This is a genomic window from Bradyrhizobium sp. 613_E4_N2_2 (assembly GCF_052075995.1).
GTDB lineage: Bacteria > Pseudomonadota > Alphaproteobacteria > Rhizobiales > Xanthobacteraceae > Bradyrhizobium > Bradyrhizobium barranii.
Genome location: NZ_CP197234.1, coordinates 8,221,528 through 8,275,840, shown reverse-complemented (window position 1 = coordinate 8,275,840; position 54,313 = coordinate 8,221,528). Strand labels below are relative to the sequence as shown.

Here is a 54,313-nt window from a genome sequence, read left to right as displayed (position 1 = left end):
ACCGTATCGTCGCCGAGCGAGGAAGGATCGATGTCCTGATCAACAACGCCGGCTACGGTCAGTTCGGCGCGTTGGAGGACGTACCGATCGACGTCGGCCGCCGCCAGATGGAGGTGAATCTGATCGGGGTGGCCCGCATGACGCAACTATGCCTGCCTCACATGCGCGCGCGGAAGTCAGGGAAGATCGTCAACATCTCCTCGACCGGCGGAAAGGTCGCGTCTCCGCTCGGCGGCTGGTACCACGCCTCCAAGTTCGCGCTCGAGGGATATTCCGATACGTTGCGGTACGAAGTCCGTCCGTTCGGCATCGACGTCGTCGTCATCGAGCCGGGCGGCATAGAGACCGAATGGGGGGCATCGCTGCGGAAGAAGCGGAACGCTACTCCGGCAACGGAGCGTATGCCGACCTGGTGATCAAGATGCAGAGGGTCATGACCGGGCTGGGCAAGATTCCTTCCCCGCGCGTCGTCAGCGACCTGATCCTGCGGGCGATCGAGGCCAAGCGCCCGCGGACGCGATATCATGCCGGCAGGCTCGCCGGCCCGATTCTATTCATGCGGCGCTGGCTGCCGGACCGCGCGCTGGATCGGCTTATCATGTCGGCTCTGCGCTGACTGATGAGGCGCTTCATGACGCGGGTTGGTCGAGCGCCAGCGTTCCTCGTAAAACACTTTGCAAGCGGTCTACCGCCGAATTTAATGTGGCAACTTATCATTGTGAGCGCGCGGACGCACGGAAAGCGGAGGGTTGCTTTAGTGCGCTTGACAAGCCGCGCGCTCGCGGCCCGGCGTCCCGGCTCCTGTCCCAGGCCTCCCGGACGCTCGGGGCCGTCGCGCGCTGCGTCAGCGATTGAGCAGTGCGGGGACCATCAATGCTAGTGTAGTCATGCCAGCAGGATAATTAGCAGATAAACATTTGCTCGTCTCCAGGGCAGGCGTACAATGCTCTAAAGATCCTCGCGCAGCCCCTTGAAGAACGGATGCCTCACCTTTCCCTCAGCTGATTTGGCGCGGTACTCGATCTCCGCCAGCAGCTTCGGTTCGACCCAGATGCCTTTGTGCGCTATCCGCTTCGCGTAAGGCTGGGTCTTCCGGACAAGCGATTGAAGCTTCTTTCGCAGCTCGGCGGCCGATGTCTTGTCGAAGCGGTGATCGACCTTGCCGGCATAAACCAGATCCTCGCCCTTGCGCCGACCAAGATAAATGCCGTCCCATTTGCCCTCGTCGAGCGCGTAGCCGGCGATTGTCAAGGTCTCGCGCTGTGCGCAGGTTTTCTTCACCCAATTATTACTGCGACCCACCGGGTACACGCTGTCGCGCACCTTGGAGACTGCGCCTTCGAGTCCGACCTTGCAGGCGTGCGCAAACATCTCGCGCCCGTCGATCTCGAAACTCTCGCTGAACTGGACGTTGGTGTCGGTGATGATCTTCTTCAGCGCAGCCTTGCGCTGGAGCAGGGGGACTTTCCGTAGATCGCGGCCGTTGAGATAAAGCAGATCGAAGGCGACGAGCACGATCTTGGTTGAGGTGCCCTTTAGCTCATTCTGCAAGACCGAGAAATCGGTGCTGCCATCGGCGGCCGGCACCACGACCTCGCCGTCGATGATGGCCGAGTTCGCCTTGATGTGCCAGGCGTCTTCGGCGACCTTCTTGAAGCGGCGGGTCCAATCGTGACCCCGCCGAGTGAAAACCTTCACTGCTTCGTTGGCGAGATGCACCTGAACACGATAGCCGTCGAATTTGATTTCATGGATCCATCGCTCGCCGGATGGGACGCGATCGATTGAGGATGCCAGTGCGGGCTCAATGAAGCCGGGAAAGGGTGCCTTGACGCCCAGCGCTTCCGGCTTTTTCCGCTGGAAGGCCATCGCTACACCAGGCAAAGATTGAATTGCTGCAGATCTTGTGGTGAGTAGCGATCCACAAACTCCTGCAGGTACGACGGCACGTCGCTCAGTTGCAGATTGCAACGACGCTGGATCTCGCGGGCGATGGCCCCGGAAACATCTTCCGACCACCGCTCTGCCGGGTTAAAGGCGACAATCCGTATCGGCTTGCGATATTCTCCGGCAAGCAGATCCTGGATGACGGCTTCCACCGCGCTCTCCAAGTCTACTTCGCACCAGGCGCTGCCATTGCGGCCGGAGTTGTCCGCAACCAGGTAGACAGTCTCGTCACTGTTCGGGGCGATCGACAAAAGCCATCGGAATTGACGCATAAGCAACTCACGCAACGGAACCGGGATTCAATTTGACGAGGGCCGATTCGTTCCTCAAGCTAGGAAGCAAGACGGGTCCGGTTTGGCGACAATGCGCGCAAGGGTGCGGTCAAGAAGCGTTCGCAGACAAAGACGACGTTGGGCGGAGCTTCCGCTTTCACCAAGCGCGACAGGACGTCCGGCGAGTTCATGGGCGTCAAGAAGCCCGCGAAGGGCAAGAAGGCCGCAAAGAAATTCAAGGGCGTGCGGCTTGAGAAGAAAGCTACCAAAAAGAAGAAGGCAAAGAAGAGATAGGCGGCTCTTCACGTGCGCCAAGTTCTGGACGTTCGCTTAAGCCTGATTTCTACAAAGCCCTTCAGAATACTGCGAGCGGACAGCGAGTTGCCGGGAGGAATCACCCGAACCCATCCTTCTTCAGGATTTGCCGCAGTGTATTCGATTGCTCCGCGTCGTTCAAGAAAACGCGGATTTCGAATCCGTCGAGCAAAAGATTGCAATAATTGCGATAGCCTTCTTCGTCGCAACTTCTTGCAACGGGCCCATGAAACTGCGGCTTTCCAATCAAGAGCTACCCGTCTTAGCAACGTATGCCTGACAGCAACGCTGCGCCGCCGCGGCCTGAACTGTTACGCAGTAACATTCTCCAGACGCGCGCCTTTCATCACGGAGGAACCGGAACAATGCTCTGGCCCAGCGGTTGACGGCGCATCAACAACCACTGGAGAGAGTGGACATGAAAGGTCTTGCGATTTCATTGGCTGCTGTGTCGCTGCTGGCGGCGTCGAGTGTAGCCTTTGCCCAGTCGACGACCGAACAGGGCGCTAGGGACGGCGCGCGTGCGGGCGGCGACGTCGGTGGCCCGGTCGGCGCGATGGTCGGCGGCACCGTCGGTGCGGCCGTTGGCGCCGGCCTCGAAATTCCGAATGCCGTGCTCGGCGGAATTCCGCGCGACGACTCCGTCGTGATCCACGAGCGCGTCGTCGTCGGCGAGCCCTTGCCCCCGACCGTGGTCTTGCGCCCGGTGCCGAACTACACCGAGTATCGCTACGCGGTCGTGAACGACCGCCGTGTCATCGTCGAACCGCGCACGCGGCGGGTCGTGAAAATCATCGACTGATCGGTTAAGGCGTGTAGGCTTTTAAGAGCCAAGGCCTCGCGGAGCGTCACTCCGCGGGGCCTTAGTTCGTCATAGCCGAATTGGCGTGAACCGCCGGTGCGGTTGGGAGATCAGTCGTTGCGAGAAGGCCGGCAGGCAACTGTGGCGGGCTTCTCGTACTCGAGGCCGCCGAGCCGGGTGTACAATAATGGCGGAGAGACGGCCCCGGCTGCAGGGGGTCAAGGGGGTAGGCCGAGGCCGCTCCGCCAGCTCTGCCGGCGAGCCAGCGACGACTCAAGTAATTGCCCGGGCTCGTCGTTCCTATTGGGACCATCATTCCAAAAACGGGCACTGGCTTGTGTCCGACCTTAGGCGCTGGCCGTACTTCACGGACGCTGTTCGTATTTCAACTTCGGTGTCCCAAGTGGATCCCGATTTGCCAACTGTTCCCGACCGCGGTTACTACCTTTTAGTTGATCGGGGATATACGGGGGGACCACTTCCGTTTACCCGATGCCCGCAGAAAAACAGCAAGAAGACCGAAGGGTCACCTTCGAGCATCCGTTGCCCGCGCAAATGATGGCCATCGACGGCACGTGGCGTCGCGCGTGCACGCTTAAGGAGGTCTCAGATGTCGGAGCAACACTTCAAGTTGAGACCTCGATTGAGGGGCTGACCCTGAACGAGTTCTTTCTTCTGCTTTCGTCCACTGGACTTGCCTATCGTCGCTGTCAGCTCGAACGAGTAAACGGCGAAGAGTTGCGGGTCAGCTTCATCCGGGAAAAGGTCAAGGCCAAAAAATCCTCCGACAGGAGCTAGACCCCGGATTTTACGAGTGCCAGACTTTCCCGGGAACGTTTGGCTTGTGTGCACTTTGTAACCTCCAGTTCACGTGTGCTCGGGGGAAAACTATGACGGAAGTGCTGCCGACAGTTCTTCTGGTAGAAGACGACGATGCGATCCAAGGCATTGTCGAGGAAGCATTGAGGGAGGGGGGCTTCGAGACCACCAGCGCCAAGACCGGCGAGGAGGCGGTAACACTGCTCAAAGGTCGGCTCGTTGCATACTGCGCTCTAGTGACTGACATCAATCTGTTAGGAAGCCTCACCGGCTGGGAGGTCGCGCGGGCGGCACGCGAGACCGATCCCAATTTGCCCGTGGTCTACATATCGGGCGCAGCGGCCCACGACTGGCCGGCACAAGGCGTTCCCAACAGCATAATTCTTCAGAAGCCGTTTGCCCTCGCGCAGCTTACAACGGCGGTCTCTCAGCTCCTTAACGAGCGCTCGGCGGCCGATTTAGGCAAGGCTTGAGGCGAGAGATGACGCAGGCATCAATACTCCTCGTGGAAGATGAGGCGCTTATTCGAATGATGCTTGTCGAGATGGTCGAGGAACTCGGACACAGGGTCATCGCTGAAGTGGGGAATATAGATGATGCGCGATCCGTTGCCGAGATCGGGGAATACGATCTCGCGATCCTCGACATCAATTTGCATGGTATGAACGTGGGGCCCGTTGCCGAAGCAGTAAGAGGCCGAGGGCTGCCGTTCTTCTTCTTGAGCGGATACGGCAGCAGCGGCGTGCCGCACGGATTTGAAGGAACGCCCGTTTTAGTCAAACCGTGCACGCTGGATAAGCTCAAGCAGACAATCGATGCTGTTTTGCCGAACGGAGAAACTTAAAAGCGCAAGACAACCGTTGCGGTTGCCCTTTGCGAAGCAAGGCCGCCTCAGTTGGCGGGCTACCCCGCCGAGCACCTTTCTATTTGCGAGTCAGCAGATCCTCCCCGGGCGGCGTCCCGCTTTCATGCTGCGATCACCAGCCGCGCTCGATCTCATATCTGAGCCCGGCGCCAATCCGCTTCAATTCATCTTCTCACGGAGCTTTCGGATGAACTCGCGAAGGTCATTCGCATAATCCTCAACGATCCGGCGCGCCTCCTCCAAGCGAGTTGGCTTGGGCTCGGGTTCGGTTGGCTTGGGCTCGGTTTCGGAAGGCTTGTTCATGGCAGAGGCCTTGAACCTAGATCGCCGGCAATCCTTGATCTAAGTCAACGGACCTTCGTGCTAGCTCTCGCAATATCCGCGATCATGATGTGGGTCTGCGTATTCATCATCGTCGCCAGTACGGCTCGTCGCTTTTGGTATCAGGGTTGTGCCGGTCTTGTCGTTTAACATGATCTCTCGCTGATCGCCGTCGAGGAACGTAAGGACGCCCGCTTTACGCAAGCTAGATAGCACGCGAGAAACCGTCTCCAACGTCAGGCCGAGATAGTCCGCAATGTCGCGACGAGTCATCGGGAGCGACACATTGTCTGCTCCGGTGCGGCAATCCATCTCAAGTAAGAGGGCGGCAACCCACACAAAGCTGCGGCCCTTTCTTGTCCGCGAGCGCACGTGCTTTCGCCGGCGACGGCCATGTGGCCTAATTCCAAAGTTAACAATTGGGAGGCGAAACCAAGCCTCGCTGATAGTAGTTACCCTATATCACAGAACGATCAGTGGCTTTTATCTGTGATGAGAACGCCCGGTTAGCGCTCCCGCCTTCCTCTCAGGAAAGGAGCGCACCATGCCCAGGCGGCGGCGTTTCAAACAGATTTTGACTCTCAAAGAACGTCTAGAGCAAGAGGCCACCCGCCTTCGCGCGCAAACGGCTGCTTTGCCACCCTGCCCAGAGCGCGAACGGCTTCTGCGCAAGGCCGGCCAGCTTGAGTCGGCATCGCGCATCGAGGAGTGGCTCTCGTCTCCCCGACTAGCCCCTCCGGAATGACGCGAAAGCCGCCTCACATCGTCGTCGAGGTCAGGAACCCTTCATCGTTCTCAGGACGGGGGAGCATTATTGTTCTGGAGCTAGCCGATGAGGATGCGGCCCGGAAGGTGGCTCAGCAAATCGCGCGCGAGACGGGACGTTCCGTCACCGTCCGCGGTGAGGATATGGCGGTGATTGATGTTATTCCCGCCGTCAAATCACACTAGCAAAACGGGGAACCGGAAAACGGAGACGTCGTTTTAAGCGGACGCCTCATTTCTATTTTGATTTCTCCCGCGACGATGGCCCTCCGGAGGCTGATAGCGTGGGCGAGGAACTACCGACTGTCCAGGTCGCCAAAAAAGAGGCAATGCGCGGCCTCGGTGATTTAGCAAGAGACTTCAGCCGTCGTGCATCAGAGGCGGCGCGTCGCGCCAGCAGACAGCTCCGAGCCGGCTTCTGCGGAGAAATTATCCGGGATGGCGCAAAGCCTTGGCGCTCAGTGCCGCCGCGCTCTGGGGGGGCCCCGGCGTTTGCGCGCCAGCTTCGCCTTCTCGCGCTCGGCTATCTTGATCAAGCGTTCTGCCTCCGCGCGAAGCACCTCGGCGCGCCTAACAAGCTGCGCAGCAGCCGCGCGCAGCTCCTTGATGCGAAGTTCGCGGAACTCCTGAGGCGTCGGCGCGCCCTTACCCGACAGAGCGCCAGAAACCAGCCGCCCGCGCGTTATTTGGGCCTTGAGGGCCTTAGTCTTAGGCGAGGGGCTCTGGCGCATGGGCGGGGCGCTCCTAGCGGGTTCGGTGGGCTGCGCCACCGTCGCGATGGTCCAGTCGGCTTCGCCTTGGGTCCCGATATCGACCGTGAGGCGCGGACCCTTCCGACTCTACAGATGCTCAAACGATGTCGGCGGCAACCTCCTGGGTCTCGCGCCAGGCGCAACCGGCGCGCTCCCAAGCCTTCAAGCACCAGATAGATATCGCGGTTGAGGCGGTCGGCCGGCACGATCGAGGGCGAGGAACGCAGGGGGCGCGTCCGTATTTAACCAGTGTCATAAGACTGATTTTAAGGGGGCCTAACATGGTAGAAGGCAAGCCAGCGGGGAAGGCGCTCCTGTGACCCGCACGGCCAACAGAAGGCAGAGCCAGTGATCAACATTGCTGAGTGCCAAGAACATGCTGATCTCTACAAGAGACTTTCTGGCGCGAGCGGTATTTCCAAGGATCGCGTTGCCGTCCTGAAAAATATTGCCCGGACTTATGTTGGCTTGGCTGGCCAGCTGGATAGACTAGCCTCCCTTGCGAGGAACGAGCAGAGGTAGGGGGTGCCGGCCTGCTTGCGGCATCAGTCGCCTAGTTGAGTGGCCCGTTTTACGAAAGAAACAATTTGAGGTTGGCGTCGTTCTGGTCTGATGAGACGGTATTACTTTGACATCAGAGAGGGTGACGAGATTTTCTCGGATGAGGAAGGTCTGGAACTCTCAACCGTAGAGAAGGTGCAAGAAGAGGCGGCGCGCTCGCTGGCCGATATGGCCCGAGATGCCGTTCGGACCCCGGGGGACGGCAGCCACCAGATGTCGATTGAAGTCCGGGACGACGGCGGTCCCGTGCTCCAGCTCAAATTCACGTTCGAAGTCGAACGGCGCGGGCATTGAGGCCGCCTCGCTAGAACGTTCCGGTCTTTGCACCGCGGAACCGAATTAACTCGACGTCGTCTCATAAAGGGATTTTAGTGGTTCCACTCATCGGAACTGCCGGTTGAGCTCCAAACGCAGGAGAAGCCGTAGCATGATCAGGGAACCCCACTTCCATACGTATTCGATCCCGGCGCGCGTCTGTTTTGCCATTGCGATGTTTGGTGGCGCACTACTGGTCGCCATAGCGATTACGAGCATCTACTTCATGAATTAACCCGCTTGAAACGGTGGTGCATGACGTTGGGGCCCATGCCTAGAGAGACTGCCATAACGCTCTGGTCCCTCGCCGCCGCCTGCGTGGTGGCATTCAGTGTGGCCGCGCTTGTATCTCCGCATTAGCAAGTAAGGCCGTCTCAGTTGGCGGCCCTATGTGGCCATAGCTTCTTATTTGCGAGACAGCAGATCCTCCCCGGGCGGCATCAGCTTCACGTAGGTGCCGCTTTCATGCTTCGATAACCAACCTCGCTCGATCGCGTGTTTGAGCCCAGCGCCGAACTCGCTGCCGCTGCCCTTCAGCTCGATCATGAACGGCGCGTTGATCCTCTCGATATAGATGCGGCCGTCCTGGACAGCCTCAGCGCTCGCTGCGAGCTCGATGAGCTTGCGAGCGGCCGCTTCAGGATCCGCATAGGGTCGTTCTTCGGTGTGCTTCATCGGTATGTCCCATTGGTGGCCTGCGCGGCATAGATGTGCTGGCGGTGGGGATAGCTCTCCGCCGGCTTCCAGCTGTCGAATGTGGTGCCGCAGACGCAGCGCATCAGCGTGCTCCGGATCTCGCTGTCGAGCTTCTCGCCTCGCGCACGCTTGGCCGCAAGCTCGGCGCGCCAGTCGCGATCGTCGCGCCATTCAGCAAAAGCGGCATTGGGGATGTTCGGCTGTAGATCCGACCATGCGGCCTCGAAAGGCTCGCGCGCGGCTTCGAAGGTGGCGGCTGTTCCGTTGCGGTGCTGCCCGGGGTGGAGGCCGGGATAAAACCCGCATGACCAGCCCCACTGACCGGCGGTTATAGGCACACCGGCGCGCGCGCCGATGGCGCCGACGCGAACATCGGTGAAGTAGATATGCCAGGTCTCCTGGTGCGGGTTGTCACTGCGGCGACGGGTGAGGGCTGGCTCGGTCATGCGACGAATTATGCCGCCGGGCCGGAGTCGAATCCTCAATATCTTGTGGTGCTTAGTGGGCCTTCCGCACCGTATCCCGTGGGCCACTCGCGGAGGTCGATGAAACTTTTCGCTCGCGAGCCCTTGACGGATTCGGAAACTGCTGCGCATAACGCTGCCCCATTGAATCCCGCCGAGCAAATGCTTCGGCGCTCCGAGGACCGAAACGATGTTGAGCTTGCGCTCACATACCGTCGCGAAGGCCGCTGCCGCACTGCTGTTTATTCGGCCGTCTGATTGGTCGCGCATGTCCGTGACGAAGCAAGATCCCAGCTATCTGACGCCCAAAAATCTCGGGACATTCATAGCAAGAGCGTAAGGCGGCCGGGAATCCTTCCCCTCCGCCAAATCAGGCGGAGACGGGCAGTGACCCACCAGACCAATCCAGGACTCGAGAAGCGCGACGACCGGACGTTCTCGTCCCCGGTCGCGCTCGCCTTCGTGCGCACCGTCGTGGCCCGCCGGCGTATCAGCGGAGGCCCAACGGAACAAGCAGGCCATTGTTAGAAGCCCGAAAGAGAATTTACTTCACTTTGCTGCGGCAGTCTCGGTCGAACCGCCTCCTGAGCTTCATGATGATCCTAAACACGAGGTTCCTATCATTGAGCCTCGGGCGGATGCCCTACTAGATGACCTCAGTCAGAGAATGACGGATAGCGATCCAACGAAAGGCTTTGCTTTAGCGACGGCAAACATGCAGGCGTATCAGGCGAAGCTTCTTGAGATAGCCGAGGCCAACGCGCAATTTGCTTTTGAACTCGGCCTGAGACTTGCGACGATCAGGTCACCAACTGAATTTTTCGGCGTCTTTACGGAGTTTACAAGCAGACGGGTCGATATGTTCGCGCAGCATTCGAAAGAACTGGCGGCATATCCGTTCTGGCGCATCAAGCCGCCCCGAGAGCTCACGGCTCTGCCGGGACGATAACTGCAAGCCGTACCCGCTGCGGCAAAGGATGGGCGCAAATGCGGATCACGCACGCGCCGATCACGGTTGCTTGCTTTCGGCTGGGGAGCGTGACTCCGGCGCGAGTTGCGGCGTGCACTTGACGTGGTGTCGGCAACGCCTCAGGTTTTCGATCTGCTCGATCACTTGATCTGCAACAGGGAGCGCGTCGCCAGCAAGGACGACCTCGATCGGAAGCGGTTAGCTGTGCGCCCGACCGACGCGATTGACCCAAAACGGCCGTTGACCCAAGACCATCCCATCCTGTCTGCTCAACTGAATGGTGGCAGCGTGTAAGACATTGCTGACGCAAGTTTACGAAGTCGCGACACCTGCGGAAGCCGAGGCGATATCGGCAATCGGCGTGGATATTTCGGCTATCGCGGCGATCACGCTGCTTATCGCTCCGCCGTTCGCGGCGCTGACGGACGCGATGCTTCGTCGGTTCGCAACAAGCGACCAGCGTGCCGCCGACAATTTCGACGGGACGAACGCCTCTGTGCTGGTCATCGGATTTGGCCGTTTCGGGCAGATCGTGGCGCAATACCTGCTGGCCGAGGATGTCGACGTCACGATCATTGATCTCGATCCCGAGATGATCCGCGTCGCCGGCAGCTTCGGCTTCAAGGTCTACTACGGTGACGGCACCCGGCTGGACGTGCTGCGCGCGGCAGGCCTTGGTCGAGCCCGGCTGATCGCGATCTGCACTAGCGGTGAAGGGGCAACAAACCGCATCGTCGAGCTGACGCGTACCGAATTTCCCGGCACCAAGATCTTCGCCCGTTCGTACGACAGGGGCCACACGCTGCAATTGCTCGCGCATGAAGTGGACTATGAGCTGCGCGAGACCTTCGAATCCGCGATGAGCTTTGGCCGCGAGACTCTGGTGGCAATCGGTATCCGCGTCGACCGTGCGGCCATCGTGGAGGATTTCCTCCGCACGCGCGATCGTGACCGGCTTACCGTGCAGCAGGCCGAGGGCATCTACGGTGGACTCGATCTGCTGCGCACGCGACCGACGCCAACTCCACTGAGCGTGGTGCAACACGACGCGCAGGCGCTGAACATGGAGGCCGCGGAGCTGATCGGGCGCGTAGGCGAGGAGACGACGGGGTGATTAGAGTCTCGCGTCCACGATATGAAGCCGCCTCTCGTCCCGTAGCCGCCACGTCCGCTGATGGCCCTTTTGAAACCTGCCGACTGCCTCTAAGGATGTCTGCTATCAGGGGATGAGCGATACAACTGTCGATGTATCTGACTAAGCACTGGGCGCAGCTTACTCTGCGAACCACAGGTGTTTGCAAAGTGATCAAGCACATTACCCCAAGCATACATCCGGAGATGCGTTAGGCGGTGACCGAGACAGTCACGCCCATGCTCAAGAAGCTACCGCTTGGGCCAAAGAAGCTTCCTGATACCGGCATGCACTGGCTGATATCGCGGGCAACTGCGACGGGGATCAGATTTCGACCACCGACGCTGCGATTCGTCGGGTCGAAGGTGACCCAGCCCGCGCCTGGTAGGAACACCTCGGCCCAAGCATGGGTCGAGCCAGCATCGCCCGAACCTAGGAGCTGATGGCTCGGGTCGTGGAGGTAGCCGGAGACGAGCCGCGCGCCGAAGCCGAGCTTTCGTGCGGATTCGGCGAACAAGACTGCAAAGTCGCGGCACGATCCCCACCCGCGGTCGAGTGACTCCTGGGGAGATTGCGTGCCCTCGATTTCACGGCCTTGGTACCGAACGTGCTGGGCGACTCCGGCGTTTAGGTCTTTGAGCAGCGAAAGCGTATCGGTTGGGTTGCTACGTATGAACCCTCTCGTCCAGTTTTGCAGTCGCCCGCCCGGATCAGGGTATTGGGCAATAGTTAATGCGCCGAGGTCGGTCCATTCTTCGTCGGAGTAGCGGAATGGGTATGAAAGGGCCGAGGCAGCGATATCGAATACCGGCCAATCAACTGCATCGAGAAGAATATCGGCTTCACTGCCAATAACGAGCGTCGGGGCTGTGTCTGCAAAGTTGATCAGGGCGACAGTGTTGCCGAACACATCCTGGGCCCACTTGGTCACAGCGTTCGGAGTGACCGTCAAGATGTGTGACATCAGCCGCAATTCACGGCTCTCGCGAGGGCGTAGCATTAGGCGGTGTGGAGAGAGATGTACTGCCTCTCTAAAACGATAGGTGGTCGTATGGCGGATTCGTATCGCGGTCATCTCGGCCTCCGTTTTCAGGCCCATGGATTCTACAGCGGCCTCGCGACCTGAGATCCCGTATCTTGCAGCAGAAAACGATGGCCGCGAGCGTGGCGCCTACCACGTTCGCGGCCACGATCATCCAACCGCCCCGGATGAAGCCGTAGATGATCCAGAGCCCAAGACCGAGAGTCAGCGTCCCGAGCATGAAGAGCGAAAGATCGTCCGTCGAAGCGTCACGCTTTTCTTTGGATGGCATCGGCGATGCGTCTTCTGCATCTTGGTCCGGCGGAGCGCCGCGATCGCTCAGGAATGCTACCGCCAACAGGCCCAAGGCCACAGCAATGTTCCAACCGCCCGGACGTCTTTCTTCGTAAGAGCTTGGCATAAGATGTGCCTAGAATATCGAGATGAGATTTTGCGCGTTATCCTCTTGCGGCTGGAAAGCCGCCGCCAAGCAGGCGGCGTTTTACTTCTCAGCTTGGCGGGTTGAGGGAATCTTCGGAGCGCTCTAATCGCTCGGCATCCGCGTCCAAGTCCTCGGCCAAAGCCTTCAGAGTCTGGCAGTCTTGATTGCTGCTGACAGATTGAGAAAGCCGTTCCGCTCTACGCGCCTGTTCTCTGAGGTATTCGGTTTGCTTGCTCATAAGGGGCAAGAAACTTGGAATAGGGGCGTTCCAAAACAACTATTCCTAGCGATTGACTGGATGCCCCCTATTTGTTCTTATTGAGCTCCGTAACTCATTGAAAAACAAGATGCCCACACTCTTATACATCCGCTCGGAAATCGAGCGCATGCGCGCGCAGATAGGCCGGCAGCGCAAGGAAATCCTCCAGCTCCAGCGGGCCGGGGTAGGGACCGCCTCGGCGGATGCTCTGCTAAGCCGGATGCAGGCCAAGGTCGATGGCCTTTGTTTGCAGCGGGACGACATGAAGAAAGCGCAGCCGCAGGAAACCCGTACGCGCGTTCTAGGAGGGCGGAAGTGGTAGTTGAACGACCAAAGTATTTCTCCGACATGCAGGATGCTCCGGAATTCCTGAAGTCACTCGACCAGACGCGGAGGCTGTCGACCCGTGAAGGTTGGTGCAGGGCGCACATCGAGGCCATCCAGGTTGCGATTGACCAGTATGCGGAAGACGCTTTCGGCAACCGGGAGCTCTTCCTCAACAAGCCGCACAGCATCGGCCCGAGCCGAAGCAGGAGCGACATTCCTTAGCGCCGTTCTCTTTTTTCACATCCCGTTCGCGCGCTGTTCGAGAACCGTTCTCAAAAATACAACCTGCAAAGGCGCTCGCGGTTGTGGGAGGCGCTGGGATGTATTCACGGATGGAACGCGTCTCCGGCCTCGAAGTTGGAGACTCGTTGAGTAAGGTAGGTAGACTGGCCGCCGCTGGCCCCAACACCGCCGGCGGTTTTTTTGTGAGTAGCGTAAGTGACACGGCGTACGAGACGCGCGATGCCGGGCTTCATCAAGCCCCAGCTTGCCACCCTCAAGATGAAAGCCCCTGCGGGCGAGGACTGGATTCACGAGGTCAAGTACGACGGCTACCGCATCCAGCTTCACCTCGACGGTGACACCCACAAGGCCTTCACCCGCAACGGCCACGATTGGATTAAGCGCTTCTCCGTCATTGCCGGTGCCTTCGACCTTCCATACCAGGCCATCATCGACGGGGAGGTCGTGGTCATCCATGAAGGCCGTACCAACTTCTCCGAGCTACAGGCTGAACTTGCAGGCCGGCGGCAGGATCGTTTGCTGTACTACGCCTTCGACTTGCTATGGCTCGACGGCAAAGATTTAAGGAAAACGTCTCAGCTTGCCCGCAAGGAGTTGTTGAAGGAGCTGTTTGATACCCATGGCGTCGAAGCGCCCGCGCTCTACAGCGACCACCTGATTGGCGACGGCCAGGAGATGTTCGAGCACGCGGCTCTGCTCAACTACGAGGGCATCATCTCGAAGCGCGTCGAAGCGCCGTACCGCTCCGACCGCAACGAAGGCTGGCTGAAAGTCAAAGCCGTCCAGCACGGCAAATTTCCTGTCGTCGGCTTCGTCAAAGACCCCTCAGGTGTCGCTGCCTTGTACCTCGGAAAGAAGGAGGGCAAAGAGCTGGTCTACATGGGCAAGGTCGGGACGAGGTGGTCTCGTACCGTCTCCAGCGAGATCCGCAAGAAGCTCGACACCGTCGTGAGACCCAAGGCTAAGCTGACCAAACCGATCAGGAAGCCCAAGGCTACATGGGTCGAGCCGACGTTTTACGCCGATATCGAATTTCGAGACATCACCTCAGAAGGTCTATTGAGGGCGAGCTCGTTTAAGGGGTTGTCTCGGAAATAGGAGTGGCGAAAGCGCTACCCGCCAATTTGTTCGGTTGCTCGATCTTCAGCGGGTCACCGATCGGACGTGGGGCGGTCAATGGTGATCCCCCAGTCAGCTCGACGTCGCCAAGCAGACCGCGCGGCACTGTCGGCATGGTTCGAGCAGCGGAAGCGGTACCTCCGTTTCTGGGGGAAGACGAGATGGGGATCAGGGCCAGGACATCTGTTGGGATGCCAACTCAAAGGCCCGCTGGTTCACTGGCGGGCCTACCACCAATAAGCAACCCCTGCCGGTTTACGACAGGGGCTGCCGCGGATGGATGGCCTGAGGCTAGCGCCGGGGCGTCTAGGTGTCACGCCAAGGACCCGCTGAAAGTCAACGCCGCTCGGCGCCTCGTAGCTAGCAGATTTGTTAAGCAGCGCGCACAAATAAGCGGCTTCTTAGGTCGCGTCGGGTTCGATCACGTGTACCAGGGCGGAATACACGTTTTGGTTTTAACAATTGTTCTGCAGTACGCATTGCGACCACCAGTCACGCTAGCGGTTCGCCAGCTTGACCGATCGAAAAGCGATCGCGCAAGCCGTGGTCCCCCGACACACGGGCTTTCTAACTCAACGATGCTGCGATATTTTAAAAGCCATGCCTCGGAGCGCAAACCGTAACCTGCCGCGATCTGCGGACCTATTGACCGCCAAGGACGAGCTTCTTGCTGGTCGACGGATTGTCATTGGTGCTTCGCTGGACCGCGTCTTAGCGGTAAGAAAGGCATCGTTCTTGGTCAGGGAGCGACGGCCACTCAGGTCAAGGTGCTCTTAGACGGTGCCAAGGGCTACGTGATTCTCCATGCGCGATACGTTGATCTATTCGAGGATCGATCCGCTACCGAGGGAGTCTAGAATGACCGAAATGAAGGCGCGGTACGTTGTTTGGTATGAGCGACCGGTAACCGGCCGGTTCACCGTACTGGATCTTTCAGTAGATGTGCCTGCGATCGGAAAAGGCGGGAAGCCTCTGTCTGGTTTGTCGCACTCCACCGCTGAAGCAGAGGCCGATAGACTGAACGCTGCCCGCAGCCGACCGAGGGGCCCAGAATGGGGATGGACGGAAAGGGGCAATTGAACCGCCGGGCCCTGATTGGGCAGGAGGCGCGCGACCGAACGCTCAGAATTCTCGCGTCATTGCCGGATGGGTCCGGTTCTTCACCTTGATCCAGTCTTTCGAGCGGCCGGCGCCATAACGCCGGTCGCGGCGTTTCGAGACCAGGCCCTCGAGGCCCATGCGGCAGGCGGCGGCGAATAGATCCGGACCGATCTCGGCAGCCTCGAACGGCGCGACGAATATGCCATCAGGCCGGCCGCGGAGCAGCCGCGCCAGATCGGTCTCAATGGCAGCTGGCGCAGGTCCTCGCCGCCAAGCGCGAGGATGTCGAACGCATAGAGCTGAACCTCGTGATCATGCTTGCGCAAGTGCAGGGCATTGAAGTCCGAGGCGCCATCGACGCCGAGCACCACAGCCTCGCCGTCGATGGCGAACTGCTGCTCGCGGTTCTTCAGCGCGGCCTCGACGATCCAGGGGTATCGCTTGGTCCACGTGCGACCCGCCGTCTCGTCAGACTCACATTGCACCTCTACTACAATGACCCAGGGGCACCCCTTATTATCGGCGCGAGGTGCGGTCCTTGCGGCAGTTGTTGGAGTCAATGCTGCCGGAAATGTATTCGACGTTGCTGGAGCAATGCCGCAAACGATCCGGGGCGCGGGGTGGCTGTGAGGTCAGTCGAAACCGATCGACACAGCCTGTGAGCCCGACTGCGCCAAGCGTCCCGTTCCTTCCTCACGTCTGACAATTCGTTGCGGAGCAGCTTGATAATTTGGCGCTGGGTGTCGATCTGCGCCTGTAGCAGAGCCATTTCTGCCCGTTCCCAGCCCGCAGCGTCTTGCCCCACTGACTCGCCGGAGGCATGTCCCTCGGCCGCTCCAAAGGCGTACACGCGGTGCAGCAGCAACTCGGCGGTGTCGATCTGGCCGATGTTCAAATTGCGGGATACCGGGGCAGCTTTCTTCAGCCTCAACATGGTGGACCTCGTTTTAGGTCACCCCCTTTGCAACCTCCCAGACCCGGCTTAACCATTCGTTAACCTTGGACCAGTGGCAGCGGCGCATCTTTGATCCTTAGGTCAATGTATCGTCTGGTGTGCGCCGACCGTTCCGACAAGAGACGTGCGCGTGGTTTCGCCGGCGAGATTTCTACGTGATGCCTCGATAGCGCGGCCAGGCCGCCCATCGCTCATGCATCGGCGATCTCGTCGGGCGAATTGATCTGCAATCGCGCGAGCAGCCTGGGCTTCCTGCTGTGAGACTTGCTTGGCGGTGCCGCCGAGCCTCCTCGCAATCTCCTTGTCACCAGATGTCAGCCTGAAGTCTCGTGTCAATCGGCCTGTAAATTTGACCCCTCATCGGCGTCCAATTTTGACCCCTTCGTGCGCCGCGGTTTGACGGTAGCGCTCGGCTCGTTGGAGCTGGCCGGGATAGCGGAGACGAGACGAGCGCGGGTGGCGTGATCGTCGTCGCGGCTTTTGAAGCGCCAGCTGTCATTGCCGGTCTCGACGATGTCACAGTGATGGGTCAACCGATCGAGCAGCGCGGTGGTCATTTTGGCGTCGCCGAACACGCTCGGCCATTCGCCGAAGGCGAGATTGGTGGTCACGATGACGGAGGCGCGCTCATAGAGCCGGCTGACGAGGTGGAAGAGAAGCTGGCCACCGGACTGGGCGAAGGGCAAATAGCCGAGTTCATCCAGCACAATGAAGTCCATCCGGGTCAGATGCTCGGCGAGCCGTCCTTGCCGTCCGTTGCGGGTCTCGGTCTCGAGGCGATTGACGAGGTCGACTACGTTGAAGAAGCGGCCGCGGGCACCGGATCGGATGCAGCTTCTGGCGATGGCAATGGCCAGGTGGGTTTTGCCTGTGCCGGTGCCGCCAACCAGCACGACGTTGCGTTGTTGGGCGATGAAGCCGCCGCCAGCAAGATCATTGACGAGAGTCTGATTGATCGGCGTGCCGTCGAACTGGAAGTCGGCGATGTCCTTGGCAAGCGGAAGCTTGGCAATGGTGAGCTGGTATTTGATCGACCTGGCTTGCTTCTCGTTGATCTCGGCGTTGAGCAGGTCGCCGACAATGCGCTGAGGTTCGTGCTGGCGCTTGACGGCAGTTGCCATGATCTCGTCGAAGGCAGCCTTCATGCCGTAGAGCTTGAGTTCGCCCATGAGGTCGAAGATTTGGGTTCGTTCCATCAGATGGTCCTCCGGAGGTTGTCGTAGCGGGCACAATCGGCGATCGGTGCATGACGGAGCGTCAGTGCGGCCGGCGTCATGATGTTGGCCGGTGGGGCGGGTTCACGTTGACGGGCCAGGATATTGAGAACGACATCGGCCGAATGGACGCTGTGACTGAGCGCTTCGGCACAGGCCGCTTCCACCGCGGGCAGACCGTCAGTCAGCACCGCGTTGAGGATGTCGACCATCTGCCGATTGCCGTCGTCGGTGCTGGCAAGCTTGCGCCGGATCCGCTCGATCGCGGCTGGCAGCACCCAGTCTTTGAAGGGAGCACCGTTGCGCAAGGCGCCGGGTTTGCGGGCGAGCACCGGCACATAATGCCAGGGGTCGTAGACGGTATCGCCGCGGCCAAAGGATCGCGGGTGCTCGGCAACGATGCGTCCATCCTGACGGATCACGATGCGATCGGCATAGGCTTGAACCTCGACCGGTCGTCCGACTGCGCTGGCTGCGACCGAGTACTTGTTGTTGTCGAAGCGCACCAGGCAGGTCTTCGAGACCGATGCCGTCACCGCATGGAAGCCGTCGAAGCGGCCGGCATAGGGAACGAGTTTGGGGCGTTCGGCTTCGAACACTTCCCAGATCGTCTGATCGACCAGCTCCGGATGGCGATGAACCTTGGCGTAGGCGATGCATTTGTCGAGCAGCCAGGCGTTTAACTCGTCGAGGTTTTTGAACCGCAGCCGCGGCGTGAAGAAGCGTTCCCTGACCAGCCCGACCTGGTTCTCGACCTGCCCCTTCTCCCAGCCCGACGCTGGCGTGCAGGCGACCGGATCGACCAGATAGTGGCTGCACATCTGCAGGAAGCGGCGATTGTAGAGACGCCCTTTACCGACGAAGATCGTCTCTACGGCGGTCTTCATGTTGTCGTAGATGCCGCGGGTGCAGGTGCCTTTGAACAGGGCGAACGCCCGGTCGTGGGCGTCGAACACCATCTCCTGCGTCTCCCGCGGATAGGCCCGCACGAACAGCATGCGGCTGTGACAGAGCCGGACATGGGCGGCCTTCACCATCACCGTGGTGCCGCTCAGCAAGACCACCTCGTGGCTCCAGTCGAACTGGTAGGCTTCGCCTGGGGCAAAGCTTAGCGGGACATAAGCAGCCGCGGTCGATTGCCCGCGTTCCTTGCTCCACCGCCTGGCGTAACGCCGCACCGCATCGTAGCCGCCGTCATAGCCACGGCTGCGCAGCTCTTCGAAGATCCGGATTAACGTCAGCTGTTCACGAGCCGGTTTGGCCGCGTTCGCCGCCAGCAGTCCGTCGAGCTCTACTGCCCATCGTCCCAGCTTTGGCCGCGGCTGCACTTGCCGCTCGTACTCGAAGGAGGTCTCTCCTGACCTCAGCACCTTCCGGACCGTGTTCCGCGACACCTTCAGGTCACGGGCAACATCCTTGATCGTCTTGCCCTTGATGAAGTGCTCGCGCCGAATCCGCGCAATCGTCTCCACGATCAGCATCCTCGACCACCTGCTTCATTCCAAAGCAGGCAGCGCAACAGACCAACCTATAGGGGGTCAATTTTGGACGCCGATCCCCCGGCTTAGGGGGTCAATATTGCAGGCCGAATGACAGCTAAGGCGCATCGACGGAACTATCTCCTGCGGTGGCTGTTGGCGAAGAGAGCGACCAACCAGTCAGCAGCCCCCAAATGTTCAAATCCTTCCTCGTCCTCGCGGCCTTGGCGCTGCTCGGGGCCACCGTGGTCGCCTTACCCGCCTTCGCCCCCAAGGTGGAAGCTGCCGAAGCAGCGGTCCTCGCCAAGGGCGATCGCCTGCAAGTCCGGACGTCAGCCGTGAACTGCGGCAGTCAGGTCTGGCCAAACCTCGAAGCGGCGTGTTTGCGAACGACCGGGGACGGCGCCAAAATTCTGGAAGCCCGCCTTGTAACCGCCCGCCGCTAAAGAAATCGCCGGTTTGCCGGCTCTGACGCAAGTTGGATACTTCATGACTCATCCTTTGCACGAACGCAGCATTCAGATCAGCCGCGTCCACCTCTCGGCGATTGGCAAGGAAATTGGTGACCGGCTTCGGACTTTCTCAATCAGGGGTCCGTTCGACTGCCGCCCACGCTGGTAAAACTCGTGCAACGACTGCGCGAGGATCGTTCCCAGAGTTCAGCCAAGCCGGGCCCATGAAAGATTTTCCGCACGCGTCGTTCCCGCCTGATGTCATCAGCATCATGACGACGGCGTTGGACAGCGCCCTTTCCACGCTCCCTCACCCGGTCTCATCGGCTCAGGTCACATCGATAAGCGAAAGCATTCTTCGCTCCACCAAGGAAGGCGAACGAGATCCCAAGGTCCTCGCCAGGATGGCGATGCTGGAGCTTATGGTCTCACCGCGGGTTTGATCGAATCTATTGGCGATGCGGAGCCGCTTTAGCTCGCTATTCGTCCACAATGAGCGCAGCAAGGAACTGCCAGACACTCGACTGCCTCGAGAAGGAGCCACGATGACAACGGCAACAGGATCAACCGAGCTACCCGAGGTGGCCAAGGTCCTCGTGGTTGAGGACGAAATGGTGTTGCGCATGCGCGCTGCCGATATCGTGGAAGATGCGGGATTTTGCGCGCTGGAAGCCGTCAACGCGGATGAGGCGATCGCCATTCTGGAATCGCGCTCGGACATCGCCCTGCTGTTCACGGATATTCAGATGCCAGGCAGCATGGACGGCCTGAAACTGGCCCATGCCGTGCACAGCCGTTGGCCCGACATCGGAATCATCTTGGTGTCCGGTCAGGTGAAGCCATCTGACGCCGAAAGGCCGACCGACAGCCGCTTCTTCAGCAAGCCGCTGGGGGTCGCGCAAATGACTGCGGAATTGCAGGCGATGGTCGGCGCCGGCGCATTGAAGATCGTTCAGGGCGCCACCATGGTGCAAGCCGACGGCAACGTACCGACGGGCGCGCCGATCGATCCACCGTCGCGGACCGCCCATGAAACGGCTTTGTCTGCGGAGAACGACAGTCTTCGTCTGTTGCTGGAGCAGGCCGGCATCGACGCCAAGGCGTTGCTCGCCCAAGCCGGAATCGATGCGAGGGAGCGCGAGGCTGCCGACAAACTGCAAAAGCTCATTCTTGGCGAGTTGCATCATCGCATCAAAAATACGCTCGCGACCGTCAGCGCCATCGCCTCGCAGAGCTTCCGGACCGCGACCAGCATCGAGCATGGACAGAAGGCCATGGAGGGTCGGCTGCTCGCGCTCGGGCGCGCCCACGATCTGCTGATGCAGATCAGCTGGTCCAACGCCAGTCTCACTCATACCTTCAGCGACGCCACCGAACCCTACGACAGCCAAGGGACCAGGCGATTCCATTTCAACGGACCGGATATCAGGATCACGTCAGGCGCCGTCATCGCGCTTGCGATGACTTTCAACGAGCTTTGCACCAACACCACCAAGTTCGGCGCCCTCTCCGACGTCAACGGCCGCGTCGAAATTGCCTGGACCATCGATGACGACAAGCAGCGGATGCGCCTGACGTGGACTGAAAAGGGCGGCCCTCCGGTTCAGCGGCCGACAAGGCGCAGTTTTGGCACCCGCATGATGGAATCGCTCGGCCAGCAATTGAACGGTCGTGTGCAACTCACTTACGATCCGTGCGGATTTGTTTATTTCCTAGACGTGCCGCTAGGTTCGATCATGGCGGCTGCGTAAAGGGGATGGCCCCTCGTTGCGATTGAAAGAGCGAAAACTAAACATCGGTTTCGCTCGATGGAGGCGTCAGAAGGTAGCATAAAGCGGACAGCACGTCTCAGATTGACCATGCCCGTTTTTCGGGGAGGCGTTGTTTTGCACGAGCAGCCGTTCCGCGCTGCTTTAACGGAGATGGCCGACATCATCGCCAAAGGCAGGGGCTGCTTCCGTCGGTCCCTCTCCGTCGGCCGGAAAGGCGAGGATCGTCCGATGCACTGTCGCATCCACTCATCAGCAGGAGATCTTGCCTGACACCCTCACGAACTCTGCACGAACGAAAAGTGCACGTATCTGGTGCCGTTTCTGGTGCGCTCATTGCGGTGGGGGCAACGGAGACCAAGTAAGATACTGATATTCTTGGTGGGCCCGGCAGAAGTCCCACCTTTCAACAAAATCAATCATTTAATTTTGTCTCGGCGCCACAACGGACCGCAGATCGACCAAAGGTTTTCAACGGAGTCTCTAGCCAATCTCGGCGATTTTTTATCGGCAACGGGCCGTCGCGCCCGTAGTTCAATGGATAGAGCAGCGGATTTCTAATCCGCAGAGCATGTCGCTAACGTCGAGAGCCTAGCTATTGATCTGGATCAACTTGGCCACGCAGTTCAAGCCAAGTTGGAATTTCCACCGACGGAATTGCCCTTCTCGGGAGGTGAGGGATGATGGTTCCGGCAGTGACGATCAATCCACTGGTGAATTTGGTTCGTGCAAATTCCTTAGCTTCTTCCTCTGTTGCGAACGTCTCGGTTAAACGCGGATGTCGCCGCCTTGACAGCGTGCCATCGGGTGGCACTTCGAAAGTGACATACCAAGTGTGCTTCATGCTGCGATGTCGCCGCTGTTGGTCCTCTGTACTACGCGCGGGAACGAAAAAAGCCGCCACCGGGACGAAGCGGGACGGCTTTTTTCTCGTTCGCGATCCGCCTAAAAATTCTTTACCGACGCGCCCCAACGCGGTTGACGCCTCCGTTCATGTTGCCGCCGGCGTTATGACGGACAGCCGCGCGCGCCACCGGACGAGGCCTCAGCACGACGCCGGCCCTCGCGACGCAACCTGCCGGATAGCCAACATACGTGCAGTAAATTACCGCCTCGGCGGGTGCCGGAGTGAGAGTGAGACCTGCAACCCCCAACAAGGCGCTGGCAGCAATCCCGGTAACAGTCGCTGACTTGATCGAAAGACGCTTCCTCGGATACATGGCGGACCTCGCTCTTCGTGCTGCGGAACTAAAAGATCGACGGGAGCCGCCTCAGGTGCGGCTGAACATAGCAGGAGCGCCGAAGGATCGCGGACGTTGACCTAGATCAACGGAGGTCCGCCTAGCGCCCAAGGCCATGCGACCGAGCGCCCGCTTCGGGTCTTGGCACTTGCCGGCGCACTTCCGGTCTACCCCGATAATCGGACGAACTCGGTGTCGGCAGCCACTTCGCACCCTTGCCTATCGCGCTCCGTTAATAAACACCACGCCGCACGGCGCGACGCGTATAGCGGTAATCGCGACGGTCGACACGACGCGCAGTCACGCGGGCGCGCCGGTACGTGACGGCCTGCGCTTGATCAACGCTTAATTCCACGCCGCGCGGCGTCACCTGCGGCGAGACCGGAATGATCGCCAACATCACTGCTGCAAACAGCAGTCCGACAATCGAGGAAACTCTCATTGCACCTACTCCCTATTGTCCAACGTGGCTGTGTCACCGGCAAAAACTGTCTGGTCTGTGTGCCTATTTGTGGGCCACTCTGAGATCGCCCTATCCGCTGGGGATAGACAGCGAGAGGCTCCAACTGAGGTCGCCTCAGGGCTTGTTCCGGCAGAGAGAACCAAGCCGCCTAGGAGTGCATCGTCTCTTTCTGCCGCTCCATATGCTCGCAGCATTAGGGCACGAAAACGTTGCGGGATGCTCCTTTTTATACACCCCGGATGATTTTCTTGCGGCCAGCCGTTGCTGCGCGGCGAAATAACAGCCATCACGAGTTGGCGCGCCAGTTGGTACACAAAGGGCGGTGCGCTATGTGGCGCATGTCGAATACGGAAGCCGTGATCTTCATGGATTGGAACGCCCAGAGCCCGCATGAGGTTAGATAGATTGCGCACCATCGCGGCGGCCTGACCGCGCGCTGGATTGGAGGCAGCCTATGAAAATCGTGGACGAAGACGGCGAGATCATCGCAACAGCATCCGATGACCATACTCTAATCGGCGGCCACCACCGCCTCGCAGTGGCGGCCAGCCTCGGTAAAAGACTGTTCTGGCGAGATACCGGCGAACCAGTGAAGCTTGATAACTTCTTCAAGCATTATGGAAGTTCTCTTCGACATACAGCCTAAGCCGCTCGCCGAGCGTATCGTTGTTTGGATCAGCAACAGACAAAGGCTGCCGAGCCTATGTTCGTTTGGTGCCATTACCGGAAGTGACCCGCTTCGGGTCATCAGTGCTGTCGTTAAAGGGGGCCTTGGCAGGACGACGGGCGATAATGTCTCGCTCACTTGCCCTGCTGCTTGACCGCCCACAACCGGTAGGCTTCGTCCGCTGGCGCGACCGTCGCAGGACGGCGGATCTGAGTGCAACAATGACATAGACCAAGACGGGGACGGGCAGAGCGAGTAAACTATTAAGTCTTGGGGCAGTCCAGCAAGCAAGGGAGGTAGTCATGATCTCTCGGCGGAAGCTTCTTTCTTCTTTGGGCTTGGCGACTGCAATAGCCGCGTTCCCGACCATGCTGATGGTCCCCGACGCGGAGGCGCAGACCGCTGGCATGGAAAGGCGTCAAGATCGACGTGAGGGGCGACGCGAGCGCCGCGAGGATCGCCGTGACGCGCGCCAAGTGCGCCGCGAGGGGCGCCGTGAAGCGCGCCAAGTGCGGCGCGGAGTTACGACAGAGCCAGGAGTTACGACGGGGACAGCTAAGTAGCTCGGCTGGAGCGTAGTGGGTCGATAGGTCCCCACCTCCGCTTATCGTCCCGGTGCAGCGCTTGCAGTAGCTCCAGCCTATGCGGCGCTGCCGCGAAACCGAATGTGAAGTCCGCTTTTCGGCAGGCGGAGCAGACGAATTGTGCTCCAAGCGAGTTCTTCGGATTTTGACCCGGAGCGGTCATCGCCGTGTCAGATTTCGCCGTATCGCACAATACCGATGCCGTCCCACGACGGTAAAGGCCTCGGTCCCATTCCGGGGGCGCATTTGAAGTGGGTGCCTATTGATCCAGATCAACGGCGAGACGCAAGGCGGCATGTCACGTTGTGTTTGATCATCGCCCGACAGGGAGAGAACAACATGACAAGAAATGCCAAGCTTCTTGGATTGATCGTGACTGCTGCGCTCTTCACGGCAGCTCCGTTGTCGCTCCAATACTCACCGGCGAAAGTGCTATCCGTATCCCTTGACGGTGCCGAAGCGCGAGTTGGGCGACCACTGACACCGATGAGCGTAGCAGGCGTTAATCGCAGGGTGCATCGGCGAGCTTACTATGGTGCAGCGGCGGGAGCTGCGGCGGCGGGAGCTGCGGCTTACGGAGCGTATGGCTACCGCAGGGCTTGTGGATACGCTCCCTATCCGCCCTGCTATTGAACCTCTCGGCATGTCCGCTTCTGCGCCGCTACCGGGGGACAAGCGGACATCAAGCACTGCGACCAACCAGATCAGCCCATTGCCGCGCTGCTTGATCGCCCATAGCCGGTAGGCTTCGTCCTTGTAGGGATCGTCAACGGTCGGCGGCGCGATCAGCCTCGCCCGTCGCCCTCAGGACGAGGGCAATGTCGGCATCCCCAAGCAAGCGAGCCGGATCGAACGGAGGGGCGAGCGGTGGATTTTTTAGCCGCCGCCGAAGCCAGGCTCGCAGCTCAAGCCTGTCGAGCCGCAGCGCCGCCGCAACGAACGCCTCGAAAAACCGCTGGCGCTGCGCTGCGTCGAGCCGCGCCCAGCCTTGCATCGTCGCTTCGGTAAGATCAGTGCGCCACATCTCGCGAGAACCTCTAAAGCGAATTCAGCATACGAAACCCGAAAAACGGAAATTGTAAATATCCAGACCTCCTGGGATCGCGCGGTCCCGGCACCGTTCGACGCCCTCAGAAGGACCCGGCGGCGCGACGTAGTTGGCGGACGATCATCTCCTGATCCGCGAAGGCCAAGGAGCAAGCTGGCTGGCCAGCGACACGAGGTTCTCTTGCGAGCAAATACCAAGCTTGTTGGTGAGCATCGCGCGCGCCGCTGCGACCTGCTTGGCCGTGCCGCCACCTCCTGCGCGATTGTCTTGTCTGTCTTGCCTTGGGCGAAACGTCGCAACAGCCGCTTCTCGCGCGGACTTAGGATCGGCGTCCGCAACGTCGATGGTTGTTGCTGCGTGTCGGTCACGGCACCAGGATTGCGGCGATAGCCATCGCAACCGGGAGCAACCCGAGCCCGATCATGCCTGCGGTATAGGCCTTTTCGCTTTGGAGTAGCTGTCTTGGGTGACGCATGATCAAGCCCTCCCTCGCAGAGATAACATGCGGGAGCATGCACCCGCGCGGCGACACGCGCCAGCCCCCTTTGCAACCCTGTGCGACGCACGCTCCGGTGAGGACCCGGACGACCGACGCCATCCTTCCATGGTGCCCGCCAGCCCGCGCGCATCACCTCGTTGCCAGTGTTGATCGGCACCCGATTTCAATTTTTGATGCGCGCTGGATTGGCACGTTGACTCGACCGATTGGCGCCGTGCGCCGTCCATCTGTCAGGTCTGCCTCTTCACGATTTCAAATCCCTTTGCCTGCAATTCCAGCAGTATGCCCTGTGCCAAGTGCGTGCACTCTTCGGGCTTGATCCAGTGCGGACTTCTCCAATCCGGGTCGTCTTCCTTTGGGTAACTGGTGAAGGCGGAGCGAATGGCGGCTTCGATCACGTCGATGGGATTGTCCGACATCTGCATCCCTCACGCATTTGGCGAAATAGATTAAAATCCTAGGAATTAAAGAACAAGCCCAACTGGACACTCACCCGGCGGCCCTCTCCGTTCAGAAGAACGTCACCGCCATTAATGGTTTGATCTAGGTCAACGTTTGTGCCCTCGGGCTCAGGCACGTGAACAGCTTTGTAGAAGAGAGTTAGAGATGAACTGGCTAAGCCCCTTGTTCGGCATTGCAATCGCGTTGTTTGGTCAAGATGCATTCGCCAAAAACCGGTTGACAGACCCCGTTAAGATTGCACGAGAATGCAAAAGCGATGTGGAGCGCTTTTGCAAAGGACTTCGGCCCGGTAGCCATCGCATCATACGCTGCCTCAAGGCGCGAGTGGCCGAATTGTCGCCCGCGTGCTCGGCCGCACTTAAGTCAACGGAATAACGGAGGCCAAGGCGATCCGCGTCTAAACGACGGAGGGAGGCCCCGTCACTGCCATCACGTCACAAGTGGAGCATGCCGATGTGGGTTCTGATGTACGTCTTCTCCTACTCAGTCAGCCCGGCCGCCACCAACGACAGGGCGGAATGGCGTCTCCTTCCGACTGTGGTGTTTCAAGAGTTCTCGAACGAAGAACGATGCAGGGCGGCTAAGTCGGCGCTTGAAAGAAGTTTAGGGGACGCCGGAGCTAAGCTGAGAAGTGGTCTAGAAGACTTGAAGACCATCGGCAAAGCTGACCCAGCACAGATTATCATTGCCTACAATGTGGAATGTCTTCCCAAATGAAGGCGGCAGCAGCGGCGTGCTGCCGGCGCCTGCCGCTTCCATATGGCCGGGCGGAGTAGTTGCCATTTTTGCCCGCCGCGATATTCTGACAATCGGCTAGGGGGCTTAGAATGTTCGATGTGTATCTGAACGACAGACGTGATCTGTTGGTTGTGAGCAATGGTTTGCCAATTCCTCTTCCGGGCGCGGCAGGCAGATGGCGCAAGAAGAAAAAAGTAGCGAGCGTCAGCGAGGACATTAAACTCGCCGTTCAGAGACAGGGCTACTACATGCGCAAGCTAACGGACTTTAGGAAGCGTTAGTCTGCGAACCGCATGTGCAACCTCTACAGCATCACCACGAACCAAGTCGCCATCGCTGCGCTGTTTCGTTTCGTCAAGCGCTACGTCGGCAACCTCGCGCCGATGCCGGGCGTCTTTCCTGACTATCCGGCTCCAGTGATCCGCAACACCGATGTCGGAAGCGAAATGGTGCTGATGCGCTGGGGCATGCCGCCGCCCCTCCGCACAGGTGGCCCGCCGGTCACCAACATCCGCAACACATCGTCACCACATTGGCGAGGCTGGCTCAAGCCGGAGAACCGGTGCCTTGTCCCGTTCAACAGCTTCGCCGAGTACGCGCCGGAGCCCAACCCGGAGACCAAGAAAAAGGATGTGGTCTGGTTCGCACTCAATGACGATCGACCGCTGTTCGCCTTCGCTGGCATCTGGACCACGTTCAACGGTGATCGCGGCACGAAGTCGAAGCCGGTGCCAGGGCCGCATCAGGTCTATGGTTTTCTCACGACTTCGCCGAACTCCTTCGCACCCCGGCCGCATTCTTCCGCGCGAGCAAAGGGATATGGCAATTGATCGGCCAAATTCTCAGCTCTTCCACGGTCGTAAGCCACGGTCCGAGCGCCGCGGCGAAAGAGATTTGGCAGGCTGCTGCACTTCGCAGCTGCGGCTGGTTAGGACCGGGACTAGTCACGAACACAATGAATCCCTTGCGCCGCCAGTTTTGAGCCGTATGGCCGCCATGTCGGCGCGAAGGGTCGAGGGGGTGGGGGCGACAAACCGGGAGTTTTCGATGTCCGGTTATTTGAGATTTTGCTTCGCTGGTTTTGCTCTCGCTGGAATTCTTTCAACGACGCCCGCGTCCTCCGACCCTCTTGACGACTTGTTCAATATCGCTCCGCGCGCACGTGCTCCGACCGATCCGGCGCGAGCGGAATGCTTGGCGCGGCCCGGCGACTCGGTCCCCGATGGCCAGCATTGGGTCTATCGAGTCGATGGTCGCCGCAAATGTTGGTTCCTGGCCGAGGGCATTGCGACGGTGAAGAAGCCCGTTCGTTCTCGCATAGCTAAAGATCCCGTGGCTAGTCGTAAGCGGAGCCCGGTCGTTGACGCGCGCGCAGAGTTGCTGCGGCCCAGACCGGCCGAGCAGTCTCAGCCCCCTGTCCCTGAATTGAAAGTAGCTGAGGCTGCTTCCGAACTTGGAACGAGCACGACGGCCCCGATACCAGCGGTACCCGACCTGCATCGGCGTACCAACCAGCTCACGTCGGAGTTCTCCGTGCCGCCCCAAGTTGACGTAGAGAAGCTTCTTGCGGCTGCGAGTGACGCCGCTGCCGCCTCGATGCCCCCGGTTCTGCCGGTGGGCATGGGCCCTAGGGGGGCCGGCGATGAGGGGAGGGGCTGGGCGGTGACCTGGTTGGGCTTGCTGCTGATCGTCTTAGGAGTCGGCTCCGTATTGAGCTCAAGCCGTGCGCTACGCGAAGCCGTGCTGTTGCGCTATTGGGAATTGATGGGTCTCGGAGCCGCGCCAGGAAGAGCAGGCTACGGCATGTAGCCGTCACGTGGCGCGAACTCGGCATGTCGCCGTGTGACCCAACTCGGACCTGAACCGCGGATCCGGTGATGTCCGCTCACAGTGGCAGAGCAGACCATCTACCATGGACCCGCCGACTTCCGAGCTTGACCCGAAGGCGACGTTCGGCCGGCGACCGCAATGGTAGCCTTCGTGAGGATCAGGGCCATGGCTTCCCACAGCCGGGACAATCGTCAGAGCGCGACTGTTTCCTCGACCACATGGTTCAGCGGCGTCCCCTCCGCGGACAAGGTCATTCGCAGTTTGAGCTTGCCACCCTTCACCTCTCCGCTACGCACTAGGTTCTCAATTTCACGCTGCGATGTAACTCCGACACGCTTCAGAAATTTACGGATAGCCATATTGAAGCGGTCTTCATCGAACTCGGCGGTCATGGCTGTTCTCCCTGATCGGGCAGGCAAAGTCTAGCACGAGGCGAGCAATGACGAAACATCGAGGCCTCGCTCGCGTCGCCACCGACTTCCTCCTCAACCTGATTGCCTGCAACCTCGGCCCGAAGCTGAAGACTACACCTGGAAGCGAAATCTCACTCAGTGGAGTGCTTCCGCTTCTGGCCGATATTGTTGCAAAAGTCGATTTTCGCCGATGACCAAAATTCTGCGGGCCGTGGGCGCGACTTTCGCGTACAAGATGCGGGGGACCTCACGGCCTCACGCAAAATTCACAGGCGACTTCGGTAGCGCGATTGAGGTCATACGAATCAGCGATCGCTCGCTGCTTAGTGTTTTCGCGAAAAATCTTGAGCCCTGCAACTTTCGACTTTTGCAACACAATCGGCCCTTAGCGGACGTGATTAACGTTGTGGCTAACTTCCGCTTTACCGGAGATAACCGACATCATCACCAAATGCAGAGATCGCTTCCGTCGGCCGGAAAGGCGAGGAACGTGGATGCACTGCCGTATCCTCTCGCCGGCATAGGAGCTTGCTCGACGCCTTCGTGAACTCGCGCGTGAACGAACAGTGGATGTATCTGGTGCGGTTTCTGGTGCGCTCGTCGCGCTGAGGGCAGCGGAGAGCAAGCAAGATATTGATATTCTTAGTGGGCCCGGCAGGACTCGAACCTGCAACCACCGTTATGAGCGGTCAATTGACGGGGCAGACGAGGACCGCTTCAGGCTCAGCAATAGCACTTCTTCTCAGGATCAATATCGCCCTTGACCGCTCACGGCTTTTTGTACGGCTTCGTCACGTGCGTCCAAATTTGCCACAGCTTGACGAGCATGTGGACGACTGGATTGAAATGGCCGTCGTTCATCTTTGCAAATGTGAGTCTATTGAAGTTTCTTGATTCCTGCACTTTGTTTCATCCGGCGCTGTCTTACATCACGCTGCGACCAGGCGACTTTTTCGCGACAAGGAGAGTCTATGACGGGCGATCAATTGGAGAACGAAAGACGAGGACAGGCGAAAGGCGTTGTCTCGTCTACGAATGGTCGCGAGGCAAGGTCGCTCCCGTTTGCCGAGCGGCTCAGCTGTACGATCGACGAAGCCTGCGAGGCAACAGGCTTGGGACGCACAAAGCTTTACGAATTGATCGGATCTGGCCAACTCGTCACTACAACGATCGGACGCCGGCGCTTGGTGATGGTGCGATCACTTCTCGCGCTTCTGGACACGACTATGTCGGAGTAACCGATTGCTGGCTTCTCGTTAGGCGCTCATTTTGACGATGCGACCAATGTCTTTCAGCCGATCCAACTCATCTGCCCACCAGCGCATCATTCGTACGCGTTCTTGCCAAAATTCTGCAGCGTGAGTGTAAGCGCCACGGATTTCATTCGCCTCCTGGTGCGCAAGCTGACGCTCGATCGCATCCGCATGCCATTTTCCGCTTTCATTCAAAAGCGTTGACGCGGTGGATCTCAGGCCGTGGACCGTCAACTCGGTCTTTTCATATCCCAGTCGGCGTAGGGCTGCGTTGAGCGTGTTGTCGCTAATGGGACGATGCCAGGATCGCACGGACGGAAATAAGTATCTTGATCCACCAGTGATGTCCTGCAGTTCGCAAAGAACAGCGAGCGCTTGAGGCGCCAGCGGCACCCTATGCGGCCGTCTCATCTTCATCTTCTTCGCAGGTATACGCCATTCGCCGTCGGCCAGATTGAATTCAGCCCATTCAGCTTGACGGAGCTCACCAGGTCGCACAAAGACGATCGGTGCCAACTTTAGGGCGTGCCTCGTTACAGCGTGCCCCTCGAAACCATCAATTGCCCGCAGTAACGCCCCGACAGCTCTCGGTTCGACGATTGTTGCTCGATGGGTGACTGTTGGGGTTATCAGCGCGCCCCGGAGGTCGGCGGTTGGGTCCCGTTCAGCCCGACCTGTTGCGATAGCAAAGCGAAATACGGCGCCCACTGTGCTCCGCGTGCGAGTCGCGGTCTCATGCCGGCCGCGTTTTTCGATCTTCCGCAATGCGTCAAGGATTTCAGGAGCCTTGATCTCCGCAATCGGCCGCTTACCGAATTCTTTGTTGGCGAAGTCTAGGAGCCACTGCTTCTTCTTCAGAGTGGTCGAGGCATCTCCTTCCGCCTCGAATTTTTCCATCAGCTCCTTGGCCACGGCTTCAAACGTATTGGCACGTGCGATCCGAGCATTTCGGCGTTCTTCCTTGCGGTCGACGGAGGGATCGATACCCTCAGCGAGGAGCTTCTTGGCTTGGTCGCGCGTGATCCGCGCGTCCGCGAGACCAGTGGTGGGATATTGGCCAAGCGCGAGCAGCTTCTGCTTGCCATCGAAGCGATAGCTGAAGCGCCAGAGCTTCGATCCGGTCTTGGTGACGAGCATGAAAAGCCCGCCACTGTCGGATCGCTTGTAGTCACTTTCGACTGGTTTCAGGTGCCGAAAATAGGTGTCATTCTTGGCCGGCAAGGGTTCGATTCCCCCAAAAATCGCGATACCAACACCCCCAGGATCTACCAACAAAGATACCAACAAATCGGCCGGATGCCAGCAAAAATAGACGAATGGCTACGCAAACCAAAATGCGGCTTGTGCCTTTTATTGTAGAGTAAAGTGAACGTTGGCGGATGGGGACGGATGCTCGACTGGTGCCCCTGGCCGGAATCGAACCAGCACTCCTTGCGGAACTCGATTTTGAGTCGAGCGCGTCTACCAATTCCGCCACAGGGGCTCCCGGTCGGCCCCTGGAAAAGGGCCTCGCAAAGCGGGCGGACTATAGCCATGGACAGGGCAGGGTCAACCCGCGCCAAAGTGATCCCGGCCGTTCTCGACAGCCGCCTGGGCCGGGGTTAGAGCCTTAAGAAAGCGACCCATCCGGAAGAGGCTGCCGTGACGACCCAGAGTGCCGCAATACCTGCATTCAGGCCGGCTGGGACCGGTCCCGCGCTGACCGCCTCGGTGCTCGTCACGCTGATTGCCGCCGCGACCATCGCCGGCGCCTGGTTCTTCCAGCTCGTGCTGGAGATCCTGCCCTGTCCGCTGTGCCTGGAGCAGCGCTACGCCTATTATCTCGCGATCCCGGTCGGTGTGCTCACGGCGCTTGCGGCGCGGAGCGGGGCGCCGCGGCCGCTGCTGCTCGCGGGCCTTGCGATCCTCGCGCTGGCGACACTCGCCAATGCCGGCCTCGGCACCTACCACTCCGGCGTCGAATGGGGTTTCTGGAAGGGCCCGACCGATTGCTCCGGTCCCGTCATCAATCTCGGCAATGCCGCCGACCTTCTGTCCAAGCTCGATACCGTGAAGGTGGTGCGCTGCGACGAGGTGCAGTGGCGGTTTCTCGGCCTTTCGCTCGCCGGCTACAACGTGCTGATCTCGCTGTTGATGGCCGCGATCGCGGCGTGGGGATTTTTGCGGACGGCGAGGCGTTAGGTAAGCTGCCGTAGGGTGGGCAAAGCGACTTGTCCGCCGTAGCTCGAAGAGCGAAGGCGGAAGCGTGCCCACCATTTTTAGCGATATTGCGGGAGCATAGTGGGCACGGCGCTAGCGCGCCTTTGCCCATCCTACGAGACCGGAGCTCCGCTACGACTGCGGCGCTTCGCTAATCATCCACATCGTCCTGCGTGCGGCCGAACAGGTGCACGATGCCCGGGGTCGCGATCGTCACGAACACGAAGCGCGACAAATGATGGGCGCCGACGAAGATCGGGTCGATGTGCAGCGTGAGCGCGAGCGCCAGCATCGCATCCATCGCGCCCGGCGCGAAGGCGACGACGACATCCGATAATTTCACCTGCGCGGTGAGCGCGACGATGCCGACGAAGATGGCCGAGACGGCGATGGCCACGGCAAACGAGCCCAGCGCCGCATGGATGTGGCCGGCGAGCGTCTTGATCCGCATCCGCGCGAAACGGCTGCCGATCAGCGCGCCGATGCCGATCAGCGCCACGCCGCGCACCCAGTTCGGCAGGCCGCCCTCGACCCAGCCTGCGCCATGCAGCACGCTGGAGGCGATCATCGCGCCGAACATCCAGCTCGCCGGAAACTTGATCAGCCGCAGCAGGAGCGCCGCGGCCAGCGAGGCCGCGACCAGCTCCACGAGCTCGAGCGGCGAGGCGATCGTCGTCGTCAGCGACGGCGCGACGGAGGGCGCCACGCCCGCGAACGCGAGCACCATCGGCAGCGCCGCGGTGAGGATGATCACGCGCAGGGTCTGCACCACCGCGATGCCGGGCAGGTCGGCGCCGCGCTCGACCGCCAGGATCGTGATCTGCGACAGCGCGCCGGGGCTGCCGGCGAGGAAGGCCGAGGTGCGGTCCCAGCCATGAATGCGCTGGAGGTAATAGCTCGAGCCGAAGGTCGAGCAGAAGGTCGCGAGCGCAAGCAGGCCGATGGTGAGGGGATAGGCGCTGACCTGTTGCAGCAGGTGGCGCGAGACGACCGAGCCCAGTGAAATGCCGAGCAGCACCAGCACGGTCTGGGTCAGGATCGGCGGCAGTGCCAGCTGGCGGCCGGCGATCGCGGCGATCCCGACCGCGATCATCGAGCCCGAGATCAGTCCCCCGGGAAGTCCGGCGACCAGAAACACGAGGCCGCCGGCGGTGCCGATGACGAGCGTCTCCACCGTGCTCAAGATCTTGGCACGGCTTGGCCATTCGAACGGCAGGGAGGCGGTGATTTGCTTCACGCCACCTTATCGCAAATCAACGAGAGGCGCACAATTGCAGCCTCGTCATGCCGCAATGCGCGCGCCTCTCACGGATGCTCGCGAGCCGTAGTGTGACGGATTTACTTCTTGTCGGCGGCGGGGGCGGCGGTGCCGGCCTTCGCTTCCTTCATGCACTCACGGCGGAATTTTTTGCGCTCCTTGCCCTTCAGTGCCTTGGCGTCCGCTTGCTTGGAGCATTCGAGCGACTCCGCCGAGCGCTCCTTCGACGCCTTCTTGTCGGCGGGGGCGGCGGCAGTTGTGGTCTTGGCGTCGGTCTTGGCAGCCGGCGCGGCGGTCTGCGCGAAGGCGGTGCCGGTGGCGAGCAGGGAGGTCAGGGCGACGATGGCGAGGCGAGACGTGAAGGTCATGGTGGTGCACTCTTGCGAGATTGCGGAGGGTTGGGAACGTCGGCTCGCCTTGCTGAACGCGACATGAATAATCCGAACCGGGGGGATCACTATATTTTGGCGGCAGGCGCCATCGCTTCCTTGTCGCGGCCGGGCGGCACGCTAGGATAGCAATCCTCGTTTCGCTTCCGTCGGGGAAGACCAAGGAGGAGGACCAAGGATGACCATTCAATCAAAATTGCTGTGTGCGGTTGCATTGACGGGCTTTGCCGCGCTGGTCGCGAGCGCGCCGGCGCAGGCGCTGACCTCGCAGGAGTGCAGTGCGAAATACCAGGCCGCCAAGAAGGACGGCTCGCTTGGCACAACGAAGTGGAATGACTTCCGCAAGGCCCAGTGCGGAGCGGATGCGACGCCTGCCGCCGCGCCGGCCGCCGCTGCTCCGGCTGCGCCCGCCGCTCCCGCCGAGCCGAAGCAGGCGAAGAAGGAGGCGGCCCCCGCTGCCGCGCCAACCCTGCCGGCCGGACCTGCGATCTATCCGAACGCCGTCGATCCGAAATACGCCAAGGAGACCGCCGGCAAGGCGCGCCTCCACACCTGCGTCGACCAGTACAACGCCAACAAGACCACCAACGGCAATGGCGGCATGAAGTGGATCGAGAAGGGCGGCGGCTATTACAGCGAGTGCAACAAGAAGCTGAAGGGCGCCGCCTGAGCTTCGACATGATGCGATGGCCGGAGCAAAGCTCCGGCCATTAGCCCAACAGCTTCTCGGCCGACTTCGCCACGAGCTGCGAGCGTTTGCGCGGACCGCGCTCGACGAACAGCAAGCTCTGGCCGAAGATGAAGCAATAGAAAAGGAAGGCCTGCGCCTCGGCCGCCTCGGCCTCGAGGCCGGTGGCGCGGTAGAGCTCGGCGACGTGCTTGAGCCGCGCCGCGTCCACGCTCGCGACTGCCGTGGCGGCGTTTTCGTCCGAGCGGGCCCATTGCCGGATCGCGAGCTCGATCGCCATACCCTCCGGATTGAGCCGCTCGGAATAGAGCTGGATCACCGCCTTCAGCCGCTCGCGGGGCTCTTGTCCATCGAGGCTTGTCTGCTGCGCGATCGACGCCGCGCGTCCCTCGCGCCAGCGTTCCAGCATGGCATCGAGCAGCGTGGCACGGTCGGCGAAGCGGCGGTAGAAGCCGCCCTTGGTGACGCCGAGATTCTTGGCGAGCACCTCGACCCTGACACCCTCGACCCCCGAGCGGGCAAGCTCGGTAAACCCTGCCTCGACCCAGACATCGCCCTTGCCGTCGTTCATGAAGGAAGCCTCACCGGTTCTTGATACGGTGCCGTATTGCTAACGCGAGGAGGCGCTGATACGCTACCGTATCAATGATCAGAGGGTGGAAAAACAGCAGGAGGAATTGCGATGCAGGAGGCGACCTATCGCGGCACGGTCTATCCGTGGCAGTGCGATCATGTCGGTCACATGAACATCATGTGGTATGTCGGCAAGTTCGACGAGGCCAACTGGAATCTGTTCGCCCGCCTCGGGCTGACGCCGAGCTATCTGCGCTCTTCCGGCCGCGGCATGGCCGCCGTGCAGCAGAACATCACCTACAGGCGGGAGCTGCTTGCCGGCGACATCGTCGAGATCCGCAGCCATTTGCTGGAGGTCCGCGACAAGTCGATCCGCTTCCGGCACGACATGACCAATGCCGAGACCGGCGAGATCGCCGCGTTCTGCGACATCACCGGCGTGCACATGGACCGCAGCCAGCGGAAGTCGGCGCCATTCACGGATGCGATCCGCGCGGTCGCTCTGCAGCATCTTGCCGAGCCGGCCGAGGCCTGAGCCATGGCCGCGTTCGAGCCGAAAAATCCGGGCTATCGCGCTGCTACCATTGCCATGTTCGACGGCCAGCCGGCGATGCGCACGCTCGGCATCGTGATCGTCCGCCTCGCGCCGGGCGAGGTCGAACTGGCCATGCTGCATTCGGCGGCCTTCACGCAGCAGAACGGTTTTGTCCATGCCGGCATCATCACGGCAGGCCTCGACAATGCCTGCGGCGTCGCCGCCTTCACCCTGATGCCGCGCGAGGCCGACATCCTGACCGTCGAGTTCAAGACCACGCTGCTGGCACCCGCCCGCGGCACGCGCTTCGTCTTCAAGGCCGAGGTGGTCAAGCCCGGCCGCACGCTCACCTTCTGCGAGGCCCGGGCCTTTGCCGAGCACGAGGGTAACACCACGCTGATCGCCACCATGACCGGGACGCTGATGGCGATGCTGCCCCGCGCGGCGGCTTCGCCAGCGCCGGCGGCGATCCGCGCATAGCATGGCGATGACATCGCGCCCGCAACGCTCTATATGACGCGTAACAGGTCCCGGTCGCGAACCGTATTTGCAGCGATGGGACCGAAACGGGACGAGATATGGCTGGATTCAGGAACAAGGGCCTCGTGGCGACGCGGCGTGCGGCGCTGACGCTGATCGGGGCTGGTGCCCTTGCGGCAGGTCGGATCACCTCTGCGCGCGCGGCCGCCGCCGATGACGAGGTGCTGACCGAAGCCAAGGTGTTGCGCGACCCCGATGTTCCCGTCGCCGGTAATCCCGACGGCAACATCAGCATTATCGAATGGTCCGACTACAATTGTCCCTATTGCCGCAAGCTCGAACCGGAGCTGCGCCAGGTGGTCCAGGACGACGGCAAGGTGAGGCTGGTGATGAAGGATTGGCCGATCCTCGGGCCGGTCTCGGTCACCGCGGCGCGGATCGCGCTCGCGGCAAAATTCCAGGACAAATACCATCAGGCGCATGATGCCATGATGGGTGTCAGCTCGCGCCTGACAGAGCCGCGCATCAACGAGCTGCTCGCGGCCGCCGGCGTCGACATGGACCGCCTGAAGCGCGATCTCACCGACCGTGCCAAGGACATCGACGCCGTCCTCAAGCGCAACAACGAGCAGGCCGAAGCCTTCGGCTTTAGCGGTACCCCCTCCTTCATCGTCGGCAAGTATCGCGTGCCGGGCGTGCTCAGCATGACCGAGTTCGAGCAGGTCATCGCCGATGCCCGCAAGGCCAAGATGAACTGACGCGACCGCATCGATCGCCGTCAATACAAAGGCGCCGCCGCGGACCCGCGACGGCGCCTTGTTCGTGATACGGCGTCGTTACTTCGACGAGATGCGGACCCAGTCCTTGTGCGCGCGATCGCGCAGCGCATCCCAATCGGCCTTGGCGACGTCCCAGTTCACGATGGTGCGATTGGACGTCGCGACCTCGCCATTGGCGACCGACGACGTCTGCATGGAGTCATAGACGTACACGCCGCAACCGAGCAGCAGCGCGCCCAAAATCATTCCGAAAAACGTCTGCATCTGCGAACCTCCGGTGACGGGCGATAACGTCGGCCCGGAGTGATGGTTCCGCGGCAGTACGGCGCAGATAAGGACGACCCGTTCATCCGCGGTTCAGCCACTCCAGCAGCTCTGCGTTGATCTCGCGCGGATAGGTGTGGCTGAGGTCGTCGATCTCGCGATAGGTGACATCGGCGCCGGTGGCGGAGAGGGCCGCCTGCGTCTGGCGCGCGGTCTGTACCGGAAACATCCAGTCGAGCTTGCCGTGGGTGATGAAGATCGGCAGCCCCTGCAGGCGCACGGCGTCCGCCATCTCCGCCATCAGCGGATGGAAGGTCGCCGACACCGGCGCGAGATGCGTGAAGGGCGAGGCGCCGTCGAGCCCGGTGACGTAGCAGAAGGTGCCGCCGTCACTCATGCCGGTCAGCAGCAGGCGCGAGCCGTCGATGGTCCAGCGGCTGCGCACCGTATCGAGAATGCGCATGAGGTTCGGCGTGTCGCTATCGTCGCCCATCAGCGCCCATGTCGGGCCGGTCGCGGTCGGCGCCACCAGGATCGCGCCAAGGCTGCGGGCATCGCGCAGCCAGCTCCAGAGAAAACCGCGGCCGTTGCCGCTGCCGCCATGCAGCGCCATCACCAGCGGCATGGCGCGCTCCGGCGAATAATATTCTGGCACATAGACCGAGAAGCCGCCGCGGCTGCCGGGCTCGTTGTGGTCGTGGAAGATGCCGGTGTGTTCGCCCGCGCCGGCTTCCAGCCGCGCCAGCAGATCGTCATTCTCGCGATTGGCGGCATTGAGGAAGAAGCTGCTCACCGGCGGAAACTGGGTCGACAGCGGATACAGCGCCTCCTGCGCACGAGGCAGATGGCGTAGCGCGCGGAAGACCGCGACGAGATCGCCATTGCCGCGCTCGACCTCGCGTATGCCGGCAAAGGCGGCGAGCGTCTCGTTGCAGGCGCGGTCGAGCCGCTCGCGCAGCCCCGTGAACTGCTCGGGCCAGGCGCCGATCGCAGCGTGCGCCGCCTGCAGCGCCGCGTCGGGCGCGCCGATCGCATTCATCACCGAGGCAAAGGCCGGCGGATGCAGATTCCGGGTGAAGAAGCCGAGTGCTTCCAGCGCGTTGAGCAGCGGCGGCAGCACGGTCACGATGTCGTCAACGACGGCCTCGCTCATCGCCGCTTTCCTTGCCTGATGTCGGTTCGATCTCGTCAGTGCAGCTTCGGCGCCTTCAAGAGCTTGAAGCGGTCGGTCGACGTCACCGTGACGTCGAAGGTGACACCTTCATGATGCACGGTCAGCGGCACGTCGACGCCGGCGGCGCCGAGCGCCCACATCGTCTTGTAGAAGGCGGTCTGGCTCGTCACCTCCTGGCCGTCCACCGCAAGGATGACATCGCCGGTCTTCAGCTCCGCGCGCGCGGCCGGGCCGTTGGTGGAAATCCCGATCACCACCAGGCGGTTGTCGATTTCGGTCGAATAGAGCCCGAGCCAGGGGCGCGACGGCTTGTTGACGCGGCCGAATTTGCGCAGATCGTCGAGCACCGGCTTCAACAGGTCGATCGGCACGATCATGTTGACGTGCTCGGCCTTGCCTTCGCGTTCGCGTTCGAGCTGCAGCGAGCCGATGCCGATCAGCTCCCCGCGCTCGTTGAGCAGCGCCGTGCCGCCCCAGTTCGGATGTGCGGGATAGGTGAACACGGCCTCGTCCAGCAGATATTCCCAATAGCCGGCGAATTCCTGCTTGGCCACGATCTGGCTCGCGACCGATCGGGTGCGCCCGCCGGCGCCGCCGACCACGACGCGGTCGCCGACCCTTGTTTTCGCCGAGTTGCCGAGCGGCAAGGGTTCGACGTCGAGCTGACCGAGCGCCTGCACGAGGCCGAAGCCGGTGACGGAATCGAAACCGAGCGCATGCCCTTCGACGACGCGCCCGTCGGCGAGATGCAGCCACACCGATTCCGCCTCGGTAATGAGGTAGCCGATGGTGAGCACCAGCCCGTTGTCGATCACGACGCCGTTGCCGGCGCGTTCGGTGCCCAGCGTTTCGGCACTGAAGGCGTCGGGCGGGATGATGGCGTGCAGGCCGACGACGGACGCGAGCGAGCGGTCGAGATCGAAACCGTAGTCGCTCGCGCGCGGCTGATTGGCCGGCGGCACTCTCCATTCGGTCAGGGCGGGCATGGAGTTCTCCTGGCTGAGAGCATTGCTCCGCCTTGGCCGGCGGAACGACGCGCGAAGCACTCATAATTTAGGCTGGAGGAGGCCGTCTTGAAAGCCTCGTTCCCAACTATTCCGGAGATCGCCGCGTGAAATCTTCGACAGGCACAGGACGCCCGCACAGGTGGCAAGCGGCCGCGCGATCCAGCACCGGCCGCATGGCTGCTGTCCCGCGACGTGCTAGGCGGGGTGCAATGAAGCTGCTAACCATTGCCGCTTCGTTTGACCAAGAGATCACGGACCGAAGCATGGATAACCGCAGCGACATCTGGCGTGGCGTCGACACGATCAAGGCGCGTTTCATCGACCTCAGCGACAGGGTCTGGGGCATGCCCGAGGTGTGCTACACCGAGGCGCGGTCCGCCGCCGAGCATCTCGCCGAGCTGCGCCACCAGGGTTTCCGCGTCACCGAGAACGTCGCGGGCATCCCGACCGCGGTGATGGGCGAGTGGGGTGAGGGCGGTCCGGTCATTGCCTTCATGGGTGAATATGACGCGTTGCCGGGCCTTAGCCAGGAGGCCGGCGTCGCCGAGCACCGTCCGGTCGAGACCGGCGGCCATGGCCATGGTTGCGGCCACAACCTGCTTGGTTCCGCGGCCCTGCTCGCCGCGACCGCGATGAAGGACTGGCTCGCCGAGAACAAGGTGCCCGGCCGCGTTCGCTATTACGGCTGCCCGGCGGAAGAGGGCGGCGCAGCCAAGGCCTTCATGGTGCGCTCGGGCGTGTTTGAAGACGCCGACATCGCCATCACCTGGCATCCGCATAGCTTCTGGGAAGTCGCGGTAACGCCGTCGCTCGCCAACACGCGTGCGGATTTCATCTTCACCGGTCGTACGTCGCACGCGGCGGCCTCGCCGCATCTCGGCCGCTCCGCGCTCGACGCGGTGGAGCTGATGAATGTCGGCGTGAACTACATGCGCGAGCATATGCCGAGCGACGCCCGCGTGCATTACGCCGTGCTCGACACCGGCGGCATCGCTCCCAACGTGGTGCAGGCACATGCGCGCGTGCGCTATTCGATCCGCGCCCGCGATCTGCCCGGCATGAACGAGCTGGTCGGACGCGTCAGCAAGATCGCAGAAGGCGCAGCGTTGATGACCGAGACCAAGGTCGAGATGAAGATCATCTCCGCGGTCTCCAACATCCTGCCGAATACGCCGCTGGAGCAGGCCTTGCACCGGGTGATGGAAGAGCTGGGGCCGCCGCATTTCGACGACGCCGACAAGGGGTTTGCCAGCCAGATCCGCGCGACGCTCAGCGACAAGGACATCGCGTCGGTCTATTACGCGATCGGCATGGAGCCGACCGATCGGCCGCTGGCCGACTTCCTGGTGCCGCTCGATGCCAAGCGCAACCCGCTGGTCGGCTCGACCGACGTCGGCGACGTGAGCTGGGTGGTGCCGACCGTGCAGGTTCACGCACCGACGGTTGCAATCGGCACGCCGTTCCACACCTGGCAGGTGGTGGCGCAGGGCAAGAGCGGACACGCTCATAAGGCCATGGTGCAGGCGGCCAAGGCGATGGCCGGGATCGGCATCAAGGCGTTGACCGATCCGGAGCTGATCAAGGCCGCGAAAGCGGACTTGCAGAAGCGGACCGCCAAGACACCTTATGTCTGCCCGCTGCCGGACCACGTCGCGCCGCCGCTGACCATGTCCGTGGCGTAGAATTTCGCCTCGATACTTCGTCTGATGCCGCGAACAAATTTTCCGCAGTGCAACGTGGATTCCGGCGCGATTTAGCGCCGGATTGCCGAACGCTTGGGCTGCGGAACAGAGTTTTGCCCAACAGACAGCCAGAACACCGTTTGCATACACATGGTCGCAGTTGACGCGCGGCCTATTCGGTGTGCCATCTACCGCCAGCAAAAACCCGGCGGCCGCGGTGCGGCTGCCTGCATCCATACGGGAACCAGACGGGGGACAACCATGCTGGATAAAGAACTGCGTTCGATGATCGGTGACGTGAAGGACGGCCGGATGGACCGCCGTGCCTTCATCATGCGTATGGCCGCGGTCGGCCTCACCGCCCCCCTCGCCAACCAGATCCTCGCGCTCGGCGGCGTCGCCATGGCGGAAGGTGCCCAGACCTACAAGCCGACCAAGCGCGGCGGCGGCGGTGCGCTGAAGCTGCTGTGGTGGCAGGGGCCGACCCTGCTCAATCCGCATTTCGCCACCGGCACCAAGGACCAGGACGGCGCGCGCCTGTTCTACGAGCCCCTCGCCTGCTGGGATCCCGACGGCAACATGAAGCTGGTTCTGGCGGCCGAAATTCCCTCGATCGAGAACGGCGGCCTCGCCGCCGACGGCAAGTCGGTGACCTGGAAGCTCAAACCAGGCGTCAAATGGCATGACGGCAAGCCGTTCACCGCCGATGACGTCGTGTTCAACTGGGAATATGCCAGGGATCCGGCGACCTCCGCCCTGACCATCGCGACGCTCCGCGACATCACGGTCGAGAAGGTGGATGACCTCACGGTTCGCATCCTCTTTAACAAGCCGACGCCGTTCTGGGCCGACGCCTTTGTCGGGGCTCCCAACACCATCATCCCCAAACATTTGTTCGCCGACTACAAGGGGTCCAAATCGCGGGAAGCGCCCACCAACCTCTCGCCGGTCGGCACTGGCCCCTACAAGTTCGTCGAGTTCAAGCCGGGCGATCTCGTCCGCGGCCAGCTCAATCCCGATTACCACATGCCGAACCGGCCTTATTTCGACACGGTCGAGATGAAGGGCGGCGGCGACGCCGTCTCTGCGGCGCGCGCGGTGATCCAGACCGGCGAATATGATTTCGGATGGAACATCCAGGTCGAGGACGACGTGCTGCTGCGCCTCGAAAAGGGCGGCAAGGGCAAGACCGTTTATGCCGTGGGCGGCGACACCGAATTCATCGCGCTCAACTTCACCGATCCGAACACCGAGGTCGATGGCGAGCGCTCCTCGATGAAGACCAAGCATCCGCTGTTCTCCGATCCGGCGGTACGCAAGGCGCTGTCGATGCTGGTCGACCGCGAGTCCATCAAGAAGGCGATCTACGGCCGCGCCGGCCGCACCACCGCCAACTTCCTCAACGGTCCCGAGAAGTTCGTCTCCAAGAACACGACCTGGGAATTCAGCATCGAGAAGGCCTCGAAGCTGCTCGACGACGCCGGCTGGAAGCCCGGCGCGGATGGCATCCGCGAGAAGGACGGCAAGAAGCTGAAGCTTCTGTACCAGACCTCGATCAACGGACCGCGTCAGAAGACCCAGGCGATCGTCAAGCAGGCCTGTCAGAAGGCCGGCATCGACGTCGAGCTGAAGTCGGTGGTGGCGTCCGTGTTCTTCTCCTCCGATGTCGCCAACCCCGACACCTACGCGCATTTCTACGCCGATCTCCAGATGTTCCAGATCCCGCTGAGCCAGCCGGATCCGTCTCAGCATATGCGCCGCTATCTGTCGACCAACGTCGCCACGAAGGAGAACAAGTGGCAGGGCACGAACTTCCCGCGCTGGGTCAACAAGGACTATGACGCAGCGATCGAAGCAGCCGAAGGCGAAATGGATCCGGTCAAGCGCGCGGCGCACTATATCAAGGCCAACGACCTCATGTTCCAGGACACCGTGTTCATCCCGGCGCAGCATCGCCTAAAGGTGGAAGCGGCAGCCAACAATCTGCGCCCGATCATCAGCGGCTGGGCCAACGAAACCGACAATCTGCACGATTGGTACCGCGAGGAATGATCCCCCAGCTCTAGACGGGGTCTTTCCCTATGAGTCAGTACGTCCTGCGTCGCCTCCTGATCGCGATTCCGAGTCTTCTCGGAATCTCGGTTGTGCTGTTCGTCGTGCTGGCGCTTGCGCCAGGCGATCCGTTCTCGGAACTGGCGACGAACCCGAACGTCCCGCCCGAGGTGCAGGCCGCACTTCGGGCCAAGTTCGGCCTCGACGATCCGATCCACCTCCGTTACCTGCACTGGCTCAACGCGATGCTGCACGGCGACTGGGGTTTCTCCTTCGTCAGCCGGATGAATGTCGACACGCTGATCCTCCAGCGTCTGCCGGCGACGCTCTACGTGATCGGCTCGGCGCAGATCCTGGCGCTGCTGATCGCGATCCCCGTCGGTGTCTATGCGGCAACAAAGCCCTATTCGCTGTTCGACCAGATCGCCAATACGCTCGCCTTCGTCGGCTTCTCGCTGCCGACCTTCTTCACCGGCATTCTGTTCATCCTGATCTTCTCGGTTACGCTGGACTGGCTGCCTTTCGTCTATACGACCGACATCAAGGGCACCGGCATCCATTGGGTGCTGGAGATGATCCGGCAGGCGATCATGCCGGTGGCGGTGCTCGGTCTGTTTCAGGCGGCGTCGATGACGCGTTTCGTTCGCTCGGCGATGCTCGACGTGATCCGGCTCGACTACGTCACCACGGCGCGCGCGAAGGGCCTCGGACAGGCCACGGTCATCGTGAAGCACGTGATGCGAAACGCGATGATCCCGGTCGTCACCCTGATTGCGCTGCAGATGCCGGCCGTGTTCGGCGGCGCCATCGTCACCGAGCAGATCTTCCGCATCCCCGGCATCGGCTCGCTGCTGATCTCCTCCATCCTTTCCAACGACACGCCGGTGGTGATGGCCGTTACCTTCGTCTTCGCGTGCCTCGTCGTGCTGTTCAATCTCATCGCGGACGTCCTTTATGGCTGGCTTGACCCTCGCATCTCCCTCCGCTGAGCGGCGCGTCTACTCGCCCTGGCGCGAGATGTGGCGGCGCTACAGCCGCCACAAGCTCGCCGTGGTCAGTGCGTTTCTGCTCCTCATTCTGATCCTGGCGGTGGTGGCCGGCCCCTTCGTCTGGCGGGTCAAGATCGACGACATCGATATCGTGGCGGGCATGCAGGGGCCGTCGCTTGCCCATCCGTTCGGCACCGACGATCTCGGGCAAGACATCCTGGCCCGCATGATCTATGGCGGCCGCATCTCGCTCGCGGTCGGCCTTGCCGCGATGCTGGTCTCGGTCTTTATCGGTGTCCTGATCGGTGCGCTCGCCGGCATGTCGCGCGGCGCGCTCGGCCACGGCCTGATGTGGCTCACCGATCTCTTCCTGTCCCTGCCGCAACTTCCGCTGCTGCTGCTGCTGATCTATCTCTTCCGCGACGGGCTGAAGCAGATGTTCGGTCCCGAGGGCGGCATCTTCATCCTGATCGTGCTCGTGATCGGCGGCTTGCGCTGGATGCCGGTCGCGCGGCTGGTGCGCGCACAGTTCCTGTCGATCCGCGAGAAGGAGTTCGTCGAGGCCGCCCGTGCGCTCGGCGCAAGTCCGGTGCGCCAGGTGGTGCGGCACATCCTGCCCAATGCGCTCGGTCCCGTGATCATCGCCGGCACCATCGACGTCGCTGCCGCCATCATCGCGGAATCGACGCTGTCCTTCCTCGGCCTCGGCTTCCCGCCGGATACGCCGACCTGGGGCCGGCTCTTGTACGATGCCAAGGATTTCCTCGACATCGGCCCGCACTGGGCGCTGTTTCCGGGCGGCGCGATCTTCATCGCGGTGGTCGCCATCAACTTCATCGGCGACGGCCTGCGTGACGCGCTCGATGCGCGACGGGTGATCTGATGGCGCCGCTGCTGGAAATCAAAGGGCTGAAAACCCACTTCTCGACCGACGACGGCATCCTGCAGGCCGTCGACGGTGTCGACATCTCCATCAACAAGGGCGAGACGCTCTGTGTCGTCGGCGAATCCGGCTGCGGCAAGACCGTGACCGCGATGTCGATCCTGAAGCTGATCGCCATGCCGCCGGGCCGCATCGCGGCGGGCCAGATCATCTTCGAGGGCCGCGATCTCGTGCCGCTGACGAGCCGTCAGCTCGACGAGATCAGGGCCAAGGAGATCGGCTTCATCTTCCAGGAGCCGATGACCTCGCTCAATCCGGTGCTCACCATCGGCGAGCAGATCGCCGAGAGCCTGCGCCGCCATGAAGCGGTGACGAAGAAGCAGGCGCTCGAGCGCACCATCGAGATGCTGAAGCTGGTGCAGATCCCCAACGCCGAAGGCCGCGTGCACAACTATCCGCATCAGTTCTCAGGCGGCATGCGCCAGCGCGTGATGATCGCGATGGCGCTTGCCTGCAGGCCGAAGCTGATCATCGCCGACGAGCCCACCACCGCGCTCGACGTCACCATCCAGGCGCAGATCCTCGACCTCCTGCAGGATATGAAGGAGCGCTTCGGCATGGCGGTGATGCTGATCACCCACGCCATGGGCGTCGTCGCCGAGACCGCGCAGCGCGTCGTCGTGATGTATGCCGGCAAGGTGGTGGAGGAAGCGCTCGTCGACGACCTCTTCGGCAATCCCGGTCATCCGTATACACAGGGCCTGATCCGCTCGATCCCGCGCATCGATCTCGACAGCGAGCACAAGACAAGGCTCGAAGCGATCGGCGGCTCGGTCCCGATCCTGATCAATCCGCCGGTCGGTTGCCGCTTCGCCCCGCGCTGCAAGTTTGCCATGAACGTCTGCACCGAGAAGGAGCCGCTGCTGCGCGAGATCGCGCCCGGCCACCGCATGGCCTGTCATTTGGGAGATACGCAGTTGGGAGGCACGGCATGACCGAGCCCTTGCTCCGCGTCAGCGGCCTGAAGAAATATTTCCCCGTGCACGGCGGCCTGTTGTCGCGCCAGGTCGGCAGCGTCTATGCGGTCGACGGGGTCTCGTTCTCGGTCAACCGCGGCGAGACGCTCGGCCTCGTCGGCGAATCCGGGTGCGGCAAGTCCACCACCGGCCGCTGCGTGCTGCGCCTGATCGAGCCGACCGACGGCGAGGTCGTGTTCGACGGCCAGGACGTGCGCCAGCTCAGCGGCAATGATTTGCGCGCGATGCGGCGGAACATGCAGCTGGTGTTCCAGGATCCGTTCGCCTCGCTCAATCCGCGCATGACGGTCGGCGCCATCCTCGGTGAGGCCCTGATCATCCATAAGCTCGGGTCGTCGGCCAAGGAGCGCGAGGAGCGCGTCGCCAGCCTGCTCGTGAAGGTCGGCCTCAAGGCCGAGCACATGCGCCGCTACCCGCACGAATTCTCGGGCGGCCAACGCCAGCGCATCGTGATCGCGCGGGCGCTCGCGGTCGAGCCGAAGCTGATCGTCTGCGACGAGCCGGTGTCCGCGCTCGACGTGTCGATCCAGGCGCAGGTGATCAATCTGCTGGAGGATCTCCAGGCGGAGCTGAACCTCACCTATCTGTTCGTCGCGCACGACCTGTCGGTGGTCGAGCACATCTCCGACCGCGTCGCCGTGATGTATCTCGGCCGGATCGTCGAGCTGGCGAAAGCGAGCGATCTCTACCGCAATCCGCAGCATCCCTACACCAGGGCGCTGTTGTCGGCGGTGCCGGTGCCCGATCCCAAGCTGAAGCGTGAACGCATTCGCCTCAAGGGCGACGTGCCGAGCCCGATGAAGCCGCCATCCGGCTGCCACTTCCACACCCGCTGCCCGATCGCCCAGCCGCGCTGCGCGGAAAGCGCACCCGAGCTGAAGGAAGGGGCGGGCGGGCACTTCGTGGCGTGCCACCTCGCCTGACGTCGCGCGAGGCGGTGCGCCCGTTCATCCGTCCCTGAGCAGGCCGTGCGCCGAAAGGGCCTGCCGGAAAGCCTCCACCGACGTGTGATGATGCGCGGAGAGGCCCGCTTCCCGCGCGCCGGCGACATTTGCCGCGAGGTCGTCGACGAACAGAACGGTCTGCGGCGTCCTCTGTAGCTCCGACAGGCAGAGGCGATAGCAGCGCGGGTCCGGCTTGGCCGCCTTGAACCGGGCCGACGTGTAGATGCGGGAGCCGAACAGCGGACGCAGTTCCGGCAGCAGCGTGTCGATATGGTCGGCGACCAGCGTGGTATTGTTGGTCAGGACGGCAACATCGACGGTTTCATGCAGGCGGCGGGCAATCTCCAGCACCGCGCGATCGGCCTTCATCGAACGGCGGCGTGCCTCCACCCACTCATCGAGCGACAGGGGATAGCCGATGCGCTCGCCAAATCCCCGCAAATAGTCGGCGGCATCGAGGGTGCCGGAGTCGCCTAGAAGCTCGAATCCGCTCTCCCAGATCGCCTTGTAGACGAACTCACTGGTGGTCCCCGCAAGCTCCGCCAGAAACGCGACGCGCCTTCCTCTGTCGTATTCGCAGAGGACATTGTCCATATCAAAGAGGACAAGCTTGATCTCGTCAGGCACGGGAACGCTCCCGGCCGGACCGAAACATCCGGCCGTGCTCAAAGTCATATCCCACTGGAACGCGGGCGACAAATCCGGGCACAAAGGCCGGACGTTGCGATACTGGTGTCGAGCGTAGCAGCTTCATGGCTACGAGGTGCGGCGGCGGGCCAGTTGATGCAGCACCGTGTCGATGGTCGGGACCGCACCGGTCTCGCGGAGCCAATTGTCGGCCAGCTCCCTCAGTTCGCCCGGCGTCAAGCCGAACTTGCGGCGGAATGCGCGAATGAATGTGGAATCGCTGCTGAAGCGCATGCCGACGGCGAGGTCGATCAGCCGCGTGTCCTCCGCGGACGGCGATATCAGCTGGCGGAAAGCGAGATTGAGGCGCTGCTCCCTCACATAGTGCGAGAGCCCGCCATCCGCCTCGAACAGCCGATAGAGGGTCGCGCGCGAGATCTGGAAGTGGCGGCACAATTCGTCTGCGGTGAGCGCGTCGGTCTCGAGATTATCCGCGATGCGGCGCTTGATCACCGCAAGATAAAGATGCCGCTCGGCGCGTTCGACTCCGGCCGCAATGTCGGCGGTCCCGCCGGCGGCCGCGGCAACGATGTCGGCGATCGCGTCGATCGTAGCCTCGGCGCTGCCCGCCTCGGGCTCGGGTGGCAGCGTAAGCGCCGCGTAATGGCTGGCAAGCAGGCGCGTATGAGGATGGTTTGACGGCAGCAAGGTAGCCGTCGCCGAATCCGGATGAGCAAGCCGTGGTGCCAGCATGGCGCGTTGCAGGATGATCGCCATCAGGCGGGTACGACTGCCGCCGCCGCGCAACACCGTCCGGTTCGGCTGCGCCATGTCGATCAGGCAGATGGCGCCGGGCCCCATCGTCACCTCGCGCCGGCCCGAGCTGAACCGCATCTCGCCTTCGACACACAAGGTGATCTGAAAGTGGTCCATCGCACCGCGGGCGACGTGCGCGGGCGTCCGGTCGTATTCCTGATCGGTCGCGCGGGTATCGACCAGCAACGCATTGCGGGTCATCATCGTCACGGTGGTGACATGGAAGTCGTCCTCCGTGGTGAGCGGAACGACATCGCAGATGTCGGCTGTCATGGCGCGCAACTGTCTCAGCGCGTCCACCCCGCGCCCCGGGATGTCCGCCGGCATGGTCTCGTTCACGGCCGTCTCGTCTGCATTGCCCCACGATGAGGCCGTGCCGCATGGACCCGATCGTCGAAGTCCGGCGGCCCCCCAACATCGCCTCGGGATGTAGCCATTCAGAAATCAGTGCGCAAGCGATGGTGGGCAGGAATTGGCGCGCGCCGACGTGCCGCATGTGCACACCGCGTTAGCCGCGCTTGCCAGCTACGCAGGAAAGGGCGGCGTTCGCTACGCCTGGCAGGATTCGTCACGCGCTCTTCGCGGGCCAGGGCACGACCTGTCCCGACATCACCATACGGTCGCGGCCGCTGTCCTTGGCGGCGTAGAGTGCGCGGTCGGCGCCGGCGACCAGCGTGTTGCAGTCCAGCGCGGTCTGAGATGGAAGGCTTGTCGCAGCGCCGATGCTTGCCGTAACCAGCCGGGAGGGCGGATTCTGCGCATGCAGCATGGCGAGGTCGTGCAGTGCCTCGCGAATCCCTTCGCCGACTTCGGCGCAACCATCCGGGCCGGTGTTCGGCAACAGAACGGCGAATTCCTCGCCGCCGTAGCGCGCCGCGAGGTCAGCCGGGCGCCTGGCCTGAGCGGACAGGATCCGGCCGAGCGCGCGCAGGCAGCCGTCGCCCGCCTGATGTCCGTAATGATCGTTGAATTTCTTGAACTGATCGACGTCGATCAACAGGAGCGAGATCTGCGTGCCGTCGCGCCGGGCGCGCGCCCATTCCTCCGCGAGGCGTTCGTCGAACGCGCGGCGGTTGGCAAGGCCGGTCAGGCCATCGGTGGTCGCGAGCGATGCCAGTTTGTCCTGCAAGTCCTTCTGCTCGGTCATGTCGCGCACGACCGCGACGACACCGTCGACCTCGCCGCTGTCGGAGGCTCGGGTCACGTGCAAGGCCGCCTCGGCCCAGATATCGCCCTTGTCGCGATGGCGCTGGCGATAGACGAACCGCGCTTCCTCGGCCTCGCCGTTCTTCAGCGCTGCGATAGCCTGCTCGACCCGCTCCATGTCGTCCGCGTGGATACCGGCCACCGCCGACGTGCCGAGCAGCTCCTCGGGAGACCAGCCGGTGATGCGCGCGCACGAGGGAGAGACGTAGAGCAGCCGGTTATCCAGCCCGATCCGGGATACCATGTCGCTGGATTGCTCGGCGAGCAGGCGGAAATGGGCTTCATTCGCGACTAGGGCCTGCGCCATTCGCTGCCGCTGCCAGAGCTGGCGGACCAGGTAGAAGCCGATCACCGCGATCAGCGCGACGAGGCCGAGCACGAAGGCCGTGCGTGCGGCTGCCGCGCGTCGCCAGGGCGCCAGCACGTCGTCCTGCGACTTGCTCGCCAGCACCATCAGCGGATAGCGGCTGCTGCGCTGATAGTAGCTCAGCCGCTGCACGCCATCGAGCGGCGACTTGAAATAGTAGACCGCAGCCGCCGGGCGACTTTTCCATTCCCTGAACAGCGGCGCATTGGAGAGGTCGCGCCCGATGAAGGCGCCGCTCTCGTCGTGGCTGCGCGCCAGCATGATACCGGCGTCGTTGAGCAGCGATGCCGAGCCGTTCGACCCGACGTCGAAGCGCTCGTAGAATTTCGCGAAATAGGCGACGTCGATCGTGAGCAGCGCGACACCGGCAAAGCTGCCGTCGGGGTGGTTGATCCGGCGTGACGCGGTGATGATCCACTGGCCGCCGGCGCGGCTCTTGATGGGCCGCCCGATCAGCGTGTCCTTCGCCGGGGAATCACGGTGCTGCCGGAAATATTCGCGATCGCTGTTGTTGAGCTTGGAGAAGTCGACATGCTCGGTCGTGGCAAGCCATCGGCCGGTTTCGTCATAGACGAAGATGCCGCGGATGCGCTCCGATGATTTGCGGGTCGGCAGGTAAGTCTGGAGCTTCGCGATCGTGTCCGGGCCGGTTCCGTCGAGTTCGAGCCGATGGACCAGTCCGACCAGGATCGTATCGGCGAGCTCGAACGTGTCGTCCGCGTGCTGGACCAGCGAATGCGCGAGGTTGGCGACGTCGATCTCGGCGTTCCTGAGATCGGCGTTGTGCGTTTCCCATTCGCGCCAGACGCTCAAGCCGAGGATCGCCACGCAGATCAGCACGACGAATCCCGCCGCCCAGAGCGGAAGGCGCGTCTTGCCGAGTTCGCGGTCCGTGACCATCGGCTTGCTCCAAATCGGAGCAAACCTCTCACTTTGGTCTTAACGGCCTGTTGCAACTTCCGCGATGATTTTGCGCGTCCGTAGTCAGCCGGAGGAGATCGTCGATATTTTGATCGACTCTCATCGTCGGATGTTAACTACGCCGCCGCGGCGTGATGTTTCGTGCGGCGTCTGCCGCGTCAGTCCATCAGCGTGAAGCCGACGCGCAGCGTCACCTGGTAGTGGCGGACGGCGCCATTCTCGATGTGACCGCGTGTCTGCACCACCTCGAACCATTTCATCTCGCGAACGGTCTTGGCGGCGCGGCTGATCGCGTTCTTGATCGCATCCTCGATCGAGGTCTCGGATGATCCGACCAGCTCCAGGATCTTGTAGACGTGATCCGACTCGGCTGTGGGCATGGTACGTCTCCCTCGTTTGCGTTGCGGCACCACCGCCACCCGCTCCCATTTGAACGGGTACCGGCGTTCCGGGTTCCATCGTCCGCCATGGCCCGCATGCGCCAGCCGAGGTGGAGTGCGCCGCACCCGCCTGCTAAGCGCTGTCCATGGATACGGCGCGGCGCGACAGGACGATCGGCTCTCTCTGCCTCGGCGTGACGGCGTTCGGCTGGGCGCTGAACTGGCCATTGATGAAGCTGCTGCTCCAGCAATGGCCGCCGCTGTTCGCGCGCGGGCTGGCCGGCGTCTGCGCCTCGCTCATTCTCGGCGCGCTGGCACTGAGCCGGAAGGAATCCTTCGCCGTTCCGCGCGAGGCGATTCCGCGGCTGTTGTTTGCGACCCTCACCAACGTCCTTGCCTGGATGGGGCTCGGCACGGTCGCGATGAAATATGTGACCGTGAGCGAGGGGGCTCTGCTCGCCTATACGATGCCGATCTGGGCCATGCTGTTCGCCTGGCCGGTGCTGGGTACGCGGCCGACCATGCGGGATATTTTGGGTCTCGTCCTCGGTGTCGCCGGCGTCGCGCTGCTGCTCGGCGGCAACGGCTTTGCGTTCGGCGCCGACAAGCTGCTCGGCATTGCGCTCGCACTGCTCTGCGCCATCCTGTTCGCGCTCGGCAATGTGCTCAACCGCAAGCCGCTGCCGATGCCGCCGCTCGTGGTCGTCGCCTGGCAGGTTGGGCTCGGCTGCGCCACGATGCTGATCCTCGGTATCCTGTTCGAGCATCCCGACATCACCGCGATCACCCCGCTGGGACTCGGCTGCTTCGTCTATATGACGCTGGTGCCGATGGGCGTCTGTTACGTCACCTGGTTCGAGACGCTGCGCCGCCTGCCGCCAACCTCCGCCTCGACCGGCATGCTGATCGTCCCCGTGATCGGCGTCGTCTCCGCCGCGGTCATCCTGGGCGAGCCGCTGGGCCTGCGCGAATGGGCGGCGATGGCGCTCACGCTCGGCGGCGTGACGCTGGCGTTGCAGCGGGCGTAGAGGCGTTATTCCGCGGCCTGCGACAGGATGGGCGCCGACTGCGTCCCGCGCCACAGCAGCCGCAGCAGCAGGACCAGGAGCGCCATCAGGGCGAAGCCGCCCAGGGCGGGCGCGAAATGTTGGTCGGGATCGGCCTTCTGCCCGAATTGCACTGCGAGCCGCCCCGATTGCAACAGCCCATAGGCTCCGGCGAACAGGATCAGCCCGTATATGACGCTCCGCTCGCGCGGGCTCGCCATCCTGGCGAGATCGGGCAGCATCAGGGCCAGGCCGATCCCGACCATCGGCAGATCGTAATCATACGCATAGGGGCTGATCATCACGGATACCATTACGGCGGCACCGAGCGTGAAGGCCGGTGAAGCGCCCCGCGCCGCACCGAGAAGGACGGCGAACAAGGCCAGCCCGGCAACGGCCGTCTGTCCCCAGAAGGCGGCGCTTGCGGGAAGGCCGGCCTTGTACAGCGCCGCATAGGTCGAGATCATGCGGAAGAGTGGGTAGAAGCCCTGCTCGAGATAGCCCGCCGATTCCCTGATCGCTCCGAGCCACGCGAACCAGATCTGCCACCCGAAGAGGAGCGTGCAGAGCAGTGAGCTCGTCAATACGACGGCCGCGGCCGTTCCGAGCGCAATCCAGCGCCGCGTCACCAGCAGATAGACGCCGGCGGCAATCGCCAGGTGCGGCTTGATCACCATGGCGCCGAGCGCGAGGCCGGCCAACAGCTGACGACGCTCAACGTTGAGGCAGACGAGCCCGATCAGCGCCCCCGTCAGAAAGCCGTTCTGCCCGCAGCCGATGGTGATCGCCATCGCCGGAAACAGGATCACCAGCACCTGCGCGAAATTCCGGTCGGCGATCGCCCGGAGCGTCACGAGATAGAGCGCAAGTGTCGCGGCGGTGAAGAGGAGATAACCGACGCCGACCGGCAGGAATGCGAACGGCGCGAGCAGGAGGTCGTATTGCGGCGGATAGGTCCAGGGCATGAAACCGGTGGCGCCGCCGGCGGCCTCCATCTGCATCTTCAGCAGGGCATCGAAATGATAGACTTGGTCGAGATCGCCGCGCCAGACGTGCTGCGCGACGATGTGAAAGGCATCGAAATCGGCGAGCTCGCGATCCGTCCAGCCGCCGAAACGTGCGAACCAGAAGGTCTTGAAGACGGCGATCGACGCCAGCGCCGCCAGCACGTAGCGGATATAGGCAGTCCGCTTCGACGGCGAGGACTGAACCGCTTCCAGCGTCTCGGCAAACATGAGCGACGACCTTGGACCTGATGGATCGGCGGTTGGGCGGGCAGGGCCGCGGATCCCGCCCAAACTGCCATCGGAGGCTTAAGGGACGGTAACGAATGCGGAAGGATTTGGCGCCGGCGCCCCTCTGGCGGAGCCGGGCGCGCGGAACTGGCCCGGTTAACCGCCGATCTTGCGCCGGGGTGACGCGATTCCCGGCCGGCCCGAATGC

At 61.9% G+C, this 54,313-nt stretch carries 59 protein-coding genes, 1 tRNA gene and 5 pseudogenes (1 of these 65 cut by a window edge); 36 read left to right on the top strand and 29 right to left on the bottom strand.

The features are described from left to right. Together AB7290_RS39270 and AB7290_RS39265 are read left to right on the top strand one after the other, a co-directional pair. Window positions 1-416 carry the 3' portion of an oxidoreductase gene (locus tag AB7290_RS39270; RefSeq protein ID WP_349642879.1) on the top strand. Its footprint begins 205 nt before the window's first position, so only the last 416 of its 621 coding nucleotides appear in the window; its start codon lies off the left edge, out of view; its stop codon occupies window positions 414-416. Window positions 417-433: 17 nt separating this feature from the next. Then, window positions 434-616: a hypothetical protein gene (locus AB7290_RS39265; protein ID WP_343287582.1), complete on the top strand. Its 183-nt coding sequence runs from the start codon at window positions 434-436 to the stop codon at window positions 614-616. Between the two features lie 332 nt (window positions 617-948). On the opposite strand, the gene ligD (AB7290_RS39260) is transcribed toward AB7290_RS39265, so the two are convergent. Both ligD (AB7290_RS39260) and AB7290_RS39255 read right to left on the bottom strand, forming a co-directional pair. Further along, window positions 949-1,869: a non-homologous end-joining DNA ligase gene (gene ligD, locus AB7290_RS39260; protein WP_085399445.1), complete on the bottom strand. Its 921-nt coding sequence runs from the start codon at window positions 1,867-1,869 to the stop codon at window positions 949-951. 2 nt (window positions 1,870-1,871) lie between these two features. Continuing rightward, a complete protein-coding gene (locus AB7290_RS39255) occupies window positions 1,872-2,219 on the bottom strand; it encodes a hypothetical protein (RefSeq protein WP_085399444.1) in 348 nt (115 codons plus the stop codon). A gap of 138 nt (window positions 2,220-2,357) precedes the next feature. Here AB7290_RS39255 and AB7290_RS39250 point away from each other — a divergent pair, with 138 nt between their 5' ends. The 5 genes from AB7290_RS39250 to AB7290_RS39230 all read left to right on the top strand — a co-directional run bounded on the left by AB7290_RS39250 (window position 2,358) and on the right by AB7290_RS39230 (window position 4,999). Next, on the top strand, window positions 2,358-2,513 hold the full coding sequence (locus AB7290_RS39250; protein ID WP_244623491.1) for a hypothetical protein: 156 nt from the start codon (window positions 2,358-2,360) through the stop codon (window positions 2,511-2,513). A gap of 439 nt (window positions 2,514-2,952) precedes the next feature. Continuing rightward, complete coding sequence (locus AB7290_RS39245; protein ID WP_135217091.1) at window positions 2,953-3,336, top strand: DUF1236 domain-containing protein; 384 nt, start codon at window positions 2,953-2,955, stop codon at window positions 3,334-3,336. A 492-nt stretch (window positions 3,337-3,828) separates the two neighbouring features. Beyond that, window positions 3,829-4,134 (top strand): hypothetical protein, encoded by a 306-nt coding sequence (locus AB7290_RS39240; RefSeq protein ID WP_201266079.1) that lies wholly within the window; start codon window positions 3,829-3,831, stop codon window positions 4,132-4,134. Window positions 4,135-4,226: 92 nt separating this feature from the next. After that, complete coding sequence (locus tag AB7290_RS39235) at window positions 4,227-4,628, top strand: response regulator (RefSeq protein WP_441254347.1); 402 nt, start codon at window positions 4,227-4,229, stop codon at window positions 4,626-4,628. A gap of 8 nt (window positions 4,629-4,636) precedes the next feature. After that, the gene (locus AB7290_RS39230; RefSeq protein WP_085398162.1) at window positions 4,637-4,999 is read left to right on the top strand and encodes a response regulator; all 363 of its coding nucleotides are present in this window, start codon (window positions 4,637-4,639) and stop codon (window positions 4,997-4,999) included. Between the two features lie 384 nt (window positions 5,000-5,383). Here AB7290_RS39230 and AB7290_RS39225 read toward each other — a convergent pair. After that, a pseudogene (locus tag AB7290_RS39225) lies at window positions 5,384-5,674 on the bottom strand (helix-turn-helix domain-containing protein); the annotation flags it as partial. A gap of 608 nt (window positions 5,675-6,282) precedes the next feature. Here AB7290_RS39225 and AB7290_RS39220 point away from each other — a divergent pair. Both AB7290_RS39220 and AB7290_RS39215 read left to right on the top strand, forming a co-directional pair. Further along, a pseudogene (locus AB7290_RS39220) lies at window positions 6,283-6,474 on the top strand (DUF6894 family protein); the annotation flags it as partial. Between the two features lie 996 nt (window positions 6,475-7,470). Further along, window positions 7,471-7,713: a DUF6894 family protein gene (locus AB7290_RS39215; protein WP_063982903.1), complete on the top strand. Its 243-nt coding sequence runs from the start codon at window positions 7,471-7,473 to the stop codon at window positions 7,711-7,713. A 426-nt stretch (window positions 7,714-8,139) separates the two neighbouring features. On the opposite strand, the gene AB7290_RS39210 is transcribed toward AB7290_RS39215, so the two are convergent. Next, entirely contained in the window at window positions 8,140-8,409 is a 270-nt protein-coding gene (locus AB7290_RS39210; protein WP_085398362.1) for a hypothetical protein, read from the bottom strand. Then, window positions 8,406-8,876, bottom strand: coding sequence for a hypothetical protein (locus AB7290_RS39205; RefSeq protein WP_085398363.1), 471 nt, complete (start codon window positions 8,874-8,876; stop codon window positions 8,406-8,408). Before AB7290_RS39205 ends, AB7290_RS39210 begins: the two co-directional genes overlap by 4 nt. A 685-nt stretch (window positions 8,877-9,561) precedes the next feature. Between AB7290_RS39205 and AB7290_RS39200 the strand changes: the two genes are divergently transcribed. Both AB7290_RS39200 and AB7290_RS39195 read left to right on the top strand, forming a co-directional pair. Next, window positions 9,562-9,843: a phasin family protein gene (locus AB7290_RS39200; RefSeq protein WP_244623505.1), complete on the top strand. Its 282-nt coding sequence runs from the start codon at window positions 9,562-9,564 to the stop codon at window positions 9,841-9,843. A gap of 319 nt (window positions 9,844-10,162) precedes the next feature. Beyond that, on the top strand, window positions 10,163-10,978 hold the full coding sequence (locus AB7290_RS39195; protein WP_161495721.1) for an NAD-binding protein: 816 nt from the start codon (window positions 10,163-10,165) through the stop codon (window positions 10,976-10,978). Window positions 10,979-11,207: 229 nt separating this feature from the next. Here AB7290_RS39195 and AB7290_RS39190 read toward each other — a convergent pair whose 3' ends face one another. Continuing rightward, a complete protein-coding gene (locus AB7290_RS39190; protein ID WP_085398370.1) occupies window positions 11,208-12,071 on the bottom strand; it encodes a transglutaminase family protein in 864 nt (287 codons plus the stop codon). Window positions 12,072-12,794: 723 nt separating this feature from the next. Between AB7290_RS39190 and AB7290_RS39185 the strand changes: the two genes are divergently transcribed. The 3 genes from AB7290_RS39185 to ligD (AB7290_RS39175) all read left to right on the top strand — a co-directional run bounded on the left by AB7290_RS39185 (window position 12,795) and on the right by ligD (AB7290_RS39175) (window position 14,386). After that, window positions 12,795-13,040 carry a hypothetical protein gene (locus tag AB7290_RS39185; protein WP_343287587.1) on the top strand — a complete coding sequence of 82 codons (246 nt, stop codon included), beginning with the start codon at window positions 12,795-12,797 and terminating at the stop codon, window positions 13,038-13,040. Between the two features lie 26 nt (window positions 13,041-13,066). Next, a complete protein-coding gene (locus tag AB7290_RS39180; protein WP_085398368.1) occupies window positions 13,067-13,267 on the top strand; it encodes a hypothetical protein in 201 nt (66 codons plus the stop codon). A 240-nt stretch (window positions 13,268-13,507) separates the two neighbouring features. Further along, window positions 13,508-14,386, top strand: a complete 879-nt coding sequence (ligD, locus tag AB7290_RS39175) for a non-homologous end-joining DNA ligase (RefSeq protein ID WP_085398369.1) — start codon at window positions 13,508-13,510, stop codon at window positions 14,384-14,386. A 1,181-nt stretch (window positions 14,387-15,567) separates the two neighbouring features. Here the strand turns inward: ligD (AB7290_RS39175) and AB7290_RS39170 are convergent. The 4 genes and pseudogenes from AB7290_RS39170 to istA all read right to left on the bottom strand — a co-directional run. Next, complete coding sequence (locus AB7290_RS39170) at window positions 15,568-15,993, bottom strand: hypothetical protein (protein ID WP_349642862.1); 426 nt, start codon at window positions 15,991-15,993, stop codon at window positions 15,568-15,570. Between the two features lie 71 nt (window positions 15,994-16,064). Beyond that, a complete protein-coding gene (locus AB7290_RS39165) occupies window positions 16,065-16,442 on the bottom strand; it encodes a hypothetical protein (protein ID WP_135217351.1) in 378 nt (125 codons plus the stop codon). A gap of 353 nt (window positions 16,443-16,795) precedes the next feature. Further along, complete coding sequence (istB, locus tag AB7290_RS39160; protein ID WP_039183785.1) at window positions 16,796-17,659, bottom strand: IS21-like element helper ATPase IstB; 864 nt, start codon at window positions 17,657-17,659, stop codon at window positions 16,796-16,798. Window positions 17,660-17,667: 8 nt separating this feature from the next. Further along, window positions 17,668-19,158, bottom strand: a pseudogene (gene istA, locus AB7290_RS39155) (IS21 family transposase); the annotation flags it as partial. Window positions 19,159-19,349: 191 nt separating this feature from the next. Between istA and AB7290_RS39150 the strand changes: the two are divergent. The 3 genes from AB7290_RS39150 (at window position 19,350) to AB7290_RS39140 (ending at window position 21,358) form a co-directional block, all read left to right on the top strand. After that, the gene (locus AB7290_RS39150) at window positions 19,350-19,601 is read left to right on the top strand and encodes a hypothetical protein (RefSeq protein WP_085398337.1); all 252 of its coding nucleotides are present in this window, start codon (window positions 19,350-19,352) and stop codon (window positions 19,599-19,601) included. A gap of 230 nt (window positions 19,602-19,831) precedes the next feature. Next, window positions 19,832-20,050, top strand: coding sequence for a hypothetical protein (locus AB7290_RS39145; RefSeq protein WP_085398330.1), 219 nt, complete (start codon window positions 19,832-19,834; stop codon window positions 20,048-20,050). A 138-nt stretch (window positions 20,051-20,188) separates the two neighbouring features. Continuing rightward, window positions 20,189-21,358: a sensor histidine kinase gene (locus AB7290_RS39140; RefSeq protein WP_244623349.1), complete on the top strand. Its 1,170-nt coding sequence runs from the start codon at window positions 20,189-20,191 to the stop codon at window positions 21,356-21,358. 974 nt (window positions 21,359-22,332) lie between these two features. On the opposite strand, the gene AB7290_RS39135 is transcribed toward AB7290_RS39140, so the two are convergent. Further along, window positions 22,333-22,596, bottom strand: coding sequence for a hypothetical protein (locus AB7290_RS39135; RefSeq protein WP_085398333.1), 264 nt, complete (start codon window positions 22,594-22,596; stop codon window positions 22,333-22,335). Window positions 22,597-22,849: 253 nt separating this feature from the next. Then, window positions 22,850-23,059 (bottom strand): hypothetical protein, encoded by a 210-nt coding sequence (locus tag AB7290_RS39130; protein WP_135216245.1) that lies wholly within the window; start codon window positions 23,057-23,059, stop codon window positions 22,850-22,852. 475 nt (window positions 23,060-23,534) lie between these two features. Here AB7290_RS39130 and AB7290_RS39125 point away from each other — a divergent pair, with 475 nt between their 5' ends. Next, a complete protein-coding gene (locus AB7290_RS39125) occupies window positions 23,535-23,726 on the top strand; it encodes a hypothetical protein (RefSeq protein ID WP_028150075.1) in 192 nt (63 codons plus the stop codon). 1,371 nt (window positions 23,727-25,097) lie between these two features. Here AB7290_RS39125 and AB7290_RS39120 read toward each other — a convergent pair. Both AB7290_RS39120 and AB7290_RS39115 read right to left on the bottom strand, forming a co-directional pair. Further along, window positions 25,098-25,355 carry a hypothetical protein gene (locus tag AB7290_RS39120; RefSeq protein ID WP_085398334.1) on the bottom strand — a complete coding sequence of 86 codons (258 nt, stop codon included), beginning with the start codon at window positions 25,353-25,355 and terminating at the stop codon, window positions 25,098-25,100. A gap of 753 nt (window positions 25,356-26,108) precedes the next feature. Continuing rightward, on the bottom strand, window positions 26,109-26,297 hold the full coding sequence (locus AB7290_RS39115; RefSeq protein WP_244464034.1) for a hypothetical protein: 189 nt from the start codon (window positions 26,295-26,297) through the stop codon (window positions 26,109-26,111). A 187-nt stretch (window positions 26,298-26,484) separates the two neighbouring features. Here AB7290_RS39115 and AB7290_RS39110 point away from each other — a divergent pair, with 187 nt between their 5' ends. The 4 genes and pseudogenes from AB7290_RS39110 to AB7290_RS39095 all read left to right on the top strand — a co-directional run. Further along, window positions 26,485-26,715: a cysteine rich repeat-containing protein gene (locus AB7290_RS39110; protein WP_434057372.1), complete on the top strand. Its 231-nt coding sequence runs from the start codon at window positions 26,485-26,487 to the stop codon at window positions 26,713-26,715. Window positions 26,716-26,793: 78 nt separating this feature from the next. Continuing rightward, window positions 26,794-27,057 (top strand): hypothetical protein, encoded by a 264-nt coding sequence (locus AB7290_RS39105; protein ID WP_014497287.1) that lies wholly within the window; start codon window positions 26,794-26,796, stop codon window positions 27,055-27,057. A 110-nt stretch (window positions 27,058-27,167) separates the two neighbouring features. Next, window positions 27,168-27,359 carry a hypothetical protein gene (locus tag AB7290_RS39100; protein WP_041955355.1) on the top strand — a complete coding sequence of 64 codons (192 nt, stop codon included), beginning with the start codon at window positions 27,168-27,170 and terminating at the stop codon, window positions 27,357-27,359. Between the two features lie 12 nt (window positions 27,360-27,371). After that, window positions 27,372-27,884 (top strand): annotated as a pseudogene (locus tag AB7290_RS39095) (SOS response-associated peptidase family protein); the annotation flags it as partial. Between the two features lie 1,215 nt (window positions 27,885-29,099). Here the strand turns inward: AB7290_RS39095 and AB7290_RS39090 are convergent. After that, entirely contained in the window at window positions 29,100-29,300 is a 201-nt protein-coding gene (locus tag AB7290_RS39090; RefSeq protein ID WP_085401901.1) for a DUF6494 family protein, read from the bottom strand. A 47-nt stretch (window positions 29,301-29,347) separates the two neighbouring features. Between AB7290_RS39090 and AB7290_RS39085 the strand changes: the two genes are divergently transcribed. Next, window positions 29,348-29,515, top strand: a complete 168-nt coding sequence (locus tag AB7290_RS39085; protein ID WP_161495847.1) for a hypothetical protein — start codon at window positions 29,348-29,350, stop codon at window positions 29,513-29,515. Between the two features lie 452 nt (window positions 29,516-29,967). Here AB7290_RS39085 and AB7290_RS39080 read toward each other — a convergent pair. Next, window positions 29,968-30,046 (bottom strand): annotated as a pseudogene (locus AB7290_RS39080). A 246-nt stretch (window positions 30,047-30,292) separates the two neighbouring features. Between AB7290_RS39080 and AB7290_RS39075 the strand changes: the two are divergent. Then, window positions 30,293-30,559, top strand: a complete 267-nt coding sequence (locus tag AB7290_RS39075; protein ID WP_085401902.1) for a helix-turn-helix domain-containing protein — start codon at window positions 30,293-30,295, stop codon at window positions 30,557-30,559. An 18-nt stretch (window positions 30,560-30,577) separates the two neighbouring features. Here AB7290_RS39075 and AB7290_RS39070 read toward each other — a convergent pair whose 3' ends face one another. Together AB7290_RS39070 and AB7290_RS39065 are read right to left on the bottom strand one after the other, a co-directional pair. Next, window positions 30,578-31,795, bottom strand: a complete 1,218-nt coding sequence (locus tag AB7290_RS39070) for a tyrosine-type recombinase/integrase (RefSeq protein WP_085401903.1) — start codon at window positions 31,793-31,795, stop codon at window positions 30,578-30,580. 177 nt (window positions 31,796-31,972) lie between these two features. Next, a tRNA-Leu gene (locus AB7290_RS39065) sits at window positions 31,973-32,057 on the bottom strand. 158 nt (window positions 32,058-32,215) lie between these two features. Here AB7290_RS39065 and AB7290_RS39060 point away from each other — a divergent pair. Next, complete coding sequence (locus AB7290_RS39060; RefSeq protein WP_085401904.1) at window positions 32,216-32,755, top strand: disulfide bond formation protein B; 540 nt, start codon at window positions 32,216-32,218, stop codon at window positions 32,753-32,755. Between the two features lie 169 nt (window positions 32,756-32,924). Here AB7290_RS39060 and AB7290_RS39055 read toward each other — a convergent pair whose 3' ends face one another. Together AB7290_RS39055 and AB7290_RS39050 are read right to left on the bottom strand one after the other, a co-directional pair. Then, complete coding sequence (locus AB7290_RS39055) at window positions 32,925-34,010, bottom strand: AbrB family transcriptional regulator (protein ID WP_085401905.1); 1,086 nt, start codon at window positions 34,008-34,010, stop codon at window positions 32,925-32,927. A gap of 101 nt (window positions 34,011-34,111) precedes the next feature. Continuing rightward, window positions 34,112-34,399, bottom strand: coding sequence for a PsiF family protein (locus AB7290_RS39050; protein WP_085401906.1), 288 nt, complete (start codon window positions 34,397-34,399; stop codon window positions 34,112-34,114). A gap of 199 nt (window positions 34,400-34,598) precedes the next feature. Here AB7290_RS39050 and AB7290_RS39045 point away from each other — a divergent pair, with 199 nt between their 5' ends. Then, on the top strand, window positions 34,599-35,090 hold the full coding sequence (locus AB7290_RS39045) for a hypothetical protein (RefSeq protein ID WP_063985822.1): 492 nt from the start codon (window positions 34,599-34,601) through the stop codon (window positions 35,088-35,090). A 40-nt stretch (window positions 35,091-35,130) separates the two neighbouring features. Here AB7290_RS39045 and AB7290_RS39040 read toward each other — a convergent pair whose 3' ends face one another. Next, a complete protein-coding gene (locus tag AB7290_RS39040) occupies window positions 35,131-35,679 on the bottom strand; it encodes a TetR/AcrR family transcriptional regulator (RefSeq protein ID WP_085401907.1) in 549 nt (182 codons plus the stop codon). A 111-nt stretch (window positions 35,680-35,790) separates the two neighbouring features. Between AB7290_RS39040 and AB7290_RS39035 the strand changes: the two genes are divergently transcribed. The 3 genes from AB7290_RS39035 to AB7290_RS39025 all read left to right on the top strand — a co-directional run bounded on the left by AB7290_RS39035 (window position 35,791) and on the right by AB7290_RS39025 (window position 37,454). Then, on the top strand, window positions 35,791-36,216 hold the full coding sequence (locus AB7290_RS39035; protein WP_014491606.1) for an acyl-CoA thioesterase: 426 nt from the start codon (window positions 35,791-35,793) through the stop codon (window positions 36,214-36,216). Between the two features lie 3 nt (window positions 36,217-36,219). Then, window positions 36,220-36,696 (top strand): PaaI family thioesterase, encoded by a 477-nt coding sequence (locus AB7290_RS39030; RefSeq protein WP_085401908.1) that lies wholly within the window; start codon window positions 36,220-36,222, stop codon window positions 36,694-36,696. 98 nt (window positions 36,697-36,794) lie between these two features. Then, window positions 36,795-37,454, top strand: coding sequence for a DsbA family protein (locus AB7290_RS39025; RefSeq protein ID WP_028147336.1), 660 nt, complete (start codon window positions 36,795-36,797; stop codon window positions 37,452-37,454). 78 nt (window positions 37,455-37,532) lie between these two features. On the opposite strand, the gene AB7290_RS39020 is transcribed toward AB7290_RS39025, so the two are convergent. From AB7290_RS39020 to AB7290_RS39010, 3 genes are all read right to left on the bottom strand, one after another. After that, entirely contained in the window at window positions 37,533-37,739 is a 207-nt protein-coding gene (locus tag AB7290_RS39020) for a hypothetical protein (protein WP_085401909.1), read from the bottom strand. A gap of 82 nt (window positions 37,740-37,821) precedes the next feature. Beyond that, window positions 37,822-38,892, bottom strand: a complete 1,071-nt coding sequence (locus AB7290_RS39015; RefSeq protein ID WP_085401910.1) for a phospholipase — start codon at window positions 38,890-38,892, stop codon at window positions 37,822-37,824. Window positions 38,893-38,927: 35 nt separating this feature from the next. Beyond that, the gene (locus AB7290_RS39010) at window positions 38,928-39,899 is read right to left on the bottom strand and encodes a S1C family serine protease (protein WP_085401911.1); all 972 of its coding nucleotides are present in this window, start codon (window positions 39,897-39,899) and stop codon (window positions 38,928-38,930) included. Window positions 39,900-40,183: 284 nt separating this feature from the next. Between AB7290_RS39010 and AB7290_RS39005 the strand changes: the two genes are divergently transcribed. The 6 genes from AB7290_RS39005 (at window position 40,184) to AB7290_RS38980 (ending at window position 47,486) form a co-directional block, all read left to right on the top strand. After that, window positions 40,184-41,602, top strand: coding sequence for a M20 family metallopeptidase (locus AB7290_RS39005; protein WP_085401958.1), 1,419 nt, complete (start codon window positions 40,184-40,186; stop codon window positions 41,600-41,602). A 261-nt stretch (window positions 41,603-41,863) separates the two neighbouring features. Next, the gene (locus tag AB7290_RS39000; RefSeq protein ID WP_085401912.1) at window positions 41,864-43,654 is read left to right on the top strand and encodes a peptide ABC transporter substrate-binding protein; all 1,791 of its coding nucleotides are present in this window, start codon (window positions 41,864-41,866) and stop codon (window positions 43,652-43,654) included. A 29-nt stretch (window positions 43,655-43,683) separates the two neighbouring features. Next, on the top strand, window positions 43,684-44,643 hold the full coding sequence (locus tag AB7290_RS38995; RefSeq protein WP_063985816.1) for an ABC transporter permease: 960 nt from the start codon (window positions 43,684-43,686) through the stop codon (window positions 44,641-44,643). Beyond that, a complete protein-coding gene (locus AB7290_RS38990) occupies window positions 44,609-45,526 on the top strand; it encodes an ABC transporter permease (protein WP_014491615.1) in 918 nt (305 codons plus the stop codon). Before AB7290_RS38995 ends, AB7290_RS38990 begins: the two co-directional genes overlap by 35 nt. After that, window positions 45,526-46,521, top strand: a complete 996-nt coding sequence (locus AB7290_RS38985) for an ABC transporter ATP-binding protein (protein WP_014491616.1) — start codon at window positions 45,526-45,528, stop codon at window positions 46,519-46,521. Before AB7290_RS38990 ends, AB7290_RS38985 begins: the two co-directional genes overlap by 1 nt. Further along, window positions 46,518-47,486, top strand: coding sequence for an ABC transporter ATP-binding protein (locus AB7290_RS38980; RefSeq protein ID WP_071909320.1), 969 nt, complete (start codon window positions 46,518-46,520; stop codon window positions 47,484-47,486). The genes AB7290_RS38985 and AB7290_RS38980 overlap by 4 nt, the downstream gene beginning before the upstream one ends. Window positions 47,487-47,510: 24 nt before the next feature. On the opposite strand, the gene AB7290_RS38975 is transcribed toward AB7290_RS38980, so the two are convergent. From AB7290_RS38975 to AB7290_RS38960, 4 genes are all read right to left on the bottom strand, one after another. Next, window positions 47,511-48,134 (bottom strand): HAD family hydrolase, encoded by a 624-nt coding sequence (locus tag AB7290_RS38975; RefSeq protein WP_244623344.1) that lies wholly within the window; start codon window positions 48,132-48,134, stop codon window positions 47,511-47,513. Window positions 48,135-48,263: 129 nt separating this feature from the next. After that, window positions 48,264-49,289, bottom strand: a complete 1,026-nt coding sequence (locus tag AB7290_RS38970) for a helix-turn-helix domain-containing protein (protein ID WP_085401914.1) — start codon at window positions 49,287-49,289, stop codon at window positions 48,264-48,266. A gap of 229 nt (window positions 49,290-49,518) precedes the next feature. Further along, window positions 49,519-51,423 (bottom strand): sensor domain-containing diguanylate cyclase, encoded by a 1,905-nt coding sequence (locus tag AB7290_RS38965; RefSeq protein ID WP_085401915.1) that lies wholly within the window; start codon window positions 51,421-51,423, stop codon window positions 49,519-49,521. 179 nt (window positions 51,424-51,602) lie between these two features. Next, complete coding sequence (locus tag AB7290_RS38960; RefSeq protein WP_085401916.1) at window positions 51,603-51,824, bottom strand: dodecin; 222 nt, start codon at window positions 51,822-51,824, stop codon at window positions 51,603-51,605. 146 nt (window positions 51,825-51,970) lie between these two features. Between AB7290_RS38960 and AB7290_RS38955 the strand changes: the two genes are divergently transcribed. Then, window positions 51,971-52,852 carry a DMT family transporter gene (locus AB7290_RS38955; RefSeq protein WP_085401917.1) on the top strand — a complete coding sequence of 294 codons (882 nt, stop codon included), beginning with the start codon at window positions 51,971-51,973 and terminating at the stop codon, window positions 52,850-52,852. A 5-nt stretch (window positions 52,853-52,857) separates the two neighbouring features. Here AB7290_RS38955 and AB7290_RS38950 read toward each other — a convergent pair whose 3' ends face one another. After that, complete coding sequence (locus AB7290_RS38950) at window positions 52,858-54,105, bottom strand: glycosyltransferase family 87 protein (protein ID WP_085401918.1); 1,248 nt, start codon at window positions 54,103-54,105, stop codon at window positions 52,858-52,860. Between the last annotated feature and the right edge of the window lie 208 nt (window positions 54,106-54,313).

Excerpts from the sequence above, each read along its gene's own strand:
- AB7290_RS39215 (WP_063982903.1), top strand. The coding sequence starts at position 7,471 with ATGAGACGGTATTACTTTGACATCAGAGAGGGTGACGAGATTTTCTCG.
- AB7290_RS38965 (WP_085401915.1), bottom strand. The coding sequence starts at position 51,423 with ATGGTCACGGACCGCGAACTCGGCAAGACGCGCCTTCCGCTCTGGGCG.
- AB7290_RS39150 (WP_085398337.1), top strand. The coding sequence starts at position 19,350 with ATGTTCAAATCCTTCCTCGTCCTCGCGGCCTTGGCGCTGCTCGGGGCC.
- AB7290_RS39265 (WP_343287582.1), top strand. The coding sequence starts at position 434 with ATGACCGGGCTGGGCAAGATTCCTTCCCCGCGCGTCGTCAGCGACCTG.
- AB7290_RS39025 (WP_028147336.1), top strand. The coding sequence starts at position 36,795 with ATGGCTGGATTCAGGAACAAGGGCCTCGTGGCGACGCGGCGTGCGGCG.
- AB7290_RS38995 (WP_063985816.1), top strand. The coding sequence starts at position 43,684 with ATGAGTCAGTACGTCCTGCGTCGCCTCCTGATCGCGATTCCGAGTCTT.
- AB7290_RS38990 (WP_014491615.1), top strand. The coding sequence starts at position 44,609 with ATGGCTGGCTTGACCCTCGCATCTCCCTCCGCTGAGCGGCGCGTCTAC.
- AB7290_RS39075 (WP_085401902.1), top strand. The coding sequence starts at position 30,293 with ATGACGGGCGATCAATTGGAGAACGAAAGACGAGGACAGGCGAAAGGC.
- AB7290_RS39230 (WP_085398162.1), top strand. The coding sequence starts at position 4,637 with ATGACGCAGGCATCAATACTCCTCGTGGAAGATGAGGCGCTTATTCGA.
- AB7290_RS39010 (WP_085401911.1), bottom strand. The coding sequence starts at position 39,899 with ATGCCCGCCCTGACCGAATGGAGAGTGCCGCCGGCCAATCAGCCGCGC.
- AB7290_RS38985 (WP_014491616.1), top strand. The coding sequence starts at position 45,526 with ATGGCGCCGCTGCTGGAAATCAAAGGGCTGAAAACCCACTTCTCGACC.
- AB7290_RS38950 (WP_085401918.1), bottom strand. The coding sequence starts at position 54,105 with ATGTTTGCCGAGACGCTGGAAGCGGTTCAGTCCTCGCCGTCGAAGCGG.
- AB7290_RS39030 (WP_085401908.1), top strand. The coding sequence starts at position 36,220 with ATGGCCGCGTTCGAGCCGAAAAATCCGGGCTATCGCGCTGCTACCATT.
- AB7290_RS39110 (WP_434057372.1), top strand. The coding sequence starts at position 26,485 with ATGAACTGGCTAAGCCCCTTGTTCGGCATTGCAATCGCGTTGTTTGGT.
- istB (WP_039183785.1), bottom strand. The coding sequence starts at position 17,659 with ATGGAACGAACCCAAATCTTCGACCTCATGGGCGAACTCAAGCTCTAC.
- AB7290_RS39190 (WP_085398370.1), bottom strand. The coding sequence starts at position 12,071 with ATGACCGCGATACGAATCCGCCATACGACCACCTATCGTTTTAGAGAG.
- ligD (WP_085399445.1), bottom strand. The coding sequence starts at position 1,869 with ATGGCCTTCCAGCGGAAAAAGCCGGAAGCGCTGGGCGTCAAGGCACCC.
- AB7290_RS39130 (WP_135216245.1), bottom strand. The coding sequence starts at position 23,059 with ATGAGAGTTTCCTCGATTGTCGGACTGCTGTTTGCAGCAGTGATGTTG.
- ligD (WP_085398369.1), top strand. The coding sequence starts at position 13,508 with ATGCCGGGCTTCATCAAGCCCCAGCTTGCCACCCTCAAGATGAAAGCC.
- AB7290_RS39240 (WP_201266079.1), top strand. The coding sequence starts at position 3,829 with ATGCCCGCAGAAAAACAGCAAGAAGACCGAAGGGTCACCTTCGAGCAT.
- AB7290_RS39085 (WP_161495847.1), top strand. The coding sequence starts at position 29,348 with ATGACGAAACATCGAGGCCTCGCTCGCGTCGCCACCGACTTCCTCCTC.
- AB7290_RS38980 (WP_071909320.1), top strand. The coding sequence starts at position 46,518 with ATGACCGAGCCCTTGCTCCGCGTCAGCGGCCTGAAGAAATATTTCCCC.
- AB7290_RS39005 (WP_085401958.1), top strand. The coding sequence starts at position 40,184 with ATGGATAACCGCAGCGACATCTGGCGTGGCGTCGACACGATCAAGGCG.
- AB7290_RS39035 (WP_014491606.1), top strand. The coding sequence starts at position 35,791 with ATGCAGGAGGCGACCTATCGCGGCACGGTCTATCCGTGGCAGTGCGAT.
- AB7290_RS39040 (WP_085401907.1), bottom strand. The coding sequence starts at position 35,679 with ATGAACGACGGCAAGGGCGATGTCTGGGTCGAGGCAGGGTTTACCGAG.
- AB7290_RS39180 (WP_085398368.1), top strand. The coding sequence starts at position 13,067 with ATGCAGGATGCTCCGGAATTCCTGAAGTCACTCGACCAGACGCGGAGG.
- AB7290_RS39235 (WP_441254347.1), top strand. The coding sequence starts at position 4,227 with ATGACGGAAGTGCTGCCGACAGTTCTTCTGGTAGAAGACGACGATGCG.
- AB7290_RS39020 (WP_085401909.1), bottom strand. The coding sequence starts at position 37,739 with ATGCAGACGTTTTTCGGAATGATTTTGGGCGCGCTGCTGCTCGGTTGC.
- AB7290_RS39165 (WP_135217351.1), bottom strand. The coding sequence starts at position 16,442 with ATGTTGAGGCTGAAGAAAGCTGCCCCGGTATCCCGCAATTTGAACATC.
- AB7290_RS39105 (WP_014497287.1), top strand. The coding sequence starts at position 26,794 with ATGTGGGTTCTGATGTACGTCTTCTCCTACTCAGTCAGCCCGGCCGCC.
- AB7290_RS39045 (WP_063985822.1), top strand. The coding sequence starts at position 34,599 with ATGACCATTCAATCAAAATTGCTGTGTGCGGTTGCATTGACGGGCTTT.
- AB7290_RS38960 (WP_085401916.1), bottom strand. The coding sequence starts at position 51,824 with ATGCCCACAGCCGAGTCGGATCACGTCTACAAGATCCTGGAGCTGGTC.
- AB7290_RS39145 (WP_085398330.1), top strand. The coding sequence starts at position 19,832 with ATGAAAGATTTTCCGCACGCGTCGTTCCCGCCTGATGTCATCAGCATC.
- AB7290_RS39200 (WP_244623505.1), top strand. The coding sequence starts at position 9,562 with ATGACGGATAGCGATCCAACGAAAGGCTTTGCTTTAGCGACGGCAAAC.
- AB7290_RS39090 (WP_085401901.1), bottom strand. The coding sequence starts at position 29,300 with ATGACCGCCGAGTTCGATGAAGACCGCTTCAATATGGCTATCCGTAAA.
- AB7290_RS39205 (WP_085398363.1), bottom strand. The coding sequence starts at position 8,876 with ATGACCGAGCCAGCCCTCACCCGTCGCCGCAGTGACAACCCGCACCAG.
- AB7290_RS39050 (WP_085401906.1), bottom strand. The coding sequence starts at position 34,399 with ATGACCTTCACGTCTCGCCTCGCCATCGTCGCCCTGACCTCCCTGCTC.
- AB7290_RS38955 (WP_085401917.1), top strand. The coding sequence starts at position 51,971 with ATGGATACGGCGCGGCGCGACAGGACGATCGGCTCTCTCTGCCTCGGC.
- AB7290_RS39115 (WP_244464034.1), bottom strand. The coding sequence starts at position 26,297 with ATGTCGGACAATCCCATCGACGTGATCGAAGCCGCCATTCGCTCCGCC.
- AB7290_RS39100 (WP_041955355.1), top strand. The coding sequence starts at position 27,168 with ATGTTCGATGTGTATCTGAACGACAGACGTGATCTGTTGGTTGTGAGC.
- AB7290_RS39000 (WP_085401912.1), top strand. The coding sequence starts at position 41,864 with ATGCTGGATAAAGAACTGCGTTCGATGATCGGTGACGTGAAGGACGGC.
- AB7290_RS39255 (WP_085399444.1), bottom strand. The coding sequence starts at position 2,219 with ATGCGTCAATTCCGATGGCTTTTGTCGATCGCCCCGAACAGTGACGAG.
- AB7290_RS39210 (WP_085398362.1), bottom strand. The coding sequence starts at position 8,409 with ATGAAGCACACCGAAGAACGACCCTATGCGGATCCTGAAGCGGCCGCT.
- AB7290_RS39015 (WP_085401910.1), bottom strand. The coding sequence starts at position 38,892 with ATGAGCGAGGCCGTCGTTGACGACATCGTGACCGTGCTGCCGCCGCTG.
- AB7290_RS39245 (WP_135217091.1), top strand. The coding sequence starts at position 2,953 with ATGAAAGGTCTTGCGATTTCATTGGCTGCTGTGTCGCTGCTGGCGGCG.
- AB7290_RS39135 (WP_085398333.1), bottom strand. The coding sequence starts at position 22,596 with ATGTATCCGAGGAAGCGTCTTTCGATCAAGTCAGCGACTGTTACCGGG.
- AB7290_RS39120 (WP_085398334.1), bottom strand. The coding sequence starts at position 25,355 with ATGTGGCGCACTGATCTTACCGAAGCGACGATGCAAGGCTGGGCGCGG.
- AB7290_RS39125 (WP_028150075.1), top strand. The coding sequence starts at position 23,535 with ATGAAAATCGTGGACGAAGACGGCGAGATCATCGCAACAGCATCCGAT.